Consider the following 57,331-nt stretch of genomic DNA (forward strand, 5'->3'; position numbering starts at 1 on the left):
GGAGCGGGAGACGAGTCTCGAACTCGCGACCTCAACCTTGGCAAGGTTGCGCTCTACCAACTGAGCTACTCCCGCATTGTCATGCGAACTACCAATCCAACCACTTCTCAAAATTTCGCTGCCGGGCTAGTGCCGTAGCAGCGAGAATGAGATTATGTCGAAAGCGTGATTCAGTGTCAAGCATCTGCACCGAAAATTTGTGAAGATTTTTCTTCTCCACCGCACAAATCCCGCGTCTTCAGGGACTTACGCTCACATCTTGCCCGCACCGCGCTCTCGAATCTGCGGCCACGCGCGGCGCAAATAATACAACATCGACCACAACGTGAGAACCGCCGCCACGTAAATCAGCCAAGTCCCCCAGAAGCGCGAGTCGAAACGCAGTCCGTTCCACACCACCGTGCCGTTGAACAGCAGCAACGGAATCGCCACCATCTGCGCCGCCGTCTTGATCTTGCCCAACTGATGCACCGCCACGCTGCGCGACGCGCCAATCTGCGCCATCCACTCACGCAACGCCGAAATCGTGATCTCACGGCCAATGATGATCAACGCCACCAGCGCATTGATCCGGCCCATCTGCAGCAACATCAGCAGCGCCGCCGCCACCATCAGCTTGTCCGCCACCGGGTCCAGAAACGCCCCGAACGCCGACGTCTGATTCCAGCGGCGCGCGAGAAAACCGTCGAACCAGTCGGTTAGCGCCGCCAGCACGAAGACGCCGCACGCCACCCAGTTCATCTCGACCGACGACAACCAGGTCGCCGGCAGGTAATAGACGCCGACCACCAACGGGATCAGCACGATCCGAAGCCAGGTCAGGAATATGGGGACATTAAAAGGCATGGCAGCATGAGTTCGGCAAACGGCAGTCGACACACGGCGCCCTCGGCAGCCGTACCAGACCCGCATTGTGCCGTGTCTGCCCCGCAGCCACAAGGCCGAGGCGCCGCACAGCGGTTGACATGTGCGCCAGTGTGCCCCTATCTTGCTCGCAACACCCCGCCAATAGCGCCGATCTCGTGAAACTGCCCTGGCCCCTGCCCGCCCTGCGACGCCCCCTGTTGCCCCCTCACGTTGTCATCGCGGCACTGGTCGGGATCGACGGTCTGCTGCTCGTCGCCTCCGTGCTGCTGCGCGTGCCCGGCACCGTGCTCATCGATCTCTTCGTGCGCGGCGACCTCTCCGCGCTGGAGCGCATCGAAGCCATTCATCTGCCCCGGCTGCTCTTCGGGTTGAACGCCATCGAGCGCATCGACTTCTCTCACCTGCCCCGCGCCCTTGCAGGACTGTCGCTGGTGGCACTCGCCTGCGGCCTCGTCATCCGTGCCCGCACCGCGTGGGCCTTTACGCTTGTCATGCTCGCGCTGGCCGCGGCCATCAATTTCCACCTGAACATCCGCTTCGATCTGACGTTCGTCCTCTCGCTCGTCTGTATCGCGCTACTGCTCTGGTACTGGCGGGAATTCGACCGGGCCAGCTTCGCTGCGGCCACCCTCTACACGCTCGTGGCCGTGTTCGCGCTGCTCGTCTATGCCACGTTTGGCACCATGTATCTCGGCCGCGAATTCGCACCACCCGTCACCGATCTGGCCACCGCGTTCTACTTCTCCATTGTCACGATGACGACCGTCGGCTACGGCGACATCGTGCCGCACTCCACCGACGCACGGCTCTTCACCGCGTCGGTCATCATCTTCGGGATCAGTGTGTTTGCGACGTCGCTGACCGTCGTCATCGGACCGCTTGTCGGCGGCAACCTTAAGAAAATTCTCGCGGGGAGGTTCACTCACGTGATACGCAAGAACCACTTTATCGTGGCCGGCGCATCGCCGCTCGCCATCAACGTGCACCACGAACTCACCAAGCGCGGCTGGCCGGTCACGGTCATCATCGCCAACGGCGTCGACAACCCCTATCCGGAAGATGCCGATGTCATGCATGGCGACGCCAGCGACAACACCGTGCTAACGCACGCCGGCATCGAACACGCCAAGGCCGTGCTCGCGCTGCGTGCCGACGACTCGGAAAATGCCTTCATCGTGCTCGCCGCGAAGGAAATCGCGCCAGCGGTGCGCACCATCGCGTCAGTCAACGACAGCAAGCACTTGAGCAAACTCAAGCGTGTTCAGCCAGACATGATCTTCGCGCCGCCCGTCGTCGGTGGCGAGCTTCTTGCCCGCACGCTGTCCGGCGAGACCGTCGACAACGACACCGTGATGCGCCTGCTGTTCCACGGCGATACGTGAAGCGCCGTGGGTGTCAGTGCAGTTGGCGATAGATCTGTTCAGCGAGCGTCGTCGAGATGCCTTCGACGCTTGCCAGTTCGTCGACGCTGGCCGACGCCACCCCTTGCAACCCGCCGAATCGCATCAGCAACCGCTGTCGACGCTTCGCCCCGATACCTTCGATCTCCTCGAGTCGCGACGTCTGACGCGCCTTCGCACGTTTGGCCCGCATACCCGTAATCGCAAAGCGGTGCGCCTCGTCGCGAATCTGCGCAATCAGCATCAGCACCGCACTCTCGCGGCCAAGTTCGAGCGGCGCACGTCCGTCGGCAAAAATCAGCGTCTCCAGGCCCACTTTGCGGCCCTCGCCTTTCGCGACACCGACCAGGCGGCCAATGTCGATCCCCAGCTCGACGAACACCTGACGCGCCACTTCCACCTGCCCCTTGCCGCCGTCGATCAGCACCAACTGCGGCAGATTGGCTTCCACGTCAGAGGCCTCCGGCGCGGCGGCGGCCGATGCACTGACCTCATTAGACTCGCTCGTCTGCGCCGCACCCTCACTGTCCGGCATCACCACCGTATCGGCTTCTGCCCGCGCCACATCGGCCGCCACCGATGACGGATCTGCCGCGTCGCTCACCGTCGCTGCCGCCGCCTCCATCAACCTGCCGTACCGGCGCGTGAGCACCTGACGCATCGCCGCGTAGTCATCGCCCGGCGTAATGCCCGAGATGTTGTAACGCCGGTACTCGTTCGTCTGCATCTTGTGATGGTGGAACACCACGCACGACGCTTGTGTCGCTTCCCCCTGCGTATGGCTGATGTCGAAGCACTCCACACGCAGCAAAGCCGGGTCCTCAATGTCGAGTCCGATGGTCTGCACCAGTTCCCGCGTGCGCGCCTGCTGGCTGCCCTGCTCCGTCAACAGACGCGCAAGCGCGAGCTGTGCGCCCTGCTGCGCCATGTCGAGCCACGCGCGTCGTTGTCCCTGCGGTTGACGCACCATCGCAATGCGCCGCCCCGCCTGCTCGGACAAGGCCGTCAGCAACTCGTCGCCCGGCAACGCGTGACTCACGATCAGCACGGGCGGCACCGATTGTCCCAGATAGTGCTGCGCGACGAAGGCTTCGAGCAGACGCGATTCGAGCGATGCCGACGGCGTATCCGACGGCAGGTCGCTCGAGATCTCGCCAGCCGTGTCCACGGAGTCCTCCGGGTTCGCGCGGGACGCTTCCGGTGCGACCCCGTCGTCGTCTTCGAATTCGTCGGCAATGCCGCCCTCTACGCCTCGCTCCACATGTGCCGGGAAGTACGCCTTATCGCCAAGGTGACGCCCGCCGCGAACCATCGCGAGGTTCACGCACGCGCGTCCCCCCGCATAGGCGACAGCAAGGATATCGGCATCGACGTCGCCCGCCGTCTCGACGGACTGCTGTTGCAGCACACCGGAGAGCGCCTGCATTTGGTTACGCACGACGGCCGCCTGCTCGAACTGAAGCGCCTCGGCGTACGTCATCATCTTCTCTTCGAGCGCGCCGAGCACTTCGTTCTGACGTCCGGAGAGAAACGCCACCGCGTTCTTCACATCACGCGCGTAGTCATCGTCCCGAATGGCACCCACGCACGGGGCACTGCATCGCTCGATCTGATGCAACAGACACGGACGCGTGCGATTCGCAAAAACGGAGTCCTCGCAGGTCCGCAACTGGAACACCTTCTGCAGGATCTGAATGCTCTCGCGCACCGCCCACGCGCTGGGAAACGGTCCGAAATACTGCCCGCGGCGATCCACCGACCCACGGTAATACGCCATGCGCGGATATTTGTGTTGCGTGAGCTTGAGAAACGGATACGACTTGTCGTCGCGAAACAGAATGTTGTAACGCGGATGCAGCGCCTTGATGAGATTGTTCTCAAGCAGCAGCGCCTCGGTTTCCGAGCGGGTGACCGTCGTTTCCAGTTTCGCGATGCGCGCGACCATCAGCGCAATGCGTGGAGAAAGTTGTGTCTTGTTGAAGTAACTTGACACACGCTTCTTGAGATTGCGCGCCTTGCCCACGTAAAGCACGTTGCCCGAAGCGTCGTAATAGCGGTAGACGCCGGGCAGGTTTGGCAACTGGGCGAGCACCTTGCGGGCATCGAACGGCAGCGCGTCGTTGGTGTCGTTGGTGTCACCGGCAGAGAGCGCTTGAGCGTCCGCGCGACGCGTTCGCTTCGTCTTGTCGGCCGTGGCAGGCTTTGCAGGCTCGCCGCCCGACACATCGACCGGTGTGCCGGCGCTTTCCGGCGCTGTCTGCGCCGAAGGCGTCGCGACGGCCGCACCGGCGGCGGATTTCGCTTTGCGGGACTTGCGCGGTGGCGTGACGTCGTGGGCGTCTTCGGTCATGAACTCTGGCAATCGGAGCGTCCCTGGCGCGAAGGGGCGCAGGCATGGCACCGTTCGCCGCGCCCGCGATCACATCGTCACGCGTCGCAGGGACTAAAATCCGAAGTTTAGACCAATCCGCGTCGCCGCTTCTCAATGTCCCTGCCCACTGCATCCCCTCCCGCGTCGAGCGCCCTTCCTCTGGTGCCGCGCTGCGATCTGTTCTGCACCGTCGTCGACAACTTCGGCGACATCGGCGTGTGCTGGCGGCTCGCCCGGCAACTCGTGCGCGAGCATGGCTGGTCAGTCAGGCTATGGGTCGACGATCTGGCGAGTTTCCGTCACCTGCGTCCGGACATCGATCCTTCGCTGACCCGGCAGCGCTGCGATGGCGTGGACGTACACCGCTGGGATGCCGACTTCGGCCCCGTCACCGACGACAATGCGCCGGGCGATATCGTCATCGAAGCATTTGCCTGCCATATTCCCGACGCCTGCGTACAGGCGATGCACGCGCGCAAACAGGCCGGCAACGCGCCTGTGTGGATCAATCTGGAGTATCTGAGTGCGGAAGACTGGGTCGACGACTGCCATCTGCAAAAGTCGTTGCATCCGCAGTTGGGGCTCCTCAAAACGTTCTTTTTCCCCGGATTTACCGAACGCACCGGCGGACTCATCCGGGAGCGGGAGCTGTTTTCCCGACGCGACGCGTTCCTCGCCTCACCGGCGCTGCGCGACGCCTGGTGGCAACGAACGCTCGGCCTGCCTGCCGCGCCGACGGATGCGATGGTCGTATCGCTATTTGCGTATGAGAACGCCGCGCTTCCCGGGTTGCTCGCCCAGTGGGCCGAGAGTGCGACACCTATCGTCTGCCTCGTCCCGCAGGGGCGTATCGCGCCGGCCGTAGGCGCCTGGTTCGACCGAGCCGTGCTGGCGCCGGGGGAGTCTGCCACGCGAGGTGCGCTGACGGTATATGGCCTGCCGTTCGTCCCGCAAACCGAGTTCGACGCAATGCTCTGGGCGTGCGATCTCAATTTCGTGCGCGGGGAAGATTCGTTCGTGCGTGCGCAATGGGCAGCGAAGCCGTTCGTCTGGCATATCTATCCGCAGGACGAGAATGCCCATCATGGGAAGCTCGACGCATTTCTCGACCGGTATCTGGCGGATCTGCACGACAACACGCCCGACGCAGCCCCGTTGTCGCACGGATCGCGTGAGGCGCTGCGCACCTTCTGGCATCTCTGGAATGGCTACGCGAGCACTGCGCCCGACTGGCCTGCACTGGCTGCCGCCCTGCCGGAACTGAATCGCCACGCCTGCGCGTGGGCAAACGCGCAGGCCGGTCATCCGGATCTAGCGCGACAGTTGGCAAGCTTCGTGGAAATTCAGGTAAAATAGCTGGTTTTTCAACGCTTTGCTGCTGAACCTGCTGCCCCGGATCGTTCCGGGCGGACGCGGGAATCAAGCGGCGAATGGGCGTATGGAAGCGCTCAAACAAGCGGCAAATCGCTTATTTCGTCACAGGATCTCGTTTTTTATGAAAACCGCTCAAGAACTCCGCGTCGGTAACGTCGTCATGATCGACGGTGAGCCCAATGTCGTGCTGAAGACCGAATACGTCAAGTCGGGCCGTAACTCCAGCGTCGTGAAGATGAAGTACAAGAAGCTGCTGACCGAAGGTCGTGGCGAGTTCTCGTACAAGGCCGACGACAAGTTCGACGTCGTCGTGCTCGACAAGAAGGAAGTGACCTACTCGTACTTCGCCGACCCGATGTACGTGTTCATGGACGCCGACTACAACCAGTACGAAGTCGAAGCCGAAAACATGGGCGACGCGATCAAGTATCTGGAAGACGGCATGCAATGCGAAGTCGTTTTCTACAATGAAAAGGCCATCTCGGTCGACCTGCCGACCTCGCTCGTGCGCGTGGTGGAATACACCGAGCCGGCCGTCAAGGGCGACACGTCGTCGGGCCGCGTTCTGAAGAACGCCAAGATCAACGATCTGCTGGAAATCCAGGTGCCGCTGTTCGTCAACACCGGCGACAAGATCGAAATCGATACGCGTACCGACGAGTACCGCAGCCGCGTCTAAGCGACTGCGGACTGCCGCCACGTCTTCGGGCGATGCGGCAGTCAGGTAACAAAAAAAGCGCTCGCCCCCCAAGGGTCGAGCGCTTTTTGTTTGTACCGGATGTCCAGCGTCTGATCGACGTGACTTATCCGCCAAACGTCTGCGCGATCAAACGCTTCGCCGCCTGATATTCCGGCTGCGCGAGCATCTTTTCCCAGCCATGCACCTTGCCGCGGCCCTTCAGATGCTTGATGCGGCGCTGTGAGACGGTGTCGGGCGCCGACTTCATTTCACGCAGCAAGCGATCCGCCTTCTCCGGGCTGTTGCAAATGAGCACCATGTCACACCCGGCGTCTATCGCTGCATGCGCGGCCGTGACGACATCCCCCGCCGCACTCGCCCCCTGCATCGACAGGTCATCGCTGAAAATCACGCCGTCGAAGCCGTACTTGCCGCGCAGAATGTCCTTCAGCCACTTGGCCGAGAATCCCGCCGGACTCGGATCGACTTGCGGGTAAATCACGTGCGCCGGCATGACCGCCGCCAGCGACATGCCGAGCCAGTCGTATGGCTGCGCGTCGACCGAGAGAATCTCGTCGAGCGAGCGCTCGTCGACCGGAATCTCATGGTGCGAGTCGGCTGCCACGAAACCGTGTCCCGGGAAGTGCTTGCCGCAGTTCGCCATCCCGGCGAGGAGCAGGCCGTGATTCAGACTCTTGGCGAGCATGGCCACCACGCGCGGATCGGCGTCGAACGCGCGATCGCCGATTACCGCCGACGTTCCGTAGTCCAGGTCCAGCACAGGCGTGAAGCTCAGGTCGATATCGCACGCCCGCAATTCCGATGCGAGCACATAACCCACGGCCGTCGTCACACGCGTCGCCTTGAACACATCGTCATGCCAGAGCTTGCCCAGCTTGCCCATCGCTGGCAAATGCGTGAAGCCGTCGGTACGAAAACGCTGCACACGCCCACCTTCATGATCGACGGCGATCAGGATGTCGTCGCGCACATCGCGAATCTGCTTCGTGAGCGCACACAATTGCGCGCGGTCATCAAAGTTGCGGGCGAACAGGATGACACCCCCGGTCAACGGATGGTCGATACGGCGGATGTCGTCCTCGCTGAGGGTCAGCCCGACGACGTCCAGCATCACCGGGCCCGGCCTGCGCTTCGTCATTGCGTTTTCTCCGATGCAATATTGCGAATGTTGCCTAAATTACGTGACGCGATCGCAAATGCGACCGCGTATTCCTTCTCGTCCGTGATCGAGATCTCGATCGACAGTTGCCGTTCGGCCAGCCACGGCACCAGCTCGCCCGACGCCACCACGACCGGCTTGCCGGACGGTGCATTGAGCGTTTGCACCGCGCGCCACGTCATCGGCCAGCGCATGCCCAGCCCGATGGCTTTCGACACGGCCTCCTTTGCGGCGAAGCGTGTGCACAGATAGGCGAGTCCGCGAACTTCGGAGCGCTTCTGACGCGCGTAATAAACCTTGAGTTCCTCCGGCCCCAATACCCGCTCGGCAAACCGCCCGTTCGTGCGCGTCATCACGCCAACGACACGACTGATCTGGAGGATGTCGGTGCCCACACCGAAGATCGCTGTCGCCCCCGGCTCGGGAACAACAGCATCGACGCCCGGCAGCGGCGTATCGAGGGACGAAGACGACGGTGGCGTCGGATCGTTCATGAGGGGTGTCGGATGATGGGACAGAGCGAAAGACCTCGCTGCTCAGCCGCGCGCCGCAATGCGGCTGGCGACCATGATCGCCTTCATCTCGCGCACGGCATTCTCCCAGCCGGCAAAGATGGCGTGGGCGACGATCGCGTGTCCGATGTTCAGTTCGGAAATGCCTTCGATGGCGGCGATCGGCTGCACGTTTTCGTAGTGCAGGCCGTGACCGGCGTTGACCCGCAGCCCCAGCGACAGACCGAGTGCGACGGCCCGCTCGATGCGAGCGAACTCGGCCTCGCGTGTTGGTTCGTCATGCGCCTCGGCATAGCGCCCCGTGTGCAGTTCGATGACCGGCGCGCCCATGCGAGCGGCAGCGCGGATCGGTGCTTCGTCGGGGTCGATGAACAGCGACACGCGGCTGCCCGCTTCGCTGAGCCGCTGCGTGGCCGCAGCCACCTGATCATAAAGACCGACGACGTCCAGCCCGCCCTCGGTCGTCAGCTCCTGACGACGCTCCGGCACCAGGCAAACGTCGTGCGCCTTCACGCGGCACGCGATCGCCAGCATTTCTTCCGTCACCGCGCATTCCAGGTTCATGCGCGTGAGCAGCTTGCCGCGCAGATTCGTCACATCATCGTCGCGAATATGACGGCGGTCTTCGCGCAAGTGCAGCGTAATGACGTCCGCACCTGCCTCTTCGGCCAGCAACGCCGCCCTGATCGGATCGGGATAGGCCGTGCCGCGCGCGTTGCGCACCGTCGCGACGTGATCGATGTTCACCCCGAGGTCGATGGGGTTGCCGTGGAAGAAGAGGCTCATAGTTTTTGCAGGTCGAGCAGGATCTGCCGGGTATTGAGCGGAACGCCGCCCAAATGGTGGTTGAGAAGAAAGCGCATGAGCAGCTTGCTTTGCTGCACGGTTTGCGCCCGGGAGTAATCGTCTTGCTCCATGTCGAGCAGCGTCTGCCCGATGATGACCGGCCAGTCGGACGGCTCGTCACCCCGTGCCGGACGCACGCCCCAGTCAGGATGAAACACGTACCGGCGCTCGGGCGTCACTTTGCCGCGCGTTTGTGTACAACGGTCAAACGCGACGGCGTATCCGGTCTCGCGCAGCAACACGCGCTCGAACGCTCGCAGAATGATGCCCGCAGGTTCACCGTGCGCGAGGTGATGCAGCGTCGTCAGATAGTGTTGGAACAGCTTGTCGTGAGGATCGTCGCGCGCACAGAACTTCACCAGCAATTCATTCAGGTAGAAGCCTGAGAGCAGCGCATCGCCCTCGAGCGGACGCAAACCGCCAACCCATTCGGCCTTGGTCAGCGTGCGCAGCTCGCCCTTGCCGAGCCACGCGAGCGAGAGGGGCTGAAACGTCTGAAGCACGCCACGCAGCGCGGAGTGCGGACGTTTGGCCCCTTTCGCCACGAGCGCGATACGACCGTGATCGCGCGTAAGCACGTCGATGATCAGGCTGGTTTCGCGATAGGGATAACTGTGCAGAACGAAGCCAGGCTGCTCGGCAACCCGGCTCTGTTCGCGCTCGGTCGCCCGGGCGGGAGACGGTGCGCGTCGCGCGCGTTTGGTCTCGCGCTTGACGGTGTCGGTGTTGGCCTCGGCTTGCTGGAAGGCTTCCGACGCCTCATCGTCCACGACCCGCGTGCGTGCGCTGCGCGTCTGGCGCACAGGACGCGCTCCGGCGCGTGGCGCACGCCGCGCATCGGCGACCGACGCGTTGCTTGCCGCCGGTGTTACGTCTGCCGGCGTCGCAATTTCGTCAGGTGCAGTGTCGAGTTCACTCGTAGCCATACGCCCGCAGGCCGGCCTCATTGTCGGCCCAGCCGCCCTTGACCTTGATCCAGACTTCCAGATACACGGGGCCGTCGAAGAGCTTCTCCATATCGACACGCGCATCGGTGGAAATCTGCTTGAGCTTAGCGCCCTTGTTGCCGATGATCATCGCCTTGTGGTTGTCGCGATCGACCAGAATCGTCGCAAAGATCCGGCGCAGATTACCTTCCTGCTCGAACTTGTCGATGATCACCGTGCTGGTGTACGGCAGTTCGTCGCCCGTCCAGCGGAACACCTTCTCGCGCAGGATTTCCGACGCCATGAATCGCTCGCTGCGATCGGTCAGGTCGTCTTCACCATAGATCGGCTCACCCTCGAGCAGATACGGGCGCAACACCCCCATCAGATGCTTGATGTCTTCCGCACGCTTTGCCGAGAGCGGCACGATTTCCCGGAAGTCTCGCTTCCCCCCCATCTCCTGCAAAAACGGCAACACTTTCGCTTTATCGGCGATGCGATCGAGCTTGTTGACGATGAGCAGCACAGGCGTGTTGTCAGGCAGCAGATTGAGCACCTTCTCGTCGTCCGGGCCGAAGTTGCCCGCTTCGATGACGAAAAGCACGACGTCGACGCTGGAGAGCGTGGACGTCACGGCGCGATTGAGCGAGCGGTTCAGCGCCGTCGCGTGACGCGTCTGGAACCCCGGCGTGTCGACAAAGATGTACTGCGCATCGTCCGTCGTGCAAATGCCGGTAATGCGATGGCGCGTCGTCTGCGCCTTGCGCGACGTAATGCTGATCTTTTGACCGACGAGGGCGTTGAGCAGCGTCGATTTGCCGACGTTCGGACGCCCGACGATCGCCACGGTCCCGCAGCGAAAATCCGTCTTATCGTTCATGGTTGGAAACTCTCTTGATAGGGGGCCGGCGCCTCGCACCGCCCCCTTGAATGGGGCTCAGGCGGCTGCCGGGGGTTGCTTGGCGGCGTCGGTCTTCTCGGCAGTCTTATCCGCGCCTTTGTCCACAGGGACCGCCGCCGGGCGTGCCGAGCCGTTGCTGACAGACGCCGTCATGGCCGGAACACTGCCCGAGCCTGCGGCGGCGTCGCGGGTGTCCTTCGGCTCCTTGACGTCCTTCGTATCTTTCGCGTCCTTCGGCTCACGCGCCTCGCCCGCCTGCGCAGTGCTCATCTGGCCAGCCTTCTTCGCCTCGGAGGCTGCGGCCTTCGCCGCACGCTTCTTCGCAGCCTTGGCACTCTTCTCGGCCTTCGGCTTGGCAAGCGCCGGCATCTTCTGCACTTCCTCCAACGCTTTCTTGGCGGCGGCCTGCTCGGCGGCACGTCGGCTTGCGCCCGAGCCACCGACCTTGATGTCGAGCTTTGGCACCGTGCACTCAACCTCGAACTGCTGGTTGTGTGCCGCGCCATGCGTCGCAATCACCGTGTACTGCGGCAGAGCAATCTTGTGACCTTGCAGATACTCCTGGAGCAGCGTCTTGGCATCCTTGCCGAGGGTCTTCGGATCGACATGTTCGAGCACCGGGGTGTACAGACGCTCGATCGCCGCATACGCCGCGTAGAAACCGCCATCGAGATACATTGCCCCGAACAGGGCCTCGAGCGTGTCGGCCAGAATCGACGGACGGCGGAAACCGCCGCTCTTGAGTTCCCCCTCGCCCAGCCGCAGGAAATCGGAGACGCCGAGCGTTTGCGCGATTTCGTACAACGACTGCTGTTTGACGAGATTGGCGCGCACACGCGAGAGGTCGCCTTCGTCGAGCTTGCCATAGCGACGGAACAGGATCGCGGCTACCGAACAGTTCAGAATGGAATCGCCGAGAAACTCCAGCCGCTCATTGTTGGCGGCACTATGGCTACGATGCGTCAACGCTTGGCAAAGCAATTCCGCATCGTGGAAACGATACTGGAGACGTTCTTCCAGTTGGTTCAGAGATTGAGACATGGCGCAAGTATAGCGCGACGCTCCCGCCCCGGCGCGCGTCGTCGCCAAGAAACGACGGGCTAAACGGCCGTCCGGCGGCCTTTTCGGACTCGCGTGAGAGCGCTGGATCGGACATTTCCGAGGCGATGACGAGTCGATCCCCCCGATGGTCCGTACCCGTCGCACCATTTAATTCGATTTTTAAAATAATAATGCGGAAATCGACGATTTATCGTCAATTTCCGCATCAATGAAATCTTCATCCGGGGAGATGACCTTCCCGGCGAAGCACAGGCTTACTGGAAGCCGCCCAGGCGCTTGAGGTTCGAGAAGTTCATCCAGATGAAGAACGCCCGGCCCACGATGTTCTGCTCGGGCACGAAGCCCCAGTAACGGCTGTCCGCGCTGTTATCGCGGTTGTCGCCCATCATGAAGTAGTTGCCCGGAGGCACCTTGCAGATCACGCCCTGGCTGTTGTACTGGCAGTTCTGCTTGTTCGGGAAATCGTCGGCGCCCATGATGTACGGCGGCACGTTCGGATCGTTCAGAATGCGATGCTTCACGCCGCCCACCGTCTCTTCGAACTGCTTGAAGTAAGCGATGTGCTCCTCGTCGAAGTAGTCGGGCAGGGCCGTCTCGGGCACCGGTTGACCGTTCACCGTGAGCTTCTTGTTCTCATACGCCACCACGTCGCCCGGCACGCCGATCACGCGCTTGATGTAGTCCATCGACTCATCTTTCGGGTAACGGAACACCACCACGTCGCCACGCTTCGGCTCACCCAGCTCGACGATCTTCTTGTTGATCACCGGCAGGCGAATCCCGTAGTCGAACTTGTTCACGAGGATGAAGTCGCCGACGAGCAGCGTCGGAATCATCGAGCCGGACGGGATCTTGAACGGCTCGACGACAAACGAGCGCAGCACGAATACCGCCAGAATCACCGGGAAGAAGCTCGCCGAATACTCGAGCCACCAAGGCTGACGCAGCTTGTCGTCACGCACTTTCGCACGCGCGCTCGAAAGCGCGCTGCCTTCCTGCGTGCCAGAGCCCTGAACGCCGGATCCCTGCAACGAAAGCTGCTGCTGATCGAATTGCGCCACAGCCTCCTGTGCTGCCCGGCGGCGCGCCGGTTGAAACACCAACTTGTCGGCCACCCAGGCCACCCCGGTCACCAGCACCAGGATCAAAAGAATCAGGGCGAAATTCATGCGGGACCTGTCGCTACGTTATTTGTCTTCGACTTGCAAAATGGCGAGGAACGCTTCCTGAGGAATCTCGACACTCCCCACCTGCTTCATGCGCTTCTTACCTTCCTTCTGTTTCTCAAGCAGCTTCTTCTTACGCGTGATGTCGCCACCATAGCATTTCGCCAGCACGTTCTTACGCAATGCCTTGATGTTCTCACGGGCAATGATGTTCGCACCGATGGCCGCCTGAATCGCCACGTCGTACATCTGACGCGGAATGATTTCGCGCATCTTGGCCGCCACCTGATTGCCGCGACGACGGCTCTCCGAACGGTGCACGATGATCGACAGTGCGTCGACCTTGTCGCCGTTGATCAGCATGTCGACCTTGACCACATCCGAGGTGCGGTATTCCTTGAACTCGTAGTCCATCGACGCATAGCCGCGCGACACCGACTTCAGACGATCGAAGAAATCGAGCACGATTTCGGCCATCGGAATTTCGTAAATCAAGCGAACCTGACGGCCGTGGTATTGCATGTCGATCTGCACACCGCGCTTTTGCTGGCACAGCGTGACCACTGCGCCGACATATTCCTGCGGCATGTACAGGTTGACCGTGACGATAGGCTCGCGAATTTCTTCGATGCGGCCCGGGTCCGGCATCTTCGACGGGTTTTCCACCGTTGTCAGCGTGCCATCGCGCTCGATCACCTCATAGATCACGGTCGGGGCCGTGGTGATGAGGTCCATGTCGAACTCGCGCTCCAGACGCTCCTGCACGATTTCCATGTGCAGCAGGCCCAGGAAGCCGCAACGGAAGCCGAAGCCGAGTGCCTGCGAGACTTCCGGTTCGTATTGCAGCGAGGCGTCGTTGAGCTTGAGCTTTTCGAGCGATTCGCGCAGCGCGTCGTACTGATTCGCCTCGACCGGATAGAGGCCGGCGAACACCTGCGGCTTGACTTCCTTGAAGCCCGGCAGCGGTTCCGGCGCCGGCTTGGTCGTGGTCGTGACGGCGTGCGTCACGGTGTCACCGACCTTGGCTGCGTGCAGTTCCTTGATACCGGAAATGATGAAACCCACCTGACCGGCCGACAGCGACTCACGTTGCTGGGAGCGCGGGGTAAACACACCGACCTGCTCGACCGGATACGTCGCACCGGTGGCCATCAGTTGAATCTTTTCCTTCGGCTTGAGCGTGCCGTTGACCACGCGCACCAGCATCACCACGCCTACGTAGTTGTCGAACCACGAGTCGATGATCAGGGCCTGGAGCGGAGCACTTGGGTCACCCTTGGGCGGCGGCACCTTGGCGATGAGGGATTCGAGCACATCTTCCACGCCGAAGCCCGTCTTGGCCGAGCAGCGCACGGCGTCGACTGCCTCGATACCGATAACGTCCTCGATTTCCTGAATCGCGTTTTCCGGCTCGGCAGACGGCAGGTCGATCTTGTTGAGCACGGGCACGACTTCCACGCCCAGTTCGATTGCCGTGTAGCAGTTCGCCACGGTCTGGGCTTCCACACCCTGCGAGGCGTCGACTACGAGCAACGCGCCTTCGCACGCGGACAGCGAGCGGCTCACTTCGTACGAGAAGTCGACGTGTCCCGGCGTGTCGATGAGGTTCAGGTTGTAGACCTTGCCGTCGCGCGCCTTGTATTGCAGCGCCGCCGTCTGTGCCTTGATGGTAATGCCACGCTCACGCTCGAGGTCCATCGAGTCGAGGACTCGGGATTCCATTTCACGATCGGACAAACCGCCGCTCAACTGGATGATGCGATCGGCCAGGGTCGATTTCCCGTGGTCGATGTGGGCGATGATCGAAAAATTGCGAATATGGTCCATGAGGCGGGGCTATAGAAAAGTCGGTGCCATCGGATTCGGCTCGGCAGCGACTTTCGAGAGAATCGGCAAACACGACATTTTAGCCGAAAGCGCACCGATTCCGTCCGGAATCGCACGCATCGCGGCATGACATCGGTAATGGCGGGAGGGTTCTGGGGTCGTTCGAGGAATCGTGGTGGGCGTAACGTCAATCCGATTGCAATGCAGCAGCGACCGCCGCTGCGTCGAAACGATACCTGCACAACTCGCGCCCGCCCAATGCAAGCACGGGCACGATCTCGTCATACTGCGCCTCGAGCGCCGGGTCGCTGTCGACATCGACGACCGTGACCGAAAAATCCCAAGCCGGGCGCATCGCTTCGAGCGCCGCAAGCATGTCATCGCAGAGATGACACCACTTGCGGCCGTAAAGCGTCAGCGCCGGTGCCGTCATGATGCCCCGGTATTACTTGCCGGGTGCGCGCGGGCGCAGCGGCACGAACTGTGTGGCGTCGCCGCGACGCACCAGGATCGGTACGAGACGCTTCGGATCCAGCGCCTTGACCACATCTTCGAATTGCTTCGCGCTGACGATGTCGGCGTCGCCCACACGCAGGATGATGTCGCCCTGCTGCAGTCCCGCCCGGCCCGCCGGACCTTCCGCCAGCTCCACCTGCACGCCGCCGCGCAGCTTCAAGTCCTTTTTCTGTGCGTCGGTCAGGTCGGAGACCACCAGACCCAGCGCGTTCGGATGCGGCGTATCGGCACTTCCGCTCTGCGCCTTCGACGCCTTCGGGGCATCGGTATCCGCTTCCGCGATCGTGATGCGCAGATCCTGATTCTTACCCTTGCGCAGGACTTGCAGCGTGGCGCTCGAACCCGGCTTCGTCTCGCCGACCATGCGCGGCAGATCCGTTGCATGATCGACGGCACGGCCTTCGAATTTCATGATGATATCGCCGGGCTGCACGCCTGCCTTCTCGGCCGGGCTACCCGGCTCGATGCTGCGCACGAGCGCACCCTGCGCACGCGGCAGCCCCAGCGAGTCGGCCACATCCTTGCTGACCTCGCTGATCGCCACGCCGATCCGGCCACGCACCACTTTGCCGCTCTTCTTGAGCTGGTCGGCCACGCGCATGACTTCGTCGATCGGAATCGCGAACGAAATGCCCATGAAGCCGCCGGTCTGGCTGTAGATCATCGAGTTGATGCCCACGACCTCACCGCGCATATTGATGAGCGGACCGCCCGAATTGCCCGGGTTCACGGCCACATCCGTCTGGATGAACGGCAGGTAATCGCCGGTATCGCGGCCCTTGGCCGACACAATGCCCGCAGTGACCGTGTTTTCGAGACCGAACGGCGAACCGATGGCCACCACCCACTCGCCGACGCGCAGCTTATTGGAGTCGCCCACCGGCACGGTCGGCAAATCCTTGGCGTCGACCTTGACCACGGCAACGTCGGTGCGTTTGTCCGCGCCAACCAGCTTCGCCTTGAACTCGCGCTTGTCGGTGAGGGTGACGTAGATACTCTCAGCGCCATCGACAACGTGCGCATTGGTGAGGATATAGCCGTCGGCCGACACGATGAATCCCGACCCGACGCCGCTATTCTGCTCTTCATCTGGCTGAGGCTGGCCGCGTCGCGGCGTACCGCCCTTCGGGCTTGGCTGCGGCATCGGAACGCCGAAGAACCGGCGGAACAGCTCGGCCATGTCGTCGTCCATACCCGGCGGCAAGCCTCGCTGACTGCGGCTCACGCGCTCGGTCGTCCGAATGTTCACGACGGCCGGGCCGACGCGATCGACAAGCTGAGTGAAATCGGGAAGATTGGTAACGAGCGGTGCGGTCGACGCCGAAGCCGGAGCGGCAAAGGCGGCAGGCGCTCCCGCCAATTGAGCGGCAATAGCGCCGCCGAGGATGACACGAAGCAGGAGAGTCTTCTTCATTGGAAGATCGTGGTGCGCGATAGTCTCGGAATCCCTGAGGACAGTCCGGCGCCCGACACGGCATCGCGTCTCATTGCGCCTCGCTGCCCGGACCGCGCCGTCACCGGCCGCGGCCCACCCGACAGCCGGTCACTTCGCCGGCTGTTTGTACTCGATGCTGGAAGCGAACTGCTGCAGCGTGGCCTGCGGCACTTCGCCGAGCAAGGTCAGCCAGAAATCACCGTAGCGCTTGATGAGGATGTTCGTCGCTCCGGCGCTGCCGTGACCTTCCTTGCGTTCACGCGTGGCCGGCTCGATGAACACCGAAAGCCCTGCCATGCCGTCGGAATATACCACCTGCTGGACTTCCAGCGGTTTACCGTCAGCCGTCGAACGCATCGTTCGACGCACTTCACGCACCGCCTTGAAGCCCGGCACTTTCTTGTCGACGTCAATGCTCCAGCCCGCATCGGACAGTCGCGTCGGCACAATCTGCGGCTTGATCACATGCCAGCCATGCGTGGCCTGGATCGCATGCGCGATGCGCGCCTTCTCGCTCGGCACACCAATGGAGATCTGCGAGAACGCCGCCTGCTCGAGCAGGTGACCTTCGGCATCGATGGTCTGGGCACGCAGCAGCAGGCCTGTGTTGCGATCGGCCCACAACCGGTAGCCGAAACGATATTCGTCTTTCGGCGTGAGTTCGATCACCATGCAGTCGAAGCCTGCCATCCGCTCATTGGCCAGCACCTTCGGCGCGTAGTAATCGAGTACGTCGCGATTGGGGGTGGCGAGCAAGGCCGGGAACGAATCCTTGCTCTCACGCTTTTCCTGGAAGACGGTCTTCTGCTCAGGAATGAGCGTGTAGACATCTTCGTTCTGACGAAGAATGCGGCGCTGACGTCCGTCCAGCGTCTCAAGCTCTTCGTACTCGTTACCCTTCTCGGCGAAGTGGCTGATCTTCGACGAGCGCATGGTCGAACCACGCTGGTAAACGAAGGTGCCAATGTAATTCTGCGTCTGCGCGGCGCGATGAATCTTGTTGAGCCACGCACTGACTTCGCGCCGCTCGATCAGCGGATCGGCGCTCGGCGCAGAAGCCTGCGCCCACGCCTGCGTTTGCAACGTGGTCGCCAGCAGAAAAGCGAACAGGAAGAAAGTGCGCCCCTTGGGCGCACGCGGCAAGGATTCGATACTCAGGCGCTGCATTTATTCGCCCGCTTGCGCCGAGGCTCGCATATATGGGGAGACACTCTGGCCGATCGGGGTCGGGGCATATTGCTGATGCGCTGCCAGATACTGGTCGAGACGCGCGTCGCGCAGCACGATCAGATCGTTCGGTGCGCCAGCGCTCGCGCCGTTGGCTGCCACAGCAGCTTGCGGCTGCTGCGAAAGCGCTACGCGGGTGAGACTCGAGCCACCGGCAGCCGTCGCCGGCGCAGCGGCCTGAGCCAGCACCTGCGGCTGCGCGCCACCTGCCGGATGATCCTGCAGACGCGGCACCACGACCCACGACAGCGCCGCAACCGCAGCAGCGGCAGCCGCCGTCGGCAGCACGCGGCGTACGCGCAGGAACGGATTGATACGAGCGACTCGGGAGCCAGCGGCCTTGGCGCCTTGCGCGGCGCCAGCCTGAACGTCGGCCAGTGCGGCCGGCGCGAGCAGGTGAGGCTCGGCTTCGAGACGTGCCGCGAAGGAAGCCATGAAGGCCGACTCCGAACGCGGCAGCGTCAGTTCATCGGAACGCAGAGCGTCGCCGATCAGATGGTAGTCGTCCCACAGAGGCCGGCCCGAGCTGTCAGCTTCGTCCAGCAGAGCGGCCAGTTCGTCCGGATCGAATTCCCCGTCCATCAACGCGGAAATCCGCTCGGCTTGCAGCCCCCGCTGCATTTGCACCGTCGCTGATCCCATGATATCCCCCAACGAAAATAACTTTCCCGGCGGCGCGCTCACCAGCGCTTACCGTCAGGCGTGTCCAGCAGCGGCCTGAGCCGGCTGGCAATCGCTTCACGCGCCCGGAAAATTCGCGAACGGACCGTTCCGATCGGGCACCCCATGGCTTCGGCGATCTCTTCGTAGCTCAAACCCTCGATTTCCCGCAGGGTAATGGCCGTTCGAAGTTCATCGGGCAAAGCCTCCATCGCTGTGTTGACCGTTTGAGCAATCTGCTTGCTCATCAGCATCGACTCAGGCGTGTTGATATCCCTTAGTTGATCGGCCTCGGCAAAAGTTTCCGCTTCTTCAGCGTTCGCTTCAGTCGAAGTCGGTGCACGGCGCCCCTGCGTTGCGAGGTGGTTCTTCGCCGTGTTGACAGCAATACGATACAGCCAGGTATAGAACGCCGACTCACCGCGAAACTGCGGCAAAGCACGGTAGGCCTTGATAAAGGCCTCCTGCGTCACATCCTCGACCTCGGCGGCATCGCGTACGAGCCGCGACACGAGGCGGATGATCTTGCGGTGATATTTCGCGACCAACAGCTCGAAGGCGGCTTTGTCGCCTTTTTGCACGCGCTCAACGAGCGCTTGGTCGATTTCTCGTTCACTCACCTGATTTGGATCCGTATTTTCTCTGGCTGCCAGGCCTTGATCGGGCCCGATTGCACCACGGCAGCACTCGCTGCCGCGGCTGGAAGTGTCTGTGACGCCGCACGCCCGGGCACACTCACCGGAGCGTGGGTCAGCGGAACGGGACGCCTGCGCGGCGTCCCGCGAACTTAGACGCGCTGGAAGACCAGCGTGCCGTTAGTCCCGCCGAATCCGAAAGAGTTCTTCAAGGCGACATCAATTTTCATGTCGCGAGCCACGTTTGCGCAGTAATCGAGGTCGCAAGCGGGGTCCTGATTGAAGATGTTGATCGTCGGCGGTGACTTTTGATGATGAACGGCGAGCACGGTAAACACCGACTCCAGGCCGCCCGCGCCACCCAACAGGTGACCGGTCATCGACTTGGTGGAGTTCACCACGACCGATTTTGCGGCGTCGCCCATCAGGCGCTTGACTGCAACCGTCTCGGCGATATCGCCCAGCGGGGTCGACGTGCCGTGCGCGTTCACGTAGTTCACCTTGTCGGCATTGATACCGGCATCGCGAAGCGCGTTCGTCATGGCGCGCAGTGCGCCATCGCCGTCTTCGCACGGTGCGGTCATGTGGTACGCATCAGCGCTCATGCCGAAGCCGGTCAGCTCGGCGTAAATCTTTGCGCCGCGTGCCTTGGCATGCTCGTACTCTTCGACCATCATCACGCCGGCGCCTTCGCCCAGCACGAAACCGTCGCGATCCCGATCCCACGGACGGCTCGCCGTCGCCGGGTCATCGTTTCGCTCCGACAGCGCCTTCATGGCTGCGAAGCCACCGATACCCAGCGGCGACACCGTCGATTCGGCACCACCGGCGAGCACCGCATCGGCGTCGCCATACTGAATCATGCGTGCGGCCTGACCGATACAGTGCAGACCGGTCGTGCAAGCCGTGACGATCGCAAGGTTCGGCCCCTTCAGACCGTACTTGATCGACAGATGGCCGGAGATCATGTTGATGATCGAACCCGGCACGAAGAACGGGGAGATCTTGCGCGGACCACCTTCGATAAGCGCCTTATCGGTGTCTTCAATCATCGGCAAACCGCCGATACCCGACCCGACCAACACGCCGATGCGCTCCGCATTGGCGTCGGTGACCGTCAGACCACTGTCTTCGAACGCCTGGATACCGGCGGCAAGCCCGTAATGGATAAACGTATCCATACGGCGGGCTTCCTTGGTGGAAATGTACTTCTCGGTCTCGAAGTTTTTGACTTCTCCGGCGAAGTGCACCCTATGGTTGCTCGCATCGAACTTCGTGATGTTGGCGATGCCCGAACGACCTGCGACCAGATTTTCCCATCCCTCGGCAACGGTGTTGCCGACCGGCGAGATCAGGCCCAGACCGGTAATGACGACGCGACGACGACTCACGATACTCCCCTTCTTCTGCTGGGTCATACAAAACAAAAGCCACAGAGGCGACAGGGTCCGCCCCTGTGCTCCCTGCGGCTGACAGGCATGCCTGGCGCCGGGAACCGGTCGGTACCTCGGCCGGCCAGGCGATCCGCCGGCCCTTAGGCCTTCGAATTGCCTTGAACGTAATCGATGGCCTGTTGCACCGTGGTGATCTTTTCGGCTTCTTCGTCCGGGATTTCCGTTTCGAATTCTTCTTCCAGTGCCATCACCAGCTCAACCGTGTCGAGCGAGTCAGCGCCGAGATCGTTCACAAAGCTGGATTCGTTCTTGACGTCGGCTTCGTTCACGCCAAGTTGTTCCGCGACGATCTTCTTGACGCGTTGCTCAATGTTATCCATTCAAACCCTCCGGGGTAGTTAGTTCAGACAAGTGCGCGCATTTTAACAGGTTTGCAAAGCAAAGTTAGCCTGCGCCAAATAATGTTCAATATCGCTCAAAATTATGCAAATGCAGCACAATTTCCGCGATCTTCCCTCAACTCATGAACATGCCGCCGTTCACATGGAGCGTCGTGCCGGTGATGTATCCGGCCTGCGGAGACGCAAGGAATGCCACCGCATTGGCGATGTCTTCCGGCGCACCGAGACGGCCCAGCGGAATCCGCGCCTTGAGCGCTTCGTGCTGTGCTTCGTTCAGCGCCTTGGTCATATCGGTGTCGATGAAACCCGGGGCGACGCAGTTGACCGTGATGTTTCGGCTGCCGATTTCGGCGGCGAGCGAACGGGACATGCCCGCCACGCCCGCCTTGGCGGCCGCGTAGTTGGCCTGGCCCGGGTTGCCGGCAGAGCCGACGACCGAGGTCACGTTGATGATCCGGCCGCTACGTGCCTTCATCATCGGCTTGATGACGGCGCGCGACAAACGGAAGATCGCCTTCAGGTTCGTGTCGATCACATCGTCCCACTCGTCGTCCTTCATCCGCATGGCGAGGTTATCGCGCGTGATGCCGGCATTATTGACGAGAATGTCGAGCTTGCCGTGCTGCTTGAGAATATCGTCGAGCGCGGCGGCTACGCCGTCGGCGTCGGTCACATTCAGGACAACGCCCTTGCCCGCCAAGCCTGCTTGCGCGAAATAGTCGCTGATGCCTTGGGCGCCAGCTTCGCTGGTGGCAGTGCCCACGACCGTCGCCCCCTGGCGAGCGAGTTCGAGGGCGATGGCGCGACCAATGCCACGCGAGGCGCCGGTCACCAGTGCCACGAGGTTATCGAGTTGCTTGCTCATGAGAGAAATACCCTTCGCTGTTGCTTACGAGAGCTGCGCGCGCACGTCGGCGAGCGACGCCGGATCGGTGATCGCCAGCCCAGTGAGATTGCCGTCGATGCGCTTGGTCAGGCCGGTCAGCACCTTGCCCGGACCGCACTCGACCACTTGCGTCACGCCTTGCGCTGCGAGCCACTTCACCGACTCGACCCAACGCACCGGCGCGGCCGCCTGACGCACCAACGCATCCTTGATGCGCGCCACGTCAGCTTCAACAGCCACGTCAACGTTATTGATCAGCGGGATCTGCGGCGCATTGAACGTCACGTTCGCCAGATACTCGCGCAGACGATCCGACGCCGGCTTGAGCAGCGACGAGTGGAACGGAGCCGAGACCGGCAGCACGAGCGCACGCTTCGCGCCAGCCGCCTTGGCCAGTTCGCAAGCCTTCTCCACGCCCGCTTTCGCTCCGGCGATCACGACTTGCGCCGGGGCGTTGAAGTTGACGGCCTCGACCACGCCCGTCGCCGATGCTTCCGCGCAGACATTGCGAACGGTGTCGTCGTCCAGCCCCAGAATGGCCGCCATGCCACCTTGCCCGACAGGCACGGCTTCCTGCATGGCTTGCGCGCGAAAGCGCACGAGCGGCACCGCATCCTTGAATGCGATCACGCCGGCGGCAACCAGCGCCGTGTATTCACCGAGGCTGTGGCCCGCGACAAAGGCGGGTTGGGCACCGCCCTCGGCCAGCCAAGCGCGGTACATCGCGTAAGCGGCGGTGAGCATCACCGGCTGGGTATTCGTGGTGAGATTGAGTTCTTCGGCGGGGCCAGCGGCGATCAGCTTGGCCATGTCCTGCCCGAGGGCATCCGAAGCTTCGGCGAGGGTCTCGCGCACTACCGCGTTGTCCGCGAACGCGTCGAGCATACCCACCGATTGGGACCCTTGTCCCGGGAAAACGAAAGCGAATGTCATAGCGCCTGGTTTTGCAGTCAGATTCAGAAACATTGCGGCGCATTGTCGCGCGCCGGCATGACAGGTACGAGGCGCGCAGGAGCGCTCGACGCGCGGCGTTCCGAAAGAACAGCCTCAATGCGCGCGACGCTCCGGCGCCGGGGCACTTACATGCGGAACAGCACCGCGCCCCACGTAAAGCCGCCACCCACGCCTTCGATCATGACGTTCTGGCCAGGCTTGATACGTCCGTCGCGGACCGCGACGTCGAGCGCAAGCGGAATCGAAGCGGCAGAGGTATTGCCATGCTGGTCGACGGTCACGACCATCTTCTCTTCCGAGAGGCCCAGCTTGCGGGCCGTACTCGACATGATGCGCAGATTCGCCTGATGCGGAATCAGCCAGTCGATCGCCGACGACTCCAATCCGGCCTTCTCAAGGGCCTCGTGGGCCACCTTTTCCAGCACTTTCACGGCCAGCTTGAACACTGCCTGACCGTCCATATAGAGGAACGCCTCGCCCTGCACCGCACCGCCGCTGACGTTGCCCGGCACGCACAAGATGTTCGAGTGACTGCCGTCCGCATGCAGCGCGCTCGACAGAATTCCCGGCTCGCTGGAGGCCTGCAGCACGACAGCGCCCGCGCCATCACCAAACAGCACGCACGTCGTACGGTCGTTGAAATCGAGAATGCGCGAGAACGTCTCGGCGCCGATCACGAGAACGTTGCGATACACGCCGGAGCGAATAAAGTTGTCGGCCGTCGCCATCGCATAGGCGAAACCGGAGCAAACCGCCTGAATGTCGAACGCTGGGCAGCCGTTCTTGATGCCGAGCTTGTGCTGCACAAGGCAGGCGGTGCTCGGAAACACGAAGTCAGGTGTCGACGTGGCCACCATAATCAGGTCGAGCTGGTCGGCGTTCAGTCCGGCCATGTCGAGCGCGCGCTTCGCGGCTTCCACGGCCATGTCGCTGCTCGTCTGATCGGGTGCGGCGAAATGGCGGGCCTTGATACCGGTACGCGCGACGATCCACTCGTCGCTTGTCTCGATGCCGCGGGTAGCAAGCTCGTCGGCCAACTGCTGATTGGTCACGCGTCGCGCCGGCAGGTAGCTGCCGGTACCGACGACACGGGAATAAATCGCGGACTGGGTCATCTTATGATCGGTTAGGGCGCCGGAGCAGCCACCGGCATCAAAGCGCCGGAATGGCGCTCACCGGCTTGTTGTCCTGGAGCTGATTCTGGTTCTCTTCCATGGCGCGCGACAGACGGTCGAGCACACCATTGCGAACTGCATCATAGCCGCGTTTGATGGCCCATTCAAACGAGTAGGCATCCGCCGAGCCGTGGCTCTTGATAACGAGCGCACGCAACCCGAGCAACGCAGCACCGTTGTAACGGCGATGATCGACGCGGTTCTTGAAGCGAGTGAGAATCGGCAGCGCGACGACAGCGATCACCTTCGTCCACCACGTGCGGGTGAATTCTTCGCGGATCATGTCGCCAAGCATTTGCGCCAGGCCTTCGGAGGTCTTGAGAGCAACGTTGCCGACGAATCCGTCGCAAACGACGATGTCGGTCGTGCCGCGATAGATGTCGTTGCCTTCCACGTTACCGTAGAAGTTCAGCGTGGAGCCACGCAGCAGCTCGCCGGCCTGCTTAATGACGTCGTTGCCTTTGATGACTTCTTCGCCAATGTTGAGCAGGCCGATCGACGGACGCTCCTTGCCATCGACCGCCGCAACGAGCGCGTGGCCCATTTCGGCGAATTGCAGCAAGTGCGTCGGCTCGCAGTCTACGTTCGCGCCCAGATCGAGCATCGTGGTGTAGCCGCCCTTCTGGTTCGGCAACACGGTGGCGATCGCGGGCCGCTCAATACCGGGCAGTGTCTTGAGCACATAGCGCGAGACGGCCATCAGCGCACCGGTATTACCGGCGGACACGCACGCCTGCGCGCGCGCTTCCTTGACCAGATTGAGCGCCACACGCATCGAGGAGTCTTTCTTCCTGCGCAGGGCGGTCTCGACGGAGTCGTCCATGGCGACGACTTCGCTCGCGTTGACCACGGACAGGCGCGGGTGACCCGTCACACGCAGCTTCGCGAGCTGCGCGTTAATGATCTCCTGCTGTCCGACCAGCACAAGTTCGACATCGTCGGTAGATTGCACGAAGTGAACCGCGGCCGGCACCGTCACCGATGGGCCGTGGTCCCCGCCCATACAATCGATCGTCAGGGTGACTGTCATGTCGACGTGATTGGCTTGCGGTACAGGTAACAAAAAAAGCGGCAGGATAAGTGCCGCGTTTGCCACATCGGACGATCAAACAGCGCCATGATGGGCGCGTGTCGCCTGGGGGCCGAGTTAGTCGTTCTTGGTCTTGATGACCTTACGACCACGGTAGAAACCGTTCGGCGAGATGTGGTGACGCAGGTGCGTCTCACCCGACGTCTGCTCGACGGCGGTCGCCGGCGCGGTCAGGAAATCGTGCGAACGGTGCATGCCGCGCTTCGACGGCGACTTCTTGTTCTGTTGAACGGCCATGATAACTCCTCAAAATATCGCGAAATTTTAACACAGTTCGAGCGCCGCCCTACGGTGTCGGCCTGCCGGCCCGACCTGTGCGACTAACGCAAACATGTACTTTGGTGAGCCGGAAACCCGGCCGCACATTACTTTCCGTCCTTGTCCGGCGAGCGCTTGAGCGCTGCCAGCGCCGCGAACGGAGACGGCTTATCCTCTTCTTCGGGCTCCGGGGCCGGCTCCGCCAACCCATCTTCGCCCGTGGCCAGGCTCTCGTGCACACTCGGACAAACCTCATGTTTAGGCACGATCGGCAAAGCCAACAGCAATTCTTCCTCGATCAGCTCACGCAAATCGAAATGTTTCGAGCCTACCAGCGCCTCGAGTTCGTCTTCATCGAGGGGGCGATCCTCCGCCGCAGCTTCGTCACGCACGATCTCGAAAGTCGTTTCCGAATCGAGCGGTTCCTGATACGGCGTGAGGCACCGCTGACACTCGAGCCACATCGGACCCTGAACCGAAAGCGTCAGGAACTGGGCCACGGCGGGCTTTCCGTCTGCGCGCAGCACCTGCTTTTCAGCGCCTTCGGCACGCCAGTGAAACACGCTCTGCGCGCGCCCCGACGCCGAGACTTCGGCAGGCACTTCGGTTACCATGCGCGGCAACGCCGCAAGTTGCACGTCACCTTCCGCCACCCGGCCGGTACGCGCGAATTCGAACAGATCGACGATATATTCGTTCATCACGCTCATCCTTGCCTTGGCGCATCTGAGCACATTCAATGTCCCTTGCCACCTGCTGCGCCCTGATCTGACGCCATTCCCCGGCGTTCGAACCCGTATCGCGCAGACTGGCGGGACCGAGCGCCAGATTGCAAAAGCCGTGAATTCTAAATAGTTTTTCGTTTCTCGTCAAACACTTAAACCCGATGACCGCACAGCCCCTGCCACCGCTGATCCTGGCCTCCGGATCGCGCTATCGCCGCGAACTGCTCGAGCGCTTGCGTCTGCCGTTTTCGGTCGACATCCCGGATATCGACGAAACGCCCGCTCCCGGTGAAACGCCGCATGACACCTCGCTGCGCCTGGCTCGCGAAAAAGCCCGGGCCGTCGCTGCCCGCCAACCGGGCGCCGTCATTATCGGATCCGATCAGGTGGCCACCTTCGAAGGCCGCCAGATCGGCAAACCGGGCAATTTCGAGAATGCCATGACACAGTTGCGCGACATGCGCGGCAAGGTGGTCGAGTTTCACTCGGCCCTGTGTGTCTACGACGCCCGCAGCGGCCAGAGCCAAGCCACAGACGTGGTGACACGCGTGAAGTTCCGCGACCTGCCCGACGACATACTCGCCGCCTACCTTCACGCCGAAACGCCGTATGACTGCGCCGGCAGCGCCAAGTCCGAAGGACTCGGCATCATGCTGCTCGAAACCATCGAAAACGACGATCCGACCGCGCTCATCGGCCTGCCGCTGATTGCACTGACGACCATGCTGATGCACGCCGGCGTCTGCCTGCCGGGCCCCGGCACGATGGGAGCGGCAGCATGAGCGGCACGCTGTATCTGATCCCGAACACGCTGGGCACGAACACCCGCGGCGGCCTGCCTGCGGTGCTGCCCGACGAGGTCCGCACAATCACGGCGGGTCTGAAGTATTTCGTCGGAGAACAAGCCAAGAGCACACGCGCCTTTCTCAAGCTGGCCGGCGTGAGCACGCCGATTCAGGAGATCGACATCCGCGAATTGAACGTCAATACGCCGGATGCGGCCATCGACTCGCTCCTCGCCCCGATTCTCGCCGGCACCGATGGCGGCCTCGTGTCCGAAGCGGGCTGTCCGGCCGTGGCGGACCCCGGCGCGCTGCTGGTGCGGCGCGCACACGAGAAAGGCGTGCGGGTGGTGCCGTTCGTCGGCCCAAGTTCGATTCTTCTCGCGCTGATGGCGAGCGGCCTGAACGGGCAGAGCTTTGCATTTCACGGCTACCTGCCGACGGACGCCGCCGAGCGCGCCAAACGGCTGCGCGAACTCGAACAGCGCTCGCGCAAGGAAAAACAGACCCAAATCTTCATCGAGACGCCCTATCGCAACAAAGCCATGCTCGACGCGCTACTGCAAAGCTGCGACGGTACCACGCTGCTTTGCGTAGCGGTCGACGTCACGCAGGAGACCGAGCAGATCGTCACGCATCGGGTCAAGGGATGGCCTCAGGCGAGCGTCGAACTGCACAAGCGGCCTGCGATTTTTCTGTTTTTGGGCCAGTAACGCTCGAAACCTCGCGCCAAAAGCACAAACCCCACGGAAATCTGGATCTCCGTGGGGTTTTGTCCTTCTGCGCACCGCCTGAGTTATTTCAGTGACAGAGCCGAGCCCATCATCATCGTCTTCATGGCCGCAGCGCCAACGGCCGCACCGAAACGCCGCGCCACGCGCTCGGGCAGGTTCTCCTTGACGGTGTAGTCCACCAGATCAGGCGCCTTGAGCACGTCGCGGGCGACCGAATCGACCGTCCCGAGGCCATCCGCCAGCCCGAGTTCGATCGAACGCTGACCGGTCCAGAACAAGCCGCTGAACAAGTCGGGGTCGTCCTTCAAGCGATTGCCGCGCCCTTTCTTCACGGCACCGATGAACTGCTGATGGACCTGCTCCAACATGTCGAGCGCATACGTCTTTTGCTGATCGGTCTGCGGGGAAAACGGGTCGAGGAATCCCTTGTTACGGCCAGCCGTCAACAAACGTCGCTCGATACCGAGCTTGTCCATCAGACCGGTGAAGCCGAAACCGTCCATCAGCACGCCAATGGACCCGACGATGCTCGCCTTGTCGACGTAGATCTTGTCGGCCGCTGCTGCGACGTAATAACCACCTGAAGCGCAAATCTCTTCGACGACGACATAAAGCGGCTTCTTCGGATATTTCGCCCGCAACCGTGCGATGTCGTCGTAGATCATGCCAGCCTGCACCGGACTGCCGCCCGGGCTGTTGATACGCAGGATCACTCCCGCAGCCGATGCGTCTTCGAACGCGGACTGGAGTGCCGCATTGATTTTCTGGGCGCTTGCCTGGCCGTCGGGCGAAATTTCGCCGCTCAGCGTGACGAGTGCCGTGTGCTTGCCGGCACTTGAACCGACCGACGTGGTGCCACCGTCAAAGTCAAAGATCGACCAGACGACAAGCGCGAAGACCGCCAGCAACAACAGCCGGAAGAAGATCTTCCAGCGACGTGTGGCGCGCTGCTCCCGAATGCCGGCCATCAATACCTTTTCCAGCATTTCGCGCTCCCACGGCTTCACCTCATGGGGATCGCGCCCTGCGGCACCGCCCCCGGCCGGAGAACGCGCGCCGGGCGGCGAAAAACCAGGTTCGGTGCGAGGCGAATCGGGCGGCAGGGAGTCGGCCATACGTTATCCAGAAAACTTGGGTAAAAGGCGAAAGATGCGATCAATACCGGGATACCGCGCTGTCAGTGCGCCGAGGGACCGGGCGCTTCAATGTACGCATCGGGCCACCAGACGACGGTCGTGAGCGTGCCATCCCCGCCGTCCTGCCTGGCTGGACGCTCTTCGACACGCACAGACTGCAAGGCACCGCCACGGCACGGACCGCCCACGCAGTGCCCGGTATCGGGCTCATACGTTGCGCCGTGCGTCGCGCACATCAAGTATAAGCCGGACGCCTCGAAGAACTGCCCCTCGGACCAGTCGAGTTCCATCGGCACATGCGCGCACTGATTGAGATAGCCGTACACCTGCCCGCCGTAGCGAACGACGAACGCGGGCGTGCGACGACCGCCGACCAGCACCTCGAAACGGACGCCGCGACCGCCGTCCTCGAGCGCGGAGCCCGGACAGATTGGCAGCGGCGCCGACTCGTTCACACGCGCTCCAGCAGCCATTCACGCAGTTCGACTACGCTCCCCGCACAGTAGGCGGGCTCCAGCGCCACCAATTGCTCGCGCGGATGTGCGCCACCGTAAGCAACGGCCACACCAGCCGTCCCGGCGCTGCGCGCCATCTGCAAATCGTGCGTGGTGTCGCCGATCATGACCGTGCGATCCAGATCCTGACCGAGCTCACGCGTCAGTTCCTGCAACATCGCCGGATGCGGCTTCGAAAATGTCTCATCGGCACAACGGGTCGCGTCGAACATCCGCATCAGACCCGCCGCCTCAAGCGCGCGGTTCAAACCGACGCGCGATTTGCCCGTCGCCACGGCAAGGAAACGGCCCCGCGAGCGCAATTCATCAAGCAGCTCGCGGATTCCGGGAAATAACACCGTCTCCTTGTCACCTATCAGATAGTGGAAGCGATAGCGCTCCGATAAACGCGGATAGTGGGCCGGATCGAGCGACGGCACGGCCATTTGCAGCGCATCGCGCAATCCGAGGCCGATCACGTGACTCGCCACCTCGTCGGAGGGTACAGGTAGCCCCAGATCGCGGCAGGCCGCCTGGATGCAACGGGTAATGGTGGGCGTCGAGTCCATCAACGTCCCATCCCAGTCAAAAACGACCAGGTCAAACTCAGGGCTTGGCATCGGCGGAGGCGCCTCGAAGTTGATTCAGGAATTTCTCACATTCTGGCGGTAACGCTGCCTGCAACGCAATTGGCGTATCCAACACGGGATGGGTGAACTTTAGTCGCCACGCGTGCAGGAACATGCGCTTGATCCCCGGGCGGGCGCCGGGACGCGCGAGCGTCTTGTTCAGCGTGAAGTCGCCGTACTTGTCGTCGCCGACAATCGGCGTACCGCAATGCGCCAGATGAACACGGATCTGATGGGTCCGTCCCGTTTTCAGTTCCGCTTCGAGCAATGTATAAGGCGGCAGCGATTCCACCATGCGGAATACGGTGTGCGATGCCTGACCGTCCTCCTGCACGCGTACGCGGCGCTCCCCCTCCGCCGTGACGTACTTATACAGCGGAGCTTTGACCGCGCGCTGACGATCGTGCCACTCGCCTGTGACACACGCCAGATACCGCTTGTCCATCCGGTTGTGGCGAATCTGTTCATGCATGCCGACAAGCGCCGAACGCTTCTTCGCGAGCAGCAGAATGCCGGACGTTTCACGGTCCAGACGGTGCACCAGCTCGAGAAACTTCAGATGCGGCAATGCCCGGCGCAACTGCTCGATGACACCAAACGACACCCCGCTCCCGCCGTGCACGGCGACCCCGGCGGGCTTATCGATCGCCATCAGGTAATCGTCTTCGAACAGCACAGGGAAGGTCGCGGCTGGGACGTGAGCCGGCGCATCTGCGGCGGGGGCAGCCACGCGAACGGGCGGAATTCTGACAATATCACCAAGGACAAGCCGATAGGCAGCGTCTATTCTTCCTTTGTTTACGCGCACTTCGCCACTGCGCAAGATGCGGTAGACGTGACTTTTCGGGACGCCTTTGCACTCGCGCAGGAGGAAATTATCGATTCGCTGGCCGGCCGAGCCGTCGTCAACTTCGACGAGCCGAACCTGCGGTGTGGATGCCGACGAAACCATTTTCTGCCGACTTTTGCCTAACTCATTCATTATGAATATAATTTGCCCAACAGAGATGGCGGTAGCGGGAATCATGCCAAATCCCCACCTCTGTCGGTGCATACCCCAAAACGGTATTTTACTTGCACCCCGGGCAGGCTGCTCGTCCGGTGACCCTGGAGCAGCGAGCGCACGCACGTCACGCAGCGTCGGCAGGAAGTGGGCCCATAGGCCGCTTCGGTCGCAGCGCGCGGGACGCGGATAGAGTTGGTGGTTATAGAATTTTTTGGCGATCAGCCCGGGTTACATGATCCGAGCTGACCGCTTTGTGAATATTGTTCGCGCACAGAGTCATAATGAGGCGCCGTCACAAGAAGAATAAGTGTCGGCAGGCGCCCCGAGAAAACGCTGATGAAGTTTCTCGTCCAGTTTCTATTGGTATGGACTGCAAGCCCGAAGTGATCTGCGCTGAGCCGGAGTTTTCCGGTGTCTCGGCGGTTCCGGGTGAGCGCGATAACGTATTTGCAGGCGCCTTTGCGTCCGTGGGCCTCATCGCCCGGACCCCCCGGCAATTCTTCCACTCCCGGCTCGAACCTCGCGTGTTGGATAACTCGAGTGATACGTGCCCGACGCACTGCGCATTGGCAACTGCGGCGGGTGGGAGTCGTTTTCATGAAACGCATGTTGTTCAACGCCACGCAGCAGGAAGAACTGCGCGTGGCAATTGTCGATGGGCAGAAACTCATCGACATCGATATCGAGACGGCCGGCCGCGAACAGCGTAAAGGCAATATCTACAAGGGTGTCATCACCCGTATCGAACCCTCTCTCGAAGCCTGCTTCGTCAACTACGGTGAAGGCCGCCACGGCTTCCTGCCCTTCAAGGAAGTGGCCCGCGCGTACTTCCGCGAAGGTGCCGATGTGCGCAACGCGCGCATTCAGGACGCCCTCTCCGAAGGCCAGGAACTCATCGTTCAGGTCGAAAAGGAAGAACGCGGCAACAAGGGCGCTGCCCTCACCACGTTCATCTCGCTGGCCGGCCGTTACCTCGTGCTGATGCCGAACAACCCGCGTGGCGGTGGCGTGTCGCGCCGCATCGAGGGCGAAGACCGTCAGGAACTGCGCGAAACGATGGCGCAGCTCGAATTGCCGGAAGGCATGAGCATCATCGCGCGCACCGCAGGCATCGGCCGCTCGGCCGAAGAACTGCAATGGGACCTGAACTACCTGCTGCAACTCTGGCATGCCGTCGAAAGCGCTGCCGCCAACATCGAGCTGCCGCGCGACTCGGCGCTGATCTATCTTGAGTCGAGCCTCGTCATTCGCGCCATCCGCGACTATTTCCAGCCCGATATCGGTGAAATTCTGATCGATACGGAAGAAATTTCCGAGCAGGCACGTAACTTCATGCAAGTGGTCATGCCCGACCACCTCAATCGCGTGAAGCAGTATCGCGACGACGTGCCGCTGTTCTCCCGTTTCCAGATCGAACATCAGATCGAAACGGCGTATTCGCGTCAGGTCCCCCTGCCCTCGGGCGGCGCCATCGTGATCGATCACACCGAAGCGCTGGTCTCGATCGACGTCAACTCGGCACGCGCCACCAAGGGCGCCGACATTGAGGAAACGGCCCTTCGCACCAACCTGGAAGCTGCCGACGAAGTCGCACGCCAGTTGCGTCTGCGTGACCTGGGCGGCCTGATCGTGATCGACTTCATCGACATGGAGTCGGCCAAGAGCCAACGTGAAGTCGAACAACGTGTGAAGGACGCCCTCAAGCACGACCGTGCTCGCGTCCAGATGGGCAAGATTTCGCGTTTCGGCCTGATGGAGCTGTCGCGCCAGCGCCTGCGCCCGTCGCTGTCGGAAGGCACGCACGTGACCTGCCCGCGATGCAACGGCACCGGCCATATCCGCGACGCCGAATCGTCGTCCCTGCAAGTCCTGCGCATCATTCAGGAAGAGGCGATGAAGGAGCACACGGCAGCCATTCACTGCCAGGTGCCGGTCGAGGTCTCTGCATTCCTGCTCAACGAGAAGCGTCAGGAAATCAACAAGATCGAAGCGCGCTTCAAGGTTGGCGTGCTGCTGATCCCGAATAAGCACCTCGAAACGCCGCACTACAAGCTGGAGCGCCTGCGCTTTGACGATCCGCGTCTGGACGCGCCGAAGGCCAGCTACGCGCTCGCCGAAGAAGCCGCGCGTGCTCTGGAAGACGATCCGGCGGGTTACAGCAAGAAGAAGGAAGATGTGCGTCCGCGTCAGGAAGCCGCCGTCAAGGGCATCACGCCCGATCAGCCGGCACCCGCGGCGCAACCGCGCCCTGAGCCTGTCGCCGCCACGGCACCGGCCGCCGCCCCCGCACGTAGCGGTGGCTTCATCGGCTTCGTGAAGCGTCTGCTCGGTCTCGAGCCGGCCGCACCGGCACCGGTCAAGGCCGAAGAGCCGGCCAAGCCGACCGCACGGCCGCCGCGCGAACGTCATGACCGTCCGCATCAGCAGAACCGGAATCGCCGTGGCAATGCTCGCGACGACAAGTCGGGCAAGGACAACGCCGGCCAACCGGCACGGGAAGGTCGCGAGGGCCGTGAGGGTCGCGCTGCCCGTCCGGAACGTGCAGAGCGAGCCGAACGAGGTGAGCGTACCGACCGTAACGAGCGTACCGACCGTAACGAGCGTACCGATCGTAATGAGCGCAACGAACGTGGCGATCGCAATGAGCGTCAGGAAGGTCGCGACAAGCGTGAGCGCGATGACGCCCAGCGTCAACCGGCACAGGACGTGCGCGCCGAAGAGGGCCGCGAATCGCGTGAAGGCCGCGAACGTGGCAACCGTCGTGACCGCAACGAGCGTCGCGAGCGTCGTCAGCCGGAAGGCGCGGATGGTCAGCAAGCCGTACCGCAACGCGTCGCGCAAGCTGCCGCACCGCTTGTCGCCGAGCACGAAGCGCTCGAGCAGGATCGTCTGACGGCCCAAGTCGAAGACGGCGCAACGGTCTCGGCAGAAGAAGGCGAGCAAGGCGGTGAAGAGCGTCGCCGCAGCCGTCGCCGCGGTCGTCGCGGTGGCCGTCGTGAGCGCGAAGCCAATGAGCAGCAACAGCATGCCGACGGCGAACACGCCGAAGGCTCGACGTCGGACGACCTCGAAGGCGTGCGCACCCCGATCCTGACGGATGAGGCCAGCGAGAACGCAGCCACTGATGCGTTGGTCCGTGCGGCAGCTCCGGCAATTCCGGCGAGCGTCGCTCCCACGCCGACACCTGCCGTACGCGTCGAGCCGACACCGGCGTTGGTTCAGGTTCAGGCCGTGCAAGCGGAAGCTCCCGCCGTCGCAGCTCAGGTTGTCACTGTGAGCGAGGCCGCACCGGCGGCAACGCCGGAAGTCCCGGCGCAAGTGATCGCCCAACCGGTCGCTCCGGTCAACGTGGCACCGCTGCCTGCGGCAGAAGTGGCCGCAGCCCCGGTGGTTCCGCCGGTCAGCGCGCCGCTGCCAGTCGCAACGCCGAGCCCGGCTCAGCCTACGGTTCCGGCCGAGGTGCTGACCGAGATCGCCGCGACCGCGGCCACGGCCAGCGCCCCGGCAGATGTCAGCCCGGCCCCGGCGGCACCCGTCGAAACCGTCACGCCGGGAACGCCGGTCGAGAGGGTCGAAACGGTGAAGCCGGTGCAAACGCAGGCCCCTGCCGCCGCGCCGGTGCAAGCCGCGCCGGTCGCTCCGGAAGCCGCCGCCGCTGACACGCAAGTCGTGACGCAGCAGCCGGCCCCGGCAGCCGTCGCCCCGACGCTGGAACGCGGCGCACTGGAATCGACGCTGGCAAGCGTAGGGCTGGTCTGGGTCCACACGGACGCCGACAAGCACCGCGCCGCCAAGGAAGCCGCAGCGCAAGCCACACCGGCACCGCACGTGCCGCGTGAGCGCCGTCCGTCCACGCCGGTCAACAGCGGTCCGATGGAGCAAGTGGAAACGCGTGCCTCGTCGGATCACGTGGCGTAACGTGTATCGCGCATGACGTTCGGGCGGTTCCTGCTTCACGGCAACGCGCCGCCCAACGTAGAGTGACGCCAGAAAAGGAGGCTTCGGCCTCCTTTTTTGCTGATGGGGGCGGCTTTTCCCGCCCCCCGCGTTGTCCCGACTTGTGCCTTCTCCGCGCTGCCCGTATCTTGTGGCGCAGTACGAGCTTGACGTCCTCAACGAATGCCTGGGTACCGATATCCGATGCCTGAATTGCCGGCATCGGCGGCCCATGAGCCAATTCGTTAGAATGGACACGCAAGCTAAGGCCCCATCATGACTGAAACGATCATCCGACTCACCGATCTGCGTAGCGACACGCGTTATACGACGCACGCCCCGCAGATCCCCGCACAAGTCCGCGCAGCCACCGGTCATCTCGAAGATGCGCTGGCGCGGCCGCTGCACGACCTGCGGATCTCGGTGACCGATCGTTGCAACTTCCGCTGCGTCTATTGCATGCCGAAGGACGTGTTCGACAAGGACTACACCTTCCTGCCGCAATCGTCCCTGCTGTCTTTCGAAGAGATCGAGCGCGCTGCGCGCCTGTTCGTCGAACATGGCGTGGAAAAGCTGCGCCTGACCGGCGGCGAGCCGCTGCTGCGCAAGCACATCGAGCGCTTGATCGAGATGCTTGCTCGGCTGCGAACTCCCTCGGGCAAACCGCTCGACATCACGCTCACGACCAATGGCTCGCTGCTGGCGCGCCGGGCGCAATCGCTCAAAGACGCAGGGCTCACCCGCGTTACCGTCAGCCTGGACAGTCTCGACGAGACGATCTTCCGACAGATGAATGATGTCGACTTCCCGGTCACCAATGTGCTCGAAGGCATTGCGCAAGCGCAGCACGTCGGCCTGGGCCCGGTGAAGGTCAACATGGTTGTCAAACGTGGCACCAACGACACCGAAATCGTGCCCATGGCACGGCATTTCCACGGCAGCGGCGTGGTGTTGCGTTTCATCGAGTACATGGATGTGGGCTCGTCGAACGGCTGGCGTATGAACGAAGTGCTGCCGTCGGCGGACGTCATCGCCCGGTTGAACGAGGCCCTGCCCGTCGAACCGCTCGAACCGAACTATCCCGGCGAGACCGCGCAGCGCTGGCAATATCGCGATGGCGGCGGCGAAGTCGGCGTCATTTCGTCGGTCACGCGCGCTTTTTGCGGCACTTGTTCCCGGGCACGCCTGTCTACGGAAGGCAAGTTGTACCTATGTCTGTTCGCCAGCGCCGGATACGACTTGCGCACGTTGCTGCGCAACGGCGCGAGCGACGCGCAGATCTCGACCGTCATCGGCGACATCTGGCAGGGTCGCACCGACCGTTACTCCGCATTGCGTACGGCGGCCACCGGCCTGCCTGACGATGCACCACCGAAAGTGGAGATGTCCTACATCGGCGGATGAACGTCACGGGCGCCGCCCGTTCGCTCGTCTGCACGCTTTCGAACTATCGAATTCCTTCTCGACTCATGATTCCTGTTGCCCCGGACGCCAGCCGCGCCCGAGACTCTCTGCCGGTTCTCCTACGTGCTTCACGCCTTGGCGCGCATTTTCTGCCCCGGCGCCTGATCGTCGCGGGTTTGAGCGCTCTGACGCTGCTCTTGAGCGCCTTCACGCCAGCGATAGCCCACGCGGATTGCGATCCGTCCGACCGCGACATCGCGAACCATTTGATGACCTACAGCGGTCAGCTTGGCGAGCGCAATCCGTTGCGGCTCGTGTTGCGCCCCACGTCGGGCGGCAAGCTCGAAGGCCGCTATGCCAATGCCTCGTCGCAAAGCGATACACACCTCACGGGGAAGTTGGAAGCCAAGTCACGCCTGCATCTGACCGAATTTGACGCAGGCGGCATGCCGCGCGCCACGTTCGAGGGCGAGTTCTCCTCCAACGACGACGTCAACCGCCAACGCGGCGCATCGTCCACCTGCGAGGTCATTTCCGGTCAATGGAAGGATCTGCGCAGCGGCCGTTCGGTGCCGTTCGAACTGGCGCTATCGAGTATCCAGACCGGCAAGATCGATCATCTCTACGGCGTCGCCGGCGTGAACGACGACGAGACTGTCAATCGTGCGGCGACACAGTTCCGCAAAGGCGTACTCGACGACCGTCGCGATGTCGTCGCACAATCGATCCGTTATCCGCTGCATGTGTCGCTGCGCGGCAAGACAATGATCCTTCGGAACCCGAAGTCGCTGCTCGCGCGCTACAACGAGATTTTCACTGACGGTTACGTTCGCACCATTGGCGCTGCCGTCCCCCGCTTGATGTTCGCCCGCGATCAGGGCGTCATGCTGGGTGACGGCGCCGTCTGGTTCGATGCGAACGGCCGCGTCATCGGGCTGAACCGCTCCTAGCGAGACCGCCGCATTCCGATCAAGCAGGAATCCACGTCCATGACTGCCACGCCCATCCCCCGCAATGCCATCACCGGCCTGATCCTTGCGGGCGGACGTGGGCAACGCATGGGCGGGCGCGACAAGGGCTTGCAGATCTTCGCCGGAAGGCCGCTTGCCGCGCATGTTGCCGAACGGCTGCGACCCCAGATCGGGACGTTACTCATCAGCGCGAACCGGAATCGCGATGCCTATGCGGCACTCGGCGCAGAAGTCGTGAGCGATGAGACGCAGGACTTCGCGGGACCGCTCGCCGGCATGCTGGCCGGGCTGCGGGCGGCACGTACGGACTACGTTCTCACCGCACCGTGCGACACCCCCTATCTTCCCGAGGATCTTGGCGAACGGCTGGGTGCTGCGTTAAACGCATCGCTCGCCGGATCACCGGCCGCCTATGCCGCCACGGCACAGGGTCCGCATCCGGTATTTGCCCTTCTGCATCGTTCACTGGCAGACGATCTGGCTGCCACGCTTGCGGCGGGGGAGCATCGCGTGCGAGCGTGGCTGGCACGCCACAAGGCCGTACAAGTTCACTTCGGCGGCGAGCGTCCGTTTTACAATGTCAACACGCTGGACGACCTCCATACCGATACGCCGCACGCTCCCTGACAATCCGGGCACCGACGCGGCCAGATCCGTCGCCACCGCTTTTACGGGATGCATTCCGGATACGTGCCGGATGACGACGCCACACCGATGACAACACTAGACGAAGCCCTGGCCGGCTTGCCGGACTACGCCCCCAACGACATGACGGTCGAATTGGCGCGCGGCATCATTGTGCGCACCGCGAGTCCGGTATCCGCCATCGAGCAGGTTGCCGTACGCAGTGCGCTTGGCCGCGTACTCGGGCGCGACGTCATTTCTCCGCTCGACGTTCCCGCTTTCGAAAATGCCGCCATGGACGGCTACGCCTTCGCCGGCAGTGCGCTTGCCGCCGGCGGCGATGTGCGTTTGCGCGTGGCAGGCCGCTCGTTCGCCGGCCATCCGTTCGATGGCGTGGCCGCCCCTGGCGAATGCGTTCGCATCATGACCGGCGCGCTGTTGCCCGCAGGCTGCGACACCGTCATTCCTCAGGAACAGGTCCGGCGCGAGGGCGACACCGAGATCATTACCTTTGCGGCGAACGCGGTCGCCGCAGGCCGCCACGTGCGCCATGTCGGCGAAGATCTGGCCGCAGGGCATCCGGCGTTACATGCAGGCAAGCGCTTGCGGCCGGCGGCTCTCGGCCTGCTCGCGTCGCTGGGAATTGCCGAAGTGCCCGTACGCCGCCGCATTCGCGTGGCGTTCTTCTCGACGGGCGACGAACTCCGCTCGGTCGGCGAGCCGCTCGCACCGGGCAATCTGTACGACAGCAACCGCTACACGCTGTTCGGCATGCTGCAACGGCTGGGTGTCGAGGTGCTCGATCTGGGCGTGGTACGCGACGATCCGCAGGCGATTGAGGACACACTGCGCACGGCTTGCCGCGAGGCCGATGCCGTCATCACGTCAGGCGGAGTCTCTGTCGGCGAAGCCGATTTCACGCGCGAGATGATGACGCGCCTGGGCAACGTCGTGTTCTGGAAGATGGCGATGCGCCCGGGTCGCCCGTTCGCTTTCGGCGAACTCGAGAGCGAGGGTCATCGCGCGCTGCTCTTCGGACTGCCAGGCAATCCGGCGGCCGTGATGGCATCGTTCTACCATCTGGTTCGCGATGGCCTGTTCGCGCTGATGGGAGCTGAGCCGCAAGCTACCCCGAGTTTGCCCGTGCCGACGACAACGGCGATTGCCAAACGTCCCGGCCGCACCGAATTCCTGCGCGGCATACTTGCCGCCGATGCACAGGGCCGCTGGCAGGTCACGGTCGCCGATGCCCAAAGCGCCGGTATTCTGCGCACGATGAGCGAAGCCAACTGCTTCGTCACGCTCGGCACGGCACGCGCAGATGTGGCGGCAGGCGAGCTGGTCGACGTCATTGTGTTCGACGGACTGGTTTAGCGTGCACACCACGCTCGATTTCCCCAAAAAAACGAAGCAACGAAATAGCAATATATCGCCGTCATCGGCGCTTCGACGATGACGGCAACAAACCGAAAGCACACGTCAATGACAACGAAAAAGCAGATCACATACATCAGCCCCGGCCAGACGGCTAAAGCACTGGTGCTGGTCTATCTCACTTTCAGCATTCCGCTGGTACTGCTCGCCTTCCTGGCAGCATTCATCCGCTACGGCGAACTGCCGGGGCTTGCGTTCATTTCCGCGCTGGTCCTCAACGCCATCGTCGGCTTCGTGCTGCTCTGGATCGCCTGCCACGCCTACAACTGGGTGGCCGAACGATTTGGCGGCATCGAAGTCGCGCTGAGCGACGCCCCCGAAGAAGAGTACTGAACCTCGCACCTGCGGCGGCTAACCGTTCGGCGCCTTGCGCCGCTGGCAGCCCCGCCTCTCAATTTTTGCCCCCTATGTCTCTGAACCTTCGTGCAGCCACCGCCGATGATGTCGGCGCAATCTACAGCCTGATGCAAGAACTGGCCGTCTTCGAGAAGTTGCTGGATATCTTCGAAGCGACGCCGGAAAGCGTTCACGAGGCCCTATTCGGGAATGCCCCTGCAGCCGAATGCCTGATCGCGCAATGGGATGACAAGATAGTCGGCTACGCACTGTACTTCCATAACTTCTCGACGTTCCTCGGCCGACGCGGCCTGTATCTCGAAGATGTCTATGTGCAGCCGTCCATGCGTGGCAAAGGTGTGGGGCAGGCACTGCTGCGCCGACTCGCCGGCATCGCGGTACAACGACAATGCGGACGATTCGAGTGGACGGTCCTCGACTGGAATCAGCCGGCCATCGATTTCTACGCGTCGCAGGGCGCGACGGTATTGCCCGATTGGCGCGTGGTGCGCATGACGGGCGAGGCACTCAATCGATTCGCCGAGGGCAACTAACGCCCGCCCCGGCGGCGTGAGCGCCCTGCCGCTCACGCCTCGTCGTCGGTATCCAGCTCCTCTGCCCCCAGCAGCTCAATGGCTTGCTCACCGGGCAGTGCTTCAACAGCCTTGAGCTGACGCGCCATTGCGCGCGTGCGCACCTCGGCCTTGTCGATCGAGCGGGTCACCGTCTCCAGTTGCGATTTGGTCTTGGCGAGCACGTCACCGAACTTGGTGAACTCCGTCTTCACCGCGCCGAGCACCTGCCAGACTTCGCTGGAACGGCGTTCGATGGCCAGCGTGCGGAAGCCCATCTGCAGACTGTTGAGCAGTGCGGTCAGCGTTGTCGGGCCAGCCACGGTCACGCGGTATTCGCGTTGCAGCAGATCCGAGAGTCCCGGACGCCGCAGCACTTCGGCGTAGAGTCCCTCCGTCGGCAAGAACAGCAGCGCGAAGTCGGTCGTGTGCGGCGGGGCAAGATACTTGTCGGCGATGGTCTTCGCTTCCAGCCGGATGCGTGTCTCCAACGCCTTCGATGCCTCTTCCACTGCCGCCGGGTCAGCGCGTTCCTGCGCGTCAAGCAGACGCTCATAGTCCTCTCGCGGGAACTTCGCGTCGATGGGCAACCAGACCGGCGTGTTGCTGTCGCTGCGCTGTCCCGGCAGCGCGATTGCGAATTCCACCCGCTCGGCACTGCCCGGTTTGGTCGCGACGTTCTTGGCGAACTGGTCGGGCGTGAGCAACTGTTCGAGCAGCGCCTGCAACTGCACTTCGCCCCAGATGCCTCGCGTCTTTACATTGGTCAGCACGCGCTTCAGATCGCCCACACCTGCCGCGAGCGTCTGCATCTCACCCAGACCGCGATGCACCTGCTCCAGACGGTCCGAGACCAGCTTGAACGACTCGCCGAGCCGCTGTTCGAGCGTGGCATGCAACTTTTCGTCGACGGTGCGGCGCATCTCCTCGAGCTTTGCCGCGTTGTTGACCTCGATGTCCTTGAGCTTCTGCTCGAGCGTGGCGCGCACCTCGGCCAATCGCCGCTCGTTGCCTTCGGCGAGTTGTGTGAGCTGCTGGTGCTGGGCCTCGCCGAAGCGACGCAGCGTCGACGTCTGCTCCTCACGCATCTGCTGTCCATTGAGCACAAGACTCTGGCGTACCGCCTCGAGCTGCGCCGCGTTCGACTCGGTGAGCTTGGCCAGTTGTTGTGCAAACCCGTCGATCTGATTGTTCTGCACCGTGGCCACGCTTGTCATCTGCGCTGCCAGCGTCTGCTGGAACTGCGCCATTTGCGTGCTCTGTTCGCCGCGTCCTGCACGGGCGATTTCTGCGAACTCCTGACGCAGCCCGCGCTCGCTGCGGTCGGCCGCTTGCAGCAAGTCATCTCGCACGTGAGTGAGCGAGCCGACGAGCGTCTCACGCAGCGACGTATCGCCATTGCGTTGCCAGACCTTCAACGCAATCGCGATCATCACCAACAGATTCAGCGCTGCAAGCGCTACCAACACCATCTCCACCATCGCGTTGCGACTCCCGTTGACGCATCCTGATCCTGCTTCCTGAAATTACCGTAGCCCGTAGCGGCCCCGACGGACATCGCGACCCTCGCGGCCGTCGTGCCCGCTATGCCCGCCATGCCGGCTTCGGTCGTTATGACTTGCGCGCCGCCGGATTCAGCAGACAAGGCGGCTTTCCCGCCGCCGCCCCGAATCCCAGCGCCGCAATCAGATTGTCGGCCGCCAGACTCGCCATACCACGACGCGTTGCCGCCGATGCACTCGCGATATGCGGCGTCAGCACGATGTTCGACACCTTCAGCAAGTCGGGATGCACCTTCGGCTCGCCCTCGAAGACATCGAGCCCCGCCGCCGCAATCTGACGGTTCGCAAGTGCTGCCGCGAGTGCGGCATCGTCGACGATGCCACCGCGCGCCAGATTGACCAGCGTGGCCGTCCGCTTCATGACGGCCAGCTCCGCCGCGCCAATCGTGTGATGCGTCGCGGCCGAATACGGCAACACCAGAATGACGTGATCCGCCGTGCGCAGCAGCGTGTCCTTGTCTACGTAGCTCGCCTTGCAGGCCGTTTCCGTCGCCGCATCGAGACGCGTGCGGTTGTGATACACGACACGCATGTTGAAGCCCATCGCACGGCGCGCAATCGCTTGTCCGATGCGTCCCATGCCGATGATGCCGAGCGTGCTGCCGTGTACGTCAGCCCCCAGGAACATGTCATAGGCCCACTTATCCCAGTGCCCTTCACGCAGCCAGCGCTCCGACTCCGTCACGCGACGCGCCGTCGCCATCAACAAGGCCCAGCCAAAGTCGGCTGTCGTCTCATTGAGCACGTCGGGGGTGTTCGTTGCCATGACGCCGGCGGCGGTCATGGCATCGATATCGAAGTTGTTATAGCCCACGGCCATATTGGCCACCACACGTAAATGCGGTGCACCCGCGAGCACCGACGCGTCGATGCGCTCACTCGCCGTGGTGATCGCTCCGGCCTTGTCGGCCAGACGCGCACGCAGTTCGTCGCTCGAATACACCGTATCGGCGTCGTTGCGCTCGACATCGAAATACTGCGCCAGACGCTCGATCACGTCAGGAAAAATGGCTCGTGCTACCAGGATCTTCGGTTTCACCAGTTCTCTCGCAGAGGTTGGCCGCGCCGCAGTGTCACGGCTTAGAAAAATATCAGGGTCGTCAAAACGAACAACGGCAGCAGAATCGCGCCCGACCACAGCATATAGCCAAAGAAGCTGGGCATGCGAACGCCACGTTGCTCCGCAATGGCTTTCACCATGAAGTTCGGTGCGTTGCCGATGTAGGTGTTGGCACCCATGAATACCGCGCCTGCCGAGATCGCCGCCAACGTGGCGGCGCCCGAGCTCATCAGCGTTGCCGCATCGCCGCCTGCCGTATTGAAGAACACCAGATACGTCGGCGCATTGTCGAGGAATGACGAGAGCAGACCCGTCGCCCAGAAATACATGACGTTGTCCGGCGCCCCGCCCGGTCCGGTCACCAGACGAATCACCCAGCCAAGTGCGCCGGCTTCGCCCGCGCGCAGAATCGCCACGACCGGAATGATGGTCAGGAAAATGCCGGCGAACAGCTTGGCGACTTCCTTCATCGGCTCCCAGTTGAAGTCGTTGCCCTCACGCGCCGTGCGCGGCGTCATCGCCAGCGACATCAACGTCACCACAATCAGCCCCACGTCGCGCGCGATGTTTTGCAATGCGACCGGCGTGCCGAAGACGTCGAACTCGACGCCCGGCTTCCAGATCCCGCTCATCAGCACGAGTCCCACGGCGGCGGCGAGCAACACAAAATTGCGCTTGCCCTCAAGTCGCAGCGGCATGGCATCTGGCGTCGGATCCAGTGCTTCGATCCGGCGCTCGCGCTTGTGGTGGAAGTAGTAGCTATCGATCAGGAAGAACAGCACCAGAAGCACGGCGCAGATGAACAGCGTTTCGGGCCAGAGGTAAGCCGTCGTCCAGAAGAAATCCACCCCTTGCAGGAACCCGAGGAAGAGTGGCGGATCGCCCAACGGCGTCAGCGAGCCCCCGGCATTCGCCACGAGGAAGATGAAGAACACGACAATATGGACGTTGTGCTTGCGGTTGTCGTTCGCACGGATGAGCGGGCGGATCAGCAACATTGCCGCGCCCGTCGTCCCCATGATGCTCGCCAGCACGGTGCCCAGCGTCAGCAGCCCGGTGTTGAGCCACGGCCCGCCTCGCAGATTGCCGTGAACGCAAATGCCGCCAGCCGTCGTGAATAGTGCCGTGAGCAGCACGACGAACGGGATGTACTCCGCAACCACGGCATGCACCGCGCCGTACCACGCGGCGCCCGCACCGAATACGAGCGCGAAGGGCAGCAGAAACGCTGCGCCCCAGAATGCCGCGATCTTCCCGAAGTGGTGATGCCAGAACGCGGGCGCGAGCAGCGGCCCAAGCGCAATCGAGAGCAGCAGCCCCGCAAACGGCACCCCCCACCAGGCGACGAGTTGTGCGCCGTCCGGTCCGGCAGCAAACGCCGCAGGACTCGCCAAGGCCAGCCCCGCCGCGACCAATGCTCCCCAAATCTCCTTGTGCATTGTTTATGGTTCCTGTTGATTGATGGTCAACTCATTACGAGTCGCCGTAGGCGGCCGAGTGCCCCAAGCAACGTCAGCTTGGGAAATATCTCATACCTAAGTTACGTATTCCCTGGCAAACCCAAGGCCCGAGTCCGCAGTGGATTTTCGAAAGACGGCTCGCCACTGCGAATCGATACACGCGCGGGTGGGAAAGGACTTTCGGTGTCGGCCCGGCGTCGCCGGTCTTGGCGGTTGAGTGCCGCGTCAGGCACCGTCGACGATGACGAGGTGAACGCGGTAGGGACCATGGGCACCCAACACCAGCGTTTGTTCGATATCGGCGGTGCGCGACGGGCCGGCGATGAAATTGGTCGCTCGCGACAATTGACCACGCTCGCTGCGCATGAGGGCGAAGCCATCTTCATGCCCGGCAACGATCCGCGAAGCCGGCACGATGGCAATGTGGGTCTCCGGCAACAACGTGGCCGAAGCGAACGTCTGTGGCCCGGACATCATCATCAACGCGCCGGTCTCCGCGATCGCGCAGAAGCAACCGGTGATGCCGACCAGATCGTCGCCATGCGGCTTGCGGAACTCGACGTGGCACCCGGCCTTCGTCCAGTCGAGCTCACGTAACGTCGGCCAGGCCACCGCCTGCATGGTGAGACCGTTGGCCTGCAGATAGGCCGCGGCAGCGGCCGGCACATCGTTCATGCCCGGCACGCGCGTCAGCGTGCTCGAGAGGGCTTCTGCCTTGGCGATGAACGTGGCGATGAGATCGGCGGACATTGCCGGACGCGGTCCTTGCGGATGCCTCGCCAGATAATCCTCGGCCGCAGCCTGCTCATTCGCCCGCGCCACATCGGGACGATGCTGTGCGTTGCGGATGCGGGCAAAAATGCGGTTGCGGGCGTCGGAGGTGTCCATGGGGTGTCCTGTGAAGCCGACGCGCCGGTCTGCGCAGCCGGCATCGTCACTGATCGTCTCTCGAAGCCGCCGGTGCAAGTCCGGCGGGCGATGCGCAATTATAGCGGCTGCCCCAGCCGGTGCGACGGACGTTCGCGCACTATCGGAATGGTCTGCCCTCGCGCTCGGACAGCTCCGCCATTGCCCATCGTCAGGTGCCGCCGGCCGGTTCCGGTGCAATTTCGAAAACCTGACGCAGATAGGCCAGATAGGCGTCGTCATCGCACATGTTCTTGCCCGGCGAATCCGACAGTTTCGCCACCGGCTGGCCGTTGCAACGCACCATCTTGATAACGATCTGCAACGGTTGATAGCCGAGATCGTTCGTGAGGTTCGTCCCCACGCCGAAGGCCAGTTTGCAGCGGTCGCGAAAGCGTTCGAAAAGTTGAAGCACCTTCGGAATATCGAGACCGTCCGAGAAGATCATCGTCTTGGTGTGCGCGTCGACGCGATTCTGCGCGTAGTGTTCCAGCAAGCGCTCGCCCCACGCGAACGGATCGCCGGAATCGTGGCGCGCCCCGTCGAAGAGCTTGCAGAAATACATGTCGAAGTCACGCAGGAAAGCGGACATGCCGTACACATCCGAGAGTGCAATGCCCAGATCGCCGCGATACTCCTTGGCCCAGGTCTCGAAGCCGAAGATCTGCGAGTCGCGCAGACGGGGACCGAGCGCCTGGCACGCCTGAAGATACTCATGGGCCATCGTGCCGAGCGGCGTGAGACCGAGCTTGGACGCGTAGTACACGTTGCTCGTGCCCGCGAACTGCTCGCCCAACTCGTCGCGCAGCGTGAGAATCACCTCTTCGTGCCACTCCTTCGAGAAGCGGCGGCGTGTGCCGTAATCGGCGATCTTGCACTCGCGGAAATCCACGCGCCCGGCAAGCATGCAGATCTTGTCCTTGAGCCGCTGACGGCCTTCCTCATACGCCGGCGTACGCTGTGTATTGCGGAAATACACCTCGTTGACGATCGCCAGCACCGGGATCTCGAACAGGATCGTGTGCAACCACGGACCGCGAATCGTGATGTCGATCTCGCCGTTACCCTTCGGCGACGGCTGCACCGTGATGTACTTCTCGTTCAGATGGAACAGGTCGAGAAAGTCGACGAAATCGCTCTTGATGAAGCGCATCGCCCCGAGATAACGCAATTCGGATTCGGTGAAACGCAATCCGCACAGCAACCGGATCTCGTCTCGAATTTCTTCGACGTACGGCGTAAGGTCGACGCCGTCGGTACGGCACTTGAAGCGGTACTCCACCTGCGCGGCGGGAAAATGATGCAGCACCACCTGCATCATCGTGAACTTGTAGAGATCGGTATCGAGCAGCGACGTGATGATCATGACGGCAGGCCCCGGGAGGAGCACTCACGAGAAAGCAGCGAACACTGCCGATCGGCGAATGGACCGTTCGTCAGCGCACGGGAACAGCGAGCATCGTACCGCAAAGCAGTGTCACGCATGACATCCGAGCGGATTGCGGGGCGGGCGGCACGCCTTGCCCCGCCCGCCTTTCGGCTCTCGCACCTGCGGCGGCGGGCTGCGTTACAATACGCGTTTTAACGGCCGCTCGAAGCCGTTTCGCGCCCTACTCTGGAGTTGGCATGACGCACGTTGTCACCGAAAGCTGCATCAAATGTAAATTCACCGACTGTGTGGACGTTTGCCCCGTGGACTGCTTCCGCGAAGGCCCGAACTTCCTGTCCATCGACCCGGACGAGTGCATCGATTGCGCCGTCTGTGTGGCCGAATGTCCGGTGAACGCCATTTATGCCGAAGAGGACGTGCCGGGCGATCAGCAAGCCTTCATCGCGCTGAACGCCGAACTCTCGCTCAACTGGCCGAGCATCACGAAGACCAAGCCGTCCCTGCCCGATGCGGACCAGTGGAAGGACGTCACCGACAAGCTGCATCTGCTCGAGCGCTAAGCCACGAGCGTTATTGGCGAGGTTTGCGCCCTTGGTGCAGAAAAAGTGCGCGCCCGGTGTTGACAGCGTGTAAAAATCGCCTCTATAATCGCTTTCTCTTTTGATCCCCGATAGCTCAGTTGGTAGAGCGCCGGACTGTTAATCCGTAGGTCCCTGGTTCGAGCCCAGGTCGGGGAGCCAAGAATACCGAAGCGATGGCCTCGCACACGCGGGGCCTTTGTTTTAGTCAGCGCGCTGTGACAGCGGTGCGCGACACACGAGTTTGATCCTCGATAGCTCAGTTGGTAGAGCGCCGGACTGTTAATCCGTAGGTCCCTGGTTCGAGCCCAGGTCGAGGAGCCAAAATGCAAAAAGCCTTGCCGATCGGCAAGGCTTTTTTGTTTTCTACGGCGACGAAGCAACGCCATCGCCCGCATCGCACATTCCTCGCCGTGGCCGTCGCGCCAATGAAAACGGGGCACCGTCTCCGGTACCCCGCTCTCTTACCTCCCATACAGCGCGCTGACAGACTCGCCGGCACGCTCACTTACTTGCTTTACCTGCTTTACCTGCTTTACCTGCTTTACTCGCTCGCGGGCGCGCTCATCGCAACCGGCGGTTTCGTCGACGCTTGCAGCTCGTTGTTGTTCACGCTTTCGATCCAGCGGCGACGCATCGGGGCAAGCAGGAACTTCGCCGCCACGGCCGCCGTGATACTGATGACCGCAGCGGCAATGAACACACGATCCCAGTGACCGCCGATGGCGAGCACCGATGCGAGCGGCACCAGCAACGCGGCCGTCCCTTTGGCCGTGTACAACGTGCCTGCATTCGACGCCGCGTTCTTGCTACCGAACGTGTCTGCACACAGTGCCGGGAAGATCGAGAAGATTTCGCCCCAGCACAGGAAGGTCATCGCCGCGAAGAACACGAACATGTACGGGTTCTGACCGAAATGCATCAGGCCGAGCATTGCTACGCCTTCCCCGAGGAAGATGATGAACATGGCGTTCTCACGACCGATCTTGTCCGAGACGAAGCCGCACAGCGGACGCGTAAAGCCGTTGCACAGGTTGTCGATCGACAGCGTCATCGTCAACAGCGGCAGCGTTGCACCGAACAACGTCATCGGCATCGAAGCAATGCCATAGTCCTTCGCAATCGGGCCGATCTGTGCGGTGGCCATCAGACCACCCGCGGCCACCGCGACGAAGCAGACGTAGATCACCCAGAACACCGGCGTACGAATCATCTGACCCGAGGTGTAGTCCACGTTAGTCGCCAGATTGCGGCGTGACACGGTGACGCCCTTCGGCGCACGCGGCTTGACCAATAGCAGCGCGAGAATGAAGATCGCCACGCCCTGCACGATGCCAAAGTTGAAGAACGCGGCCTCGTAACCCGACTCGCGAATCATGTTTGCAATCGGAATCACCGTGATCGCGGCCCCCGCACCGAAACCGGCGGCGGTCAGACCAGCGGCCAGACCCCGCTTGTCCGGGAACCACTTGAGTGCGTTACCGACGCAAGTGCCATACACGCAACCTGCACCGATACCGGCGATGACGGCCGCGGTGTAGAGCACCGTCAGCGTTTCGGCGTACGAGTACATGATCCACGACAGCGCCACGCAGATCGCGCCCCCCGCGACCACGGGCCGGGGCCCGAAGCGATCGACTAGCCAGCCTTCGATCGGCACCAGCCACGTTTCCACCACGATGAAGATCGAGAACGCCACCTGAATGGCCGCGATGCCCCAATGGTGCTTCGCCTCCATCGGCTCGACGAACAACGTCCACGAATACTGCAGATTGGCCACCAGGCCCATACAAATGATGCCGATCACCAGTTGTGACCAGCGCCCTCCCAGAAAAGAGGTCTTCTCCTCCGGTTGCGCAGCTGCTTGCATGACTTGCCTCCTATACCTGTCAGACGATTGGCGGCGGCCCGCGCTTCGTTGTGCGGTGCCCGCCGTCATCGCGTGCCGTGACGCGTCCCGACACGGGGAATCGCGGATATGGCACGCCTCCTGGCGTTACATGCGGCTCATGCTTGGCCGCTTGATCGCGGAACGCTGCCTGGCGGCGCGCTCGCAGGGCTTGAGCCCCGGCTGACTGACTGACGGAAGCGCCAAAGGACACTTCCGGCCACCACTTCGGCGCGGCGACGCAGGCTTTTCAGGCCCGCGCCGGCAAGTTGCCGGCTGCCGAAGGGTGACGGGTTGACGAATTCGAGTGCGGACCCGCCTGCGCTATCAAAGTCACGATGAATTCCCGTGAATCCCGTCGCAGGTCAGGTCCCGCCACTCAGGCGGGCGCGCCTCGCGGACGCGTGATCGCCGGTTCGCCTGCCCGCAACGGGCGGCAGGCAGATGAGGAACACCACAGCCCCCGACCCACAACGTCGGACGCCGGCGGCGCATAAGACTGAACAGACGATGCGAGGAAACCGCCGCACGAGGTCTGCCCGAAAGAAAAGATGCACTTACCCAACTGATGTCTCCGATGAATGCCGCATCGTGTCAGCGTCTGCCCGGCTTGATTCACGGGTCTCGACGAGGCCGATTCGGCGTCTTGAATCTGATATACAAGATTCAATATATCGAATTAAGTATTTTTTATGGTTCCAAAATTAGTCGATGGCCGGATCACTGTCAACCCGAGAGCGCCTGCGCATCGACTGTCGCGTGTCGTTGGCCGCGCATGCCGGACCCGCCGAGGTAAGCGCTCGATAACCGGCAAACGCAGGGAAATCGCGGCGTTGGAAGGTATTGCCTCCTGAAACGCAGACGAGCACGCGCCCGCGCGGCGTCATGCCGTGCGGCGCGGGGTCAGGGAAAACGATGACGTTTTGACGGGTGCGATTCGCCCTCTGGCGAGGGCACCGTCAGGCGGCAAAATTCAGGGTCAGACTGACTCGACGTTGCCCGAATTGTTGCGGATGAAGGTCAGATGTTCGCGCAGCGAACGTTGCGCACTGCTGGCATCGTGCGACGCTACCGCATTGAAGATGCGTCGGTGCTGATCGATCAGCTCGGCCAGATCGGCGCCGTGGCCGACGATAGCGCGGTAGTTGTCGACGACCGATCCGCGCAGCAGTTCGAAGATCGCGTGCATCAGATGCACCAGCACGAGGTTGTGCGTGGCTTCGGCCAGCGCCAGGTGGAAATGGGCGTCGAGTTCGGGCACGCGGGTGAGCAGCGACTGTCCCCGGGCATCGCCCTCGCCGTCCCGGCCATCCCTGCCCGCAGCATAGGCCGCCTCCAGCGCTTCGAGCGCCTGTGCAAGCCGGGCAATATCTTCAGGCGTCGCGCGCTCGGCTGCCAGCTCCACGGCCTTCGCCTCCAGCACTTCGCGCATCTCCAGAACGTCGTCGACCGTCTTGCTGTGCCGCGACATCAATTGAGACAGCGGTTCGGCGAGCAGTGGCTGGCTGGCGTTCGCCACGAGATACCCGCCACCGGCGCGCCCCACAATCAGCCCGCGCGACTCCAGCCGCAGCAGCGCCTCCCGCAGCGACGGCCGCGACACGCCCATCTGCTGCGCGAGATCGCGCTCGGACGGTAGCGCCGAGCCCGGTGCGAGCCTGCCTTCGACGACCATCGTCTCCAGTTGCTCGTACACCATGTCGGACAGGCGCAGACGCGGCGGCGGCGTCACCGGCGCGAAACTCGCGACGGCCCCAGAAGATTCACTGGCGGGTAGGGATGACATAGGCAGGGACGACTCGTTGGACGGCATGTCGGCTTGGTTTCTCGACGGAAAAATCACAGACGCCAAGATACAGGATGACGCCTCGCTCAGGGCGGCCCCTCGGCCCGAAGCCCGATTTCGCTAGTGGGCCTCCCTCAAACCAAGGGTTAACCCGCTAGTCGAAATCGGATCATTCCCTTTACGATGACGTCATCCGATAACTGGTCGACCAGTCTACCAGTAGACTAAGAGACCGGACAAACACATTACACGTCAACGATTGCTGGAGAGCAAGCCTGATGGCATCGCACGCGTCGCCCCCTTCTCCGTCGCTAAGCCCGCAGCGTCCGACTTCACCGTCAACGCCGGCGGCGATGTCATCCTCATCGCTTGCGGGAGCGGCATCGGTCGCCGACGAGCCCGTGTTCGAGACGCTGGACGATGTCATGCGCACCACCCGTCTCGCAGCATTGCGCGCCGCCGTGCCCGACGTGCAGTGGCTCACCGACCGCGAACAGATCACGCCATACGAATGCGACGGTCTGGCCGCCTATCGCAAGCTGCCGCTTGCCGTCGTGCTGCCGGCCGACGAAGACCAGGTCTGCCGCATTCTGCGGGCCTGCCACGTCCATAACGTCCCCGTAGTCCCGCGCGGCGCCGGCACAGGTCTGTCCGGAGGCGCCATGCCGATCACCGACGGCATCGTGCTCTCGCTCGCGAAATTCAAGCGCATTCTCGAAGTCGACGCCTACGCCCGCACTGCCACCGTGCAGCCGGGCGTTCGCAATCTTGCCGTCTCCGAAGCCGCCGCACCTTACGGCCTCTACTACGCGCCAGACCCGTCGTCGCAGATCGCCTGCACGATCGGCGGCAACGTCTCGGAGAATTCCGGCGGCGTGCATTGTCTGAAGTACGGTCTGACCGTGCACAACGTGCTGCGGGTGCGTGCGGTGACAATGGACGGCGAGATCGTGGAATTCGGCTCACACGCGCTCGACGTCCCCGGTCTCGACCTGCTGTCGGTGTTCATCGGCAGCGAAGGGATGTTCTGCGTCGTCACGGAAATCACCGTGAAGCTCGTGCCGAAGCCGCAGGTGCAGCAAGTCATCATGGCGAGCTTCGACGACGTGGAAGCCGGCGGCAACGCCGTTGCCGCGATCATCGCGGCGGGCATCATTCCGGCAGGCCTGGAGATGATGGACAAACCGGCCACGCAAGCCGTGGAAGAGTTCGTTCACGCAGGCTACGACCTCAACGCGGCGGCCATCCTGCTGTGCGAATCCGACGGCACGCCCGAAGAAGTCGCGGAAGAGATCGCACGCGTCTCGGCGGTGCTGCGCGCGTCGGGCGCCACACGGATTCAGGTATCCACCTCCGAAGCCGAGCGCCTGCGTTTCTGGTCCGGACGCAAGAACGCTTTCCCCGCTGCCGGACGCATCTCGCCCGACTACTACTGCATGGACGGCACGATCCCGCGCCGGACCATCGGTACGCTGCTCAAGCGCATCGAAGCGATGGAACTGCAATACGGTCTGCGCTGTATCAACGTGTTTCACGCAGGCGACGGCAACATGCACCCGCTGATTCTGTTCAACGGCAACGATCTCGACGAATGGCACCGCGCCGAGGCGTTCGGCAGCGATATTCTCGAAGCCTGCGTGGCGCTGGGCGGCACGGTGACCGGCGAGCATGGCGTCGGCATCGAGAAGATCAACTCGATGTGCGTGCAATTCTCCCCGGAAGAACGCGACGCGTTTTTCGCCGTGAAGCGCGCCTTCGATCCCGCCGGTCTGCTCAACGCGGACAAGGCCATCCCCACGCGCGCGCGCTGCGCCGAGTACGGCAAGATGCACGTGCGCGGCGGCCTGCTGCCTCACCCCGATTTGCCGAGGTTCTGATGTCGCAAGTCCTCCACGCCCCGCTGTGCGACGCCGATCCGCAGACGGCAACGCAGACCCTCACCGCGATTCGCGAGCGTGTGCTCGCCGCCGCCGCCAGCGGCACGCCGCTCGACATTCAGGGCGGCAACACCAAGCGCTGGTACGGTCAGATACCTGACGGCGAGCCGCTCGACATGCGCACGTATCGCGGCATCGTCTCGTACGATCCGGCCGAACTCGTGATCACCGCGCGTGCGGGCACACCGCTCGCGCAGATCGAAGCGGCGCTGGCCGAACGCGGTCAGATCCTGCCTTTCGAGCCGCCACATTTCGGTCCCAGCGCAACGCTTGGCGGCTGCGTGGCCGCGGGCCTTGCCGGTCCGCGCCGGCCGCACGTCGGCGCACCGCGCGACTTCGTGCTCGGCGCCGTCGTGATGAACGGACAGGGCCAGGTGCTGCATTTCGGCGGACAGGTGATGAAGAACGTCGCGGGTTACGAAGTCTCGCGCATGCTCGCCGGCTCGCTGGGCACGCTCGGTGTGCTGCTCGAGCTCTCGATCAAGGTGTTGCCGTGCCCAGTCGCCGAGGCCACACTGCGCTTCGCACTGCCGCAGGCGCAAGCCATCGAGCAGATCAATCGCTGGAGCGGACAGCCGCTGCCGCTCATGGGATCGGCGTGGCATGACGGTGTGCTGAGCGTGCGCCTTGGCGGGGCCGCTGCGGCCATCGACGCCGCGCGCGGCGCGATGGGCGGTGAGCCTGTCGACGCGATCGAAGCCCACACCTTCTGGCAGTCGCTGCGCGAACAGACACACGCGTTCTTCGGCGACGCCCCGGTAACGGGAGACGGCCAGCCGTTGTGGCGCCTGTCGGTGCCGCCGACCACACCGCCGCTCGCGCACGGCGACGAACAGCTGATCGAATGGGGCGGCGCGCAGCGCTGGTGGATCACCCCGTGCACCGCCACCGAAATCCGTGCGATTGCCGCAGCAGTGGGCGGGCATGCTACGCTGTTCCGCCACGGCGATAAGTCGGCCGGCGTATTTACCCAGCCACCGGCCGCGTTGCACGCTATCGGCAAGCGTGTGCAGCAAGCCTTCGATCCGAGCCGCATCTTCAACCGCCATCGGCTGTACCGCTAAAAAAGACGATGCAAACGAACCTCGCAGAATTCCTCCGTCAGACGCCAGACGGCGACGAAGCCGAAGCCATTCTCCGCAAGTGCGTGCACTGCGGATTTTGTACCGCGACCTGTCCGACCTATCAGTTGCTGGGCGACGAACTCGACGGCCCGCGCGGGCGCATCTATCTCATTAAGCAGATGGTCGAGGGGCAACAGGTGACGCGCGAAACGCAGCGTCATCTGGATCGATGCCTGACCTGCCGCAGTTGCGAATCGACGTGCCCGTCGGGCGTGCAGTTCGGCCGCCTTGTCGATATCGGCCGCCGTCATGTCGACGCCAAAGTCGGCCGTCCGGCCGGGGAACGTGCGCTGCGCTGGACACTCGCCCGCGTGCTGCCCAACCGCGCCCTGTTCTCGCCCGCCCTGCGCCTGGGCCAGCAGTTCCGTTCGCTGCTGCCGCGTTCGCTGCGTGAGAAGGTGCCGCATCGTCAGCGCTCGGGCAGTTGGCCGCAAAGCAAGCACGCCCGCCGCATGCTGATGCTCGAAGGCTGCGTGCAGCCGGCCATGCTGCCGAACGTCAACAAGGCCACCGCCCGCGTGCTCGACGCGCTCGGCATCGAAATGGTTCGTCCCGCAGCGGCCGGTTGCTGCGGCGCCATCCGCCTGCATCTGAACTATCAGGACGACGGCCTCGACGACGCTCGCCGCAACATCGACGCCTGGTGGCCCGAGATCGAAGCGGGTGCGGAGGCGATCGTGATCAACGCGTCCGGCTGCGGTGCGACGGTCAAGGAGTACGGCCACCTGCTTCGTCACGATCCGCAATACGCGGGCAAGGCACAGCGCGTCTCCGAACTGGCGCGCGACCTGTCGGAAGTGCTGCTCGACAACCTCGAAGCGCTCCAGCGACGCGTGCCGAATCGCAAGACCGGCAAAGTGGCCTATCACCCGCCTTGCACGCTGCAACACGGCCAGCAGCTCGAGGGTGTGGTGGAGAAGGTGCTCGCTGGCGTGGGCGTGAACGTCATGCTGCCCCAGGACAGCCACATCTGCTGTGGTTCGGCCGGCACCTATTCGGTGACACAACCGGAACTGTCGCATCAGTTGCGCGACGCGAAGTGGAAGTCGCTCGACGCCCTCGATCCCGACCTGGTCGTCTCGGCCAACGTGGGCTGCATCTGCCACTTGCAGGCGACCGCCAAGGGCGAGCATGTTCGTGACCACGCCCCGGTGCAGCACTGGGTCGAATTGCTCGATCGGATGATCGCGTCGGCGTGAGCCGCCTGAAATCCGCACCCGCACAGAAGCCTCAGAGCAACGATTGATTGTCCCAATCCAAGGGACAATCAATCCCTGCTCCGCCCGTTTATCTGCACGATCCCGCTCCCTAGAATGGTGGGTAAGTCAGCCGTCCCGTGGATAGCTGAGCCGCCCCTTACCTCGATCCCTCATCGGAGCTTGTCATGATCGATACCAAAACCGCCCCTTACGCCGCGTTGCTGCTGCGTGTATCGCTGGGCATCCTCTTCCTCGCCCACCTGTCGCTCAAAGTGTTTGTGTTCACCGTGCCCGGCTTCGTGGGGTTCATGGGTTCGCTTGGCCTGCCGCCGTTCCTCGCCTATGTCACGATGGCGATGGAACTCGTCGGTGGCCTGATGCTGATCACGGGCTTCTACGCACGTTGGGCCGCGCTTCCGTTGGCCGCATTGATGCTGGGAACCATCGTGTCCGTGCATGGCCACAACGGCTGGGCCTTCACCAACAAGGGCGGCGGCTGGGAGTTCCCGGCGTTCTGGCTGGTGGCGCTGCTGGTCGTCGCTCTGCTGGGGGACGGCGCCTGCGCGATTCGCCGGGCGCGCACTGCCTGATCGTCCGTTCGCACGCCTTTTGTGTTCCGTTAAGTTCCCTCACGTTCTTTAGCGTTCTTTCGCCGGAGTCATTCTCATGTCTGCCCTACCCACCCTCTTCGTCTCTCACGGCTCACCGCTGCTCGCGGTCGATCCGGGCCGTACCGGCCCGTTGTTGACGGCGTTGGGGCGTGCGGTGCCGCGTCCGCGGGAGATTCTCGTGATCTCTCCCCATTGGTCGACGCCGGCCCCGCGCGTGGGCAGTCTGGCGCAGCAGCGCACGATCCATGACTTCGGCGGCTTCCCGCGCGAACTCTATACGCTGGAATACCCGGCCGCCGGAGCACCCGCCCTGGCCGAACGCACGGTACAGATTCTGAAAGACGCGGGCCTGCCCGCCGCGACCGACGACCAATGGGGTCTCGACCACGGCGCGTGGGTTCCGTTGAGCTATCTGTATCCCGACGCGGACGTGCCTGTCACGCAGCTATCGCTGCAACGGCACATGCGCCCGGAGTACCACTACCGGCTCGGCCAGCAACTCGCGCCGCTCGCACAAGACGGTGTGCTCATCATCGCGTCGGGCAGCTTCACGCACAATCTGCATGAGGTGTTTCGCGCGCCATCTGAAGATCGTGCAGAAGCCCCCTATCTGGCCGAGTTCGTCGCATGGTTCACCGAGCATCTGGCCGCACTGGATCTGGATGCCCTGTTCGACTACCGCGCGCGCGCACCGCACGCCGAACGCGCTCACCCGACGGATGAGCATTTACTGCCGCTATACATCGCGCTGGGTGCGGCCGACAACGCCGCGCGTCAAACGCACTTCGACACCGGCACCACCTACGGTGCCCTGCGTATGGATGCCTTCGCCTTCGGCAGCGCCGCCCCAACGCTCGCCGAGGTGAATGCGCTGGCACAATAACGCCATTGGCACCGGTAGTGAGGCGACGGCGCTTTGCGTCGCCCGGCTACCGGCCCGGCCTCTCGTCCGATATTCGGCGTGAGCGCATCACTACGCGTATCCCTGAGGAGCACCACGCCGGCATGAACAAACTTCGCGAGATCGAGTGCTTCATCGCCGTGGTCGAATCGGGCAGCTTCGTGAAGGCCGCAGCAACGCTGGGCATCTCGAAGACGGCCATCTCGCGTTATGTCGCCGACCTCGAAGCGCGCCTTGGCACGCGTTTGCTCCAGCGCACCACGCGACGCCTGTCGCTCACCGAGCCGGGGCAGCGTTATGTCGAACGCTGCCGTGAGATCCTCGCGGAACTCGACGAAGCCGACGCTATGGCGGGCGAGCAAGACGGCCAGCCTGCCGGCCCGCTGCGCATCAATGCCCCGCAC

Annotated in this window: 51 protein-coding genes, 3 tRNA genes and 3 pseudogenes (1 of these 57 cut by a window edge); 21 read left to right on the top strand and 36 right to left on the bottom strand. The window is 62.9% G+C overall.

Annotated elements, in window-relative coordinates:
• Positions 1–2 precede the first annotated feature (2 nt).
• Positions 3–75: transfer RNA gene (locus PBR20603_RS16145), tRNA-Gly, on the bottom strand.
• A 177-nt stretch (positions 76–252) separates the two neighbouring features.
• Positions 253–846, bottom strand: coding sequence for a CDP-diacylglycerol--glycerol-3-phosphate 3-phosphatidyltransferase (gene pgsA / locus PBR20603_RS16150; protein WP_150560541.1), 594 nt, complete (start codon positions 844–846; stop codon positions 253–255).
• Between the two features lie 176 nt (positions 847–1,022).
• Here pgsA and kch point away from each other — a divergent pair, with 176 nt between their 5' ends.
• Entirely contained in the window at positions 1,023–2,249 is a 1,227-nt protein-coding gene (gene kch / locus PBR20603_RS16155; RefSeq protein ID WP_246174755.1) for a voltage-gated potassium channel protein, read from the top strand.
• A gap of 13 nt (positions 2,250–2,262) precedes the next feature.
• On the opposite strand, the gene uvrC is transcribed toward kch, so the two are convergent.
• A complete protein-coding gene (gene uvrC, locus PBR20603_RS16160; RefSeq protein WP_246174756.1) occupies positions 2,263–4,617 on the bottom strand; it encodes an excinuclease ABC subunit UvrC in 2,355 nt (784 codons plus the stop codon).
• 141 nt (positions 4,618–4,758) lie between these two features.
• Here uvrC and earP point away from each other — a divergent pair, with 141 nt between their 5' ends.
• Together earP and efp are read left to right on the top strand one after the other, a co-directional pair.
• Positions 4,759–5,994 (top strand): elongation factor P maturation arginine rhamnosyltransferase EarP, encoded by a 1,236-nt coding sequence (earP, locus tag PBR20603_RS16165; protein ID WP_425495827.1) that lies wholly within the window; start codon positions 4,759–4,761, stop codon positions 5,992–5,994.
• 139 nt (positions 5,995–6,133) lie between these two features.
• On the top strand, positions 6,134–6,691 hold the full coding sequence (efp, locus tag PBR20603_RS16170; protein WP_042112803.1) for an elongation factor P: 558 nt from the start codon (positions 6,134–6,136) through the stop codon (positions 6,689–6,691).
• Positions 6,692–6,815: 124 nt separating this feature from the next.
• On the opposite strand, the gene nagZ is transcribed toward efp, so the two are convergent.
• The 22 genes and pseudogenes from nagZ to PBR20603_RS16275 all read right to left on the bottom strand — a co-directional run bounded on the left by nagZ (position 6,816) and on the right by PBR20603_RS16275 (position 26,452).
• Positions 6,816–7,850 carry a beta-N-acetylhexosaminidase gene (gene nagZ / locus PBR20603_RS16175; RefSeq protein ID WP_150560543.1) on the bottom strand — a complete coding sequence of 345 codons (1,035 nt, stop codon included), beginning with the start codon at positions 7,848–7,850 and terminating at the stop codon, positions 6,816–6,818.
• Positions 7,847–8,365, bottom strand: a complete 519-nt coding sequence (gene acpS / locus PBR20603_RS16180; RefSeq protein ID WP_150560544.1) for a holo-ACP synthase — start codon at positions 8,363–8,365, stop codon at positions 7,847–7,849. The genes nagZ and acpS overlap by 4 nt, the downstream gene beginning before the upstream one ends.
• 42 nt (positions 8,366–8,407) lie before the next feature.
• Entirely contained in the window at positions 8,408–9,169 is a 762-nt protein-coding gene (gene pdxJ / locus PBR20603_RS16185) for a pyridoxine 5'-phosphate synthase (RefSeq protein WP_150560545.1), read from the bottom strand.
• A complete protein-coding gene (gene recO, locus PBR20603_RS16190) occupies positions 9,166–10,155 on the bottom strand; it encodes a DNA repair protein RecO (protein WP_246174758.1) in 990 nt (329 codons plus the stop codon). The genes pdxJ and recO overlap by 4 nt, the downstream gene beginning before the upstream one ends.
• The gene (gene era / locus PBR20603_RS16195; RefSeq protein WP_150560546.1) at positions 10,142–11,035 is read right to left on the bottom strand and encodes a GTPase Era; all 894 of its coding nucleotides are present in this window, start codon (positions 11,033–11,035) and stop codon (positions 10,142–10,144) included. Before era ends, recO begins: the two co-directional genes overlap by 14 nt.
• A gap of 60 nt (positions 11,036–11,095) precedes the next feature.
• Positions 11,096–12,097: pseudogene (gene rnc / locus PBR20603_RS16200) on the bottom strand (ribonuclease III); the annotation flags it as partial.
• 275 nt (positions 12,098–12,372) lie between these two features.
• A pseudogene (gene lepB, locus PBR20603_RS16205) lies at positions 12,373–13,089 on the bottom strand (signal peptidase I); the annotation flags it as partial.
• Positions 13,090–13,154: 65 nt separating this feature from the next.
• Positions 13,155–13,287, bottom strand: a pseudogene (locus tag PBR20603_RS24615) (signal peptidase I); the annotation flags it as partial.
• Positions 13,288–13,305: 18 nt separating this feature from the next.
• Positions 13,306–15,111, bottom strand: coding sequence for a translation elongation factor 4 (gene lepA / locus PBR20603_RS16210; RefSeq protein WP_150560549.1), 1,806 nt, complete (start codon positions 15,109–15,111; stop codon positions 13,306–13,308).
• A gap of 187 nt (positions 15,112–15,298) precedes the next feature.
• Positions 15,299–15,544, bottom strand: coding sequence for a glutaredoxin family protein (locus PBR20603_RS16215; protein WP_150560550.1), 246 nt, complete (start codon positions 15,542–15,544; stop codon positions 15,299–15,301).
• Between the two features lie 12 nt (positions 15,545–15,556).
• Positions 15,557–17,041 carry a DegQ family serine endoprotease gene (locus PBR20603_RS16220; protein WP_150560551.1) on the bottom strand — a complete coding sequence of 495 codons (1,485 nt, stop codon included), beginning with the start codon at positions 17,039–17,041 and terminating at the stop codon, positions 15,557–15,559.
• A gap of 129 nt (positions 17,042–17,170) precedes the next feature.
• On the bottom strand, positions 17,171–18,229 hold the full coding sequence (locus tag PBR20603_RS16225; RefSeq protein ID WP_150560552.1) for a MucB/RseB C-terminal domain-containing protein: 1,059 nt from the start codon (positions 18,227–18,229) through the stop codon (positions 17,171–17,173).
• Positions 18,230–18,931: a sigma-E factor negative regulatory protein gene (locus PBR20603_RS16230; RefSeq protein ID WP_150560553.1), complete on the bottom strand. Its 702-nt coding sequence runs from the start codon at positions 18,929–18,931 to the stop codon at positions 18,230–18,232. It abuts the gene before it with no gap.
• A 38-nt stretch (positions 18,932–18,969) separates the two neighbouring features.
• The gene (rpoE, locus tag PBR20603_RS16235) at positions 18,970–19,569 is read right to left on the bottom strand and encodes an RNA polymerase sigma factor RpoE (RefSeq protein ID WP_010805230.1); all 600 of its coding nucleotides are present in this window, start codon (positions 19,567–19,569) and stop codon (positions 18,970–18,972) included.
• 167 nt (positions 19,570–19,736) lie between these two features.
• Positions 19,737–20,975, bottom strand: coding sequence for a beta-ketoacyl-ACP synthase II (fabF, locus tag PBR20603_RS16240; RefSeq protein ID WP_150560554.1), 1,239 nt, complete (start codon positions 20,973–20,975; stop codon positions 19,737–19,739).
• Between the two features lie 143 nt (positions 20,976–21,118).
• On the bottom strand, positions 21,119–21,358 hold the full coding sequence (gene acpP, locus PBR20603_RS16245; protein WP_010805232.1) for an acyl carrier protein: 240 nt from the start codon (positions 21,356–21,358) through the stop codon (positions 21,119–21,121).
• A 136-nt stretch (positions 21,359–21,494) separates the two neighbouring features.
• Positions 21,495–22,244: a 3-oxoacyl-ACP reductase FabG gene (gene fabG, locus PBR20603_RS16250; protein WP_150560555.1), complete on the bottom strand. Its 750-nt coding sequence runs from the start codon at positions 22,242–22,244 to the stop codon at positions 21,495–21,497.
• A 24-nt stretch (positions 22,245–22,268) separates the two neighbouring features.
• On the bottom strand, positions 22,269–23,198 hold the full coding sequence (fabD, locus tag PBR20603_RS16255; RefSeq protein ID WP_150560556.1) for an ACP S-malonyltransferase: 930 nt from the start codon (positions 23,196–23,198) through the stop codon (positions 22,269–22,271).
• A 146-nt stretch (positions 23,199–23,344) separates the two neighbouring features.
• On the bottom strand, positions 23,345–24,334 hold the full coding sequence (locus tag PBR20603_RS16260) for a beta-ketoacyl-ACP synthase III (protein WP_150560557.1): 990 nt from the start codon (positions 24,332–24,334) through the stop codon (positions 23,345–23,347).
• 37 nt (positions 24,335–24,371) lie between these two features.
• Entirely contained in the window at positions 24,372–25,424 is a 1,053-nt protein-coding gene (plsX, locus tag PBR20603_RS16265) for a phosphate acyltransferase PlsX (protein ID WP_150560558.1), read from the bottom strand.
• A 117-nt stretch (positions 25,425–25,541) separates the two neighbouring features.
• Positions 25,542–25,721 (bottom strand): 50S ribosomal protein L32, encoded by a 180-nt coding sequence (rpmF, locus tag PBR20603_RS16270; RefSeq protein WP_039375606.1) that lies wholly within the window; start codon positions 25,719–25,721, stop codon positions 25,542–25,544.
• Between the two features lie 128 nt (positions 25,722–25,849).
• Positions 25,850–26,452 carry a YceD family protein gene (locus tag PBR20603_RS16275; RefSeq protein WP_150560559.1) on the bottom strand — a complete coding sequence of 201 codons (603 nt, stop codon included), beginning with the start codon at positions 26,450–26,452 and terminating at the stop codon, positions 25,850–25,852.
• Between the two features lie 176 nt (positions 26,453–26,628).
• Here PBR20603_RS16275 and PBR20603_RS16280 point away from each other — a divergent pair, with 176 nt between their 5' ends.
• Positions 26,629–27,249, top strand: a complete 621-nt coding sequence (locus tag PBR20603_RS16280) for a Maf-like protein (protein ID WP_150560560.1) — start codon at positions 26,629–26,631, stop codon at positions 27,247–27,249.
• Positions 27,246–27,962, top strand: coding sequence for an SAM-dependent methyltransferase (locus PBR20603_RS16285; protein WP_150560561.1), 717 nt, complete (start codon positions 27,246–27,248; stop codon positions 27,960–27,962). Before PBR20603_RS16280 ends, PBR20603_RS16285 begins: the two co-directional genes overlap by 4 nt.
• 83 nt (positions 27,963–28,045) lie before the next feature.
• Here PBR20603_RS16285 and PBR20603_RS16290 read toward each other — a convergent pair whose 3' ends face one another.
• The 4 genes from PBR20603_RS16290 to PBR20603_RS16305 all read right to left on the bottom strand — a co-directional run bounded on the left by PBR20603_RS16290 (position 28,046) and on the right by PBR20603_RS16305 (position 31,224).
• A complete protein-coding gene (locus tag PBR20603_RS16290) occupies positions 28,046–29,098 on the bottom strand; it encodes a S49 family peptidase (protein ID WP_150560562.1) in 1,053 nt (350 codons plus the stop codon).
• A 62-nt stretch (positions 29,099–29,160) separates the two neighbouring features.
• Complete coding sequence (locus tag PBR20603_RS16295; protein WP_150560563.1) at positions 29,161–29,592, bottom strand: Rieske (2Fe-2S) protein; 432 nt, start codon at positions 29,590–29,592, stop codon at positions 29,161–29,163.
• Positions 29,571–30,233, bottom strand: a complete 663-nt coding sequence (locus PBR20603_RS16300) for an HAD family hydrolase (protein ID WP_150560564.1) — start codon at positions 30,231–30,233, stop codon at positions 29,571–29,573. Before PBR20603_RS16300 ends, PBR20603_RS16295 begins: the two co-directional genes overlap by 22 nt.
• Positions 30,220–31,224, bottom strand: a complete 1,005-nt coding sequence (locus PBR20603_RS16305) for an RluA family pseudouridine synthase (RefSeq protein WP_150560707.1) — start codon at positions 31,222–31,224, stop codon at positions 30,220–30,222. Before PBR20603_RS16305 ends, PBR20603_RS16300 begins: the two co-directional genes overlap by 14 nt.
• Positions 31,225–31,845: 621 nt before the next feature.
• On the opposite strand from PBR20603_RS16305, the gene PBR20603_RS16310 reads away from it, so the two are divergent.
• The 7 genes from PBR20603_RS16310 (at position 31,846) to PBR20603_RS16340 (ending at position 40,507) form a co-directional block, all read left to right on the top strand.
• Positions 31,846–35,166 carry an Rne/Rng family ribonuclease gene (locus PBR20603_RS16310; RefSeq protein WP_150560565.1) on the top strand — a complete coding sequence of 1,107 codons (3,321 nt, stop codon included), beginning with the start codon at positions 31,846–31,848 and terminating at the stop codon, positions 35,164–35,166.
• Positions 35,167–35,460: 294 nt separating this feature from the next.
• Positions 35,461–36,588, top strand: a complete 1,128-nt coding sequence (gene moaA / locus PBR20603_RS16315; RefSeq protein ID WP_150560566.1) for a GTP 3',8-cyclase MoaA — start codon at positions 35,461–35,463, stop codon at positions 36,586–36,588.
• A gap of 176 nt (positions 36,589–36,764) precedes the next feature.
• Positions 36,765–37,538 (top strand): hypothetical protein, encoded by a 774-nt coding sequence (locus PBR20603_RS16320; protein ID WP_150560567.1) that lies wholly within the window; start codon positions 36,765–36,767, stop codon positions 37,536–37,538.
• Between the two features lie 39 nt (positions 37,539–37,577).
• Complete coding sequence (mobA, locus tag PBR20603_RS16325; protein ID WP_150560568.1) at positions 37,578–38,186, top strand: molybdenum cofactor guanylyltransferase MobA; 609 nt, start codon at positions 37,578–37,580, stop codon at positions 38,184–38,186.
• A gap of 87 nt (positions 38,187–38,273) precedes the next feature.
• On the top strand, positions 38,274–39,557 hold the full coding sequence (gene moeA / locus PBR20603_RS16330) for a molybdopterin molybdotransferase MoeA (protein WP_150560569.1): 1,284 nt from the start codon (positions 38,274–38,276) through the stop codon (positions 39,555–39,557).
• A gap of 108 nt (positions 39,558–39,665) precedes the next feature.
• On the top strand, positions 39,666–39,950 hold the full coding sequence (locus tag PBR20603_RS16335; RefSeq protein ID WP_042112855.1) for a hypothetical protein: 285 nt from the start codon (positions 39,666–39,668) through the stop codon (positions 39,948–39,950).
• A gap of 74 nt (positions 39,951–40,024) precedes the next feature.
• A complete protein-coding gene (locus PBR20603_RS16340; protein ID WP_150560570.1) occupies positions 40,025–40,507 on the top strand; it encodes a GNAT family N-acetyltransferase in 483 nt (160 codons plus the stop codon).
• A gap of 32 nt (positions 40,508–40,539) precedes the next feature.
• Here PBR20603_RS16340 and PBR20603_RS16345 read toward each other — a convergent pair whose 3' ends face one another.
• The 5 genes from PBR20603_RS16345 to pncB all read right to left on the bottom strand — a co-directional run bounded on the left by PBR20603_RS16345 (position 40,540) and on the right by pncB (position 46,879).
• Positions 40,540–42,006 carry a DNA recombination protein RmuC gene (locus tag PBR20603_RS16345; RefSeq protein WP_150560571.1) on the bottom strand — a complete coding sequence of 489 codons (1,467 nt, stop codon included), beginning with the start codon at positions 42,004–42,006 and terminating at the stop codon, positions 40,540–40,542.
• 130 nt (positions 42,007–42,136) lie between these two features.
• Positions 42,137–43,129, bottom strand: a complete 993-nt coding sequence (locus PBR20603_RS16350; RefSeq protein WP_150560708.1) for a 2-hydroxyacid dehydrogenase — start codon at positions 43,127–43,129, stop codon at positions 42,137–42,139.
• Between the two features lie 38 nt (positions 43,130–43,167).
• Positions 43,168–44,586: a sodium:proton antiporter gene (locus PBR20603_RS16355; RefSeq protein ID WP_150560572.1), complete on the bottom strand. Its 1,419-nt coding sequence runs from the start codon at positions 44,584–44,586 to the stop codon at positions 43,168–43,170.
• 246 nt (positions 44,587–44,832) lie between these two features.
• Positions 44,833–45,495, bottom strand: coding sequence for a LutC/YkgG family protein (locus PBR20603_RS16360; protein WP_150560573.1), 663 nt, complete (start codon positions 45,493–45,495; stop codon positions 44,833–44,835).
• A gap of 190 nt (positions 45,496–45,685) precedes the next feature.
• On the bottom strand, positions 45,686–46,879 hold the full coding sequence (pncB, locus tag PBR20603_RS16365) for a nicotinate phosphoribosyltransferase (RefSeq protein ID WP_150560574.1): 1,194 nt from the start codon (positions 46,877–46,879) through the stop codon (positions 45,686–45,688).
• Positions 46,880–47,139: 260 nt separating this feature from the next.
• On the opposite strand from pncB, the gene fdxA reads away from it, so the two are divergent.
• From fdxA to PBR20603_RS16380, 3 genes are all read left to right on the top strand, one after another.
• Positions 47,140–47,463: a ferredoxin FdxA gene (gene fdxA, locus PBR20603_RS16370; RefSeq protein ID WP_150560575.1), complete on the top strand. Its 324-nt coding sequence runs from the start codon at positions 47,140–47,142 to the stop codon at positions 47,461–47,463.
• Between the two features lie 104 nt (positions 47,464–47,567).
• Positions 47,568–47,643: transfer RNA gene (locus PBR20603_RS16375), tRNA-Asn, on the top strand.
• Positions 47,644–47,729: 86 nt separating this feature from the next.
• Positions 47,730–47,805, top strand: a tRNA-Asn gene (locus PBR20603_RS16380).
• Positions 47,806–48,025: 220 nt separating this feature from the next.
• Here the strand turns inward: PBR20603_RS16380 and oxlT are convergent.
• Together oxlT and PBR20603_RS16390 are read right to left on the bottom strand one after the other, a co-directional pair.
• On the bottom strand, positions 48,026–49,351 hold the full coding sequence (gene oxlT, locus PBR20603_RS16385; protein WP_150560576.1) for an oxalate/formate MFS antiporter: 1,326 nt from the start codon (positions 49,349–49,351) through the stop codon (positions 48,026–48,028).
• A gap of 997 nt (positions 49,352–50,348) precedes the next feature.
• Positions 50,349–51,155, bottom strand: coding sequence for a FadR/GntR family transcriptional regulator (locus PBR20603_RS16390; protein WP_174977950.1), 807 nt, complete (start codon positions 51,153–51,155; stop codon positions 50,349–50,351).
• A 425-nt stretch (positions 51,156–51,580) separates the two neighbouring features.
• On the opposite strand from PBR20603_RS16390, the gene PBR20603_RS16395 reads away from it, so the two are divergent.
• The 6 genes from PBR20603_RS16395 to PBR20603_RS16420 form a co-directional block, all read left to right on the top strand.
• Positions 51,581–53,032, top strand: a complete 1,452-nt coding sequence (locus PBR20603_RS16395) for an FAD-linked oxidase C-terminal domain-containing protein (protein ID WP_246174783.1) — start codon at positions 51,581–51,583, stop codon at positions 53,030–53,032.
• Positions 53,032–54,156, top strand: a complete 1,125-nt coding sequence (gene glcE / locus PBR20603_RS16400; RefSeq protein ID WP_150560579.1) for a glycolate oxidase subunit GlcE — start codon at positions 53,032–53,034, stop codon at positions 54,154–54,156. Before PBR20603_RS16395 ends, glcE begins: the two co-directional genes overlap by 1 nt.
• A gap of 8 nt (positions 54,157–54,164) precedes the next feature.
• Positions 54,165–55,415 (top strand): glycolate oxidase subunit GlcF, encoded by a 1,251-nt coding sequence (gene glcF, locus PBR20603_RS16405; RefSeq protein WP_150560580.1) that lies wholly within the window; start codon positions 54,165–54,167, stop codon positions 55,413–55,415.
• A 185-nt stretch (positions 55,416–55,600) separates the two neighbouring features.
• Positions 55,601–56,005, top strand: coding sequence for a DoxX family protein (locus tag PBR20603_RS16410; protein WP_150560581.1), 405 nt, complete (start codon positions 55,601–55,603; stop codon positions 56,003–56,005).
• Between the two features lie 76 nt (positions 56,006–56,081).
• Complete coding sequence (locus tag PBR20603_RS16415; protein ID WP_150560582.1) at positions 56,082–56,909, top strand: dioxygenase family protein; 828 nt, start codon at positions 56,082–56,084, stop codon at positions 56,907–56,909.
• 122 nt (positions 56,910–57,031) lie between these two features.
• Positions 57,032–57,331 carry the 5' end (the start) of a LysR family transcriptional regulator gene (locus PBR20603_RS16420; protein ID WP_150560583.1) on the top strand. It continues 612 nt past the right edge of the window, so the window shows 300 of its 912 coding nt (coding positions 1–300); it begins with the start codon at positions 57,032–57,034; its stop codon lies off the right edge, out of view.

Source organism: Pandoraea bronchicola, from assembly GCF_902459805.1.
GTDB lineage: Bacteria > Pseudomonadota > Gammaproteobacteria > Burkholderiales > Burkholderiaceae > Pandoraea > Pandoraea bronchicola.

What these genes read in the sequence shown, in the direction of transcription:
- pgsA (WP_150560541.1), bottom strand. Translation starts at nt 846, where the DNA reads ATGCCTTTTAATGTCCCCATATTCCTGACCTGGCTTCGGATCGTGCTG.
- uvrC (WP_246174756.1), bottom strand. Translation starts at nt 4,617, where the DNA reads ATGACCGAAGACGCCCACGACGTCACGCCACCGCGCAAGTCCCGCAAA.
- efp (WP_042112803.1), top strand. Translation starts at nt 6,134, where the DNA reads ATGAAAACCGCTCAAGAACTCCGCGTCGGTAACGTCGTCATGATCGAC.
- nagZ (WP_150560543.1), bottom strand. Translation starts at nt 7,850, where the DNA reads ATGACGAAGCGCAGGCCGGGCCCGGTGATGCTGGACGTCGTCGGGCTG.
- acpS (WP_150560544.1), bottom strand. Translation starts at nt 8,365, where the DNA reads ATGAACGATCCGACGCCACCGTCGTCTTCGTCCCTCGATACGCCGCTG.
- pdxJ (WP_150560545.1), bottom strand. Translation starts at nt 9,169, where the DNA reads ATGAGCCTCTTCTTCCACGGCAACCCCATCGACCTCGGGGTGAACATC.
- recO (WP_246174758.1), bottom strand. Translation starts at nt 10,155, where the DNA reads ATGGCTACGAGTGAACTCGACACTGCACCTGACGAAATTGCGACGCCG.
- era (WP_150560546.1), bottom strand. Translation starts at nt 11,035, where the DNA reads ATGAACGATAAGACGGATTTTCGCTGCGGGACCGTGGCGATCGTCGGG.
- lepA (WP_150560549.1), bottom strand. Translation starts at nt 15,111, where the DNA reads ATGGACCATATTCGCAATTTTTCGATCATCGCCCACATCGACCACGGG.
- PBR20603_RS16215 (WP_150560550.1), bottom strand. Translation starts at nt 15,544, where the DNA reads ATGACGGCACCGGCGCTGACGCTTTACGGCCGCAAGTGGTGTCATCTC.
- PBR20603_RS16220 (WP_150560551.1), bottom strand. Translation starts at nt 17,041, where the DNA reads ATGAAGAAGACTCTCCTGCTTCGTGTCATCCTCGGCGGCGCTATTGCC.
- PBR20603_RS16225 (WP_150560552.1), bottom strand. Translation starts at nt 18,229, where the DNA reads ATGCAGCGCCTGAGTATCGAATCCTTGCCGCGTGCGCCCAAGGGGCGC.
- PBR20603_RS16230 (WP_150560553.1), bottom strand. Translation starts at nt 18,931, where the DNA reads ATGGGATCAGCGACGGTGCAAATGCAGCGGGGGCTGCAAGCCGAGCGG.
- acpP (WP_010805232.1), bottom strand. Translation starts at nt 21,358, where the DNA reads ATGGATAACATTGAGCAACGCGTCAAGAAGATCGTCGCGGAACAACTT.
- fabG (WP_150560555.1), bottom strand. Translation starts at nt 22,244, where the DNA reads ATGAGCAAGCAACTCGATAACCTCGTGGCACTGGTGACCGGCGCCTCG.
- fabD (WP_150560556.1), bottom strand. Translation starts at nt 23,198, where the DNA reads ATGACATTCGCTTTCGTTTTCCCGGGACAAGGGTCCCAATCGGTGGGT.
- PBR20603_RS16260 (WP_150560557.1), bottom strand. Translation starts at nt 24,334, where the DNA reads ATGACCCAGTCCGCGATTTATTCCCGTGTCGTCGGTACCGGCAGCTAC.
- plsX (WP_150560558.1), bottom strand. Translation starts at nt 25,424, where the DNA reads ATGACAGTCACCCTGACGATCGATTGTATGGGCGGGGACCACGGCCCA.
- rpmF (WP_039375606.1), bottom strand. Translation starts at nt 25,721, where the DNA reads ATGGCCGTTCAACAGAACAAGAAGTCGCCGTCGAAGCGCGGCATGCAC.
- PBR20603_RS16275 (WP_150560559.1), bottom strand. Translation starts at nt 26,452, where the DNA reads ATGAGCGTGATGAACGAATATATCGTCGATCTGTTCGAATTCGCGCGT.
- PBR20603_RS16280 (WP_150560560.1), top strand. Translation starts at nt 26,629, where the DNA reads ATGACCGCACAGCCCCTGCCACCGCTGATCCTGGCCTCCGGATCGCGC.
- PBR20603_RS16285 (WP_150560561.1), top strand. Translation starts at nt 27,246, where the DNA reads ATGAGCGGCACGCTGTATCTGATCCCGAACACGCTGGGCACGAACACC.
- PBR20603_RS16290 (WP_150560562.1), bottom strand. Translation starts at nt 29,098, where the DNA reads ATGGCCGACTCCCTGCCGCCCGATTCGCCTCGCACCGAACCTGGTTTT.
- PBR20603_RS16295 (WP_150560563.1), bottom strand. Translation starts at nt 29,592, where the DNA reads ATGGCTGCTGGAGCGCGTGTGAACGAGTCGGCGCCGCTGCCAATCTGT.
- PBR20603_RS16300 (WP_150560564.1), bottom strand. Translation starts at nt 30,233, where the DNA reads ATGCCAAGCCCTGAGTTTGACCTGGTCGTTTTTGACTGGGATGGGACG.
- PBR20603_RS16305 (WP_150560707.1), bottom strand. Translation starts at nt 31,224, where the DNA reads ATGAATGAGTTAGGCAAAAGTCGGCAGAAAATGGTTTCGTCGGCATCC.
- PBR20603_RS16310 (WP_150560565.1), top strand. Translation starts at nt 31,846, where the DNA reads ATGAAACGCATGTTGTTCAACGCCACGCAGCAGGAAGAACTGCGCGTG.
- moaA (WP_150560566.1), top strand. Translation starts at nt 35,461, where the DNA reads ATGACTGAAACGATCATCCGACTCACCGATCTGCGTAGCGACACGCGT.
- mobA (WP_150560568.1), top strand. Translation starts at nt 37,578, where the DNA reads ATGACTGCCACGCCCATCCCCCGCAATGCCATCACCGGCCTGATCCTT.
- moeA (WP_150560569.1), top strand. Translation starts at nt 38,274, where the DNA reads ATGACAACACTAGACGAAGCCCTGGCCGGCTTGCCGGACTACGCCCCC.
- PBR20603_RS16335 (WP_042112855.1), top strand. Translation starts at nt 39,666, where the DNA reads ATGACAACGAAAAAGCAGATCACATACATCAGCCCCGGCCAGACGGCT.
- PBR20603_RS16340 (WP_150560570.1), top strand. Translation starts at nt 40,025, where the DNA reads ATGTCTCTGAACCTTCGTGCAGCCACCGCCGATGATGTCGGCGCAATC.
- PBR20603_RS16345 (WP_150560571.1), bottom strand. Translation starts at nt 42,006, where the DNA reads ATGGTGGAGATGGTGTTGGTAGCGCTTGCAGCGCTGAATCTGTTGGTG.
- PBR20603_RS16355 (WP_150560572.1), bottom strand. Translation starts at nt 44,586, where the DNA reads ATGCACAAGGAGATTTGGGGAGCATTGGTCGCGGCGGGGCTGGCCTTG.
- PBR20603_RS16360 (WP_150560573.1), bottom strand. Translation starts at nt 45,495, where the DNA reads ATGGACACCTCCGACGCCCGCAACCGCATTTTTGCCCGCATCCGCAAC.
- pncB (WP_150560574.1), bottom strand. Translation starts at nt 46,879, where the DNA reads ATGATCATCACGTCGCTGCTCGATACCGATCTCTACAAGTTCACGATG.
- fdxA (WP_150560575.1), top strand. Translation starts at nt 47,140, where the DNA reads ATGACGCACGTTGTCACCGAAAGCTGCATCAAATGTAAATTCACCGAC.
- oxlT (WP_150560576.1), bottom strand. Translation starts at nt 49,351, where the DNA reads ATGCAAGCAGCTGCGCAACCGGAGGAGAAGACCTCTTTTCTGGGAGGG.
- PBR20603_RS16390 (WP_174977950.1), bottom strand. Translation starts at nt 51,155, where the DNA reads ATGTCATCCCTACCCGCCAGTGAATCTTCTGGGGCCGTCGCGAGTTTC.
- PBR20603_RS16395 (WP_246174783.1), top strand. Translation starts at nt 51,581, where the DNA reads ATGCGCACCACCCGTCTCGCAGCATTGCGCGCCGCCGTGCCCGACGTG.
- glcE (WP_150560579.1), top strand. Translation starts at nt 53,032, where the DNA reads ATGTCGCAAGTCCTCCACGCCCCGCTGTGCGACGCCGATCCGCAGACG.
- glcF (WP_150560580.1), top strand. Translation starts at nt 54,165, where the DNA reads ATGCAAACGAACCTCGCAGAATTCCTCCGTCAGACGCCAGACGGCGAC.
- PBR20603_RS16410 (WP_150560581.1), top strand. Translation starts at nt 55,601, where the DNA reads ATGATCGATACCAAAACCGCCCCTTACGCCGCGTTGCTGCTGCGTGTA.
- PBR20603_RS16415 (WP_150560582.1), top strand. Translation starts at nt 56,082, where the DNA reads ATGTCTGCCCTACCCACCCTCTTCGTCTCTCACGGCTCACCGCTGCTC.